The following is a 52,040-nucleotide window of genomic DNA, read 5'->3' as shown; positions in this document are numbered from 1 at the left end:
AGAATCCGTAATCTGAGCTGGCAGGAAACGGTGACGCTGAATCCGGTGAGGAAGGAAGAAATACAAGCCGCGACGATGGCGGCCTGATTAATGGTTTATCGGACAACTATGTTGAAAAATACCGCGGTCACGAGTAACCAACCAAACTCATGCAGTCCTTCTGCCCAACCGCTCTACCTAATGCCACCCGTTGCGGTGCACGCTTGATGCACCCCACTCACACCCTCAAATCTTCACTTTCCGCAAAAAACACCACCAACCGCACCTAACTAATTGATTTAGATACCTGTAAAAAACCTCTCCTAAAAACCTGACCAGCTTGCCAGTTTATTATTCTTGTTTCTGCCACCCGACAAAACGGTCAACCTACTTCGGAACATTCAAAAAGCGACAACCTGACAAGGAGGCCTCCATGCCCGTTCGACCATCTGATCTGCTTATCCTCTGGACGCCCGACCGGGAATTGCCGAATTCAGTTTTGCCGCCATTCAGCACGTTCTAGCAAGTATTATCGGCAACATCACACCTGCTCTGATTGTCAGTGGTGTCCTGGACCAGGGTGAACACATGCCTTATCTGATCAGCATGGCTCTGATGATGTCGGGTGTTGCAACCTTTCTGCAGGTGCGTGTGCCGTTTGGTGTGGATACCAGTATGGTCTGTGCGTTCATGGATTCTCTCCCTCAAAAGCTGGCAATACGCCAATCTCTGTGGATTTCGCTTTTTCTGAAGACATTGCTTTTATTTTAACAACCAGATCTTTACGTGATGCATATATATTATTTTTATCACCAGCATCATCAATCAAATCAAAGACAAGCGACTCGCCCTTTCTATTGTTTATAATTTTTACCATATCATCACCATCTTGAAAAATGGCTCCAGTATCCCCAACCTTATCATCCAACAATGCAAGCTTTTGCGATTTCGCCACCTGCAATGGATAGCCGTTAAAATAACCAGGAATATCTATATCCAACGCAGCAAGCAATGTCGGAGCAATATCCATCAATGTAGCAAACTGAGATGTAGCAAGCCTCAAATCAACATTGCCACTTGACCAAAAAATGATAGGGACATGAATTTCCTCATTAAAAAGAGTCTGATAATGCCCATATTGCCCATGCTCCCCCATAGCATCCCCATGGTCGCCAAATATTACCACAATGGCATTATCCAAATATTTCTTCTCTTCAAGAATCGAGAAAATCTCAGAAAGATAAATATCGAACTGGTGCGCCATATTATCATGATCATTAACAACAGCCTGGTAGTCTCCACCACCAAACACCATAGAAGCCAGACTATCAGGCAAGGGCTTGTACTTCTTGAATTGTTCCCGATGGTCACCCAAAGGATGAGAAGACATCATCCTCAGATAAAAGAAAGAAGGAATCCCTTGATACTCCGGGAACGACTTCAGAGTACCGAGAATAAAACGATCATCATGCTTATAATAATACTCACTACGATCAGCACGAAGGAAATTATCCAATCTGGGCTCAAAAAACAAATTCAAATCTGCATGATACAAGTCACCCGAACCAATAAAGTTTGTAAAATATCCTTTCGCAGACAGTTTCTCCAGCAAACCATCTCTCGAACCCTCCAACGAAAATGATGAGTTCAGGACAGAAGAAAATCCACAAATAGACTCACTACAGTTGGAAAAACTATATCGAAAGTAGGTCGCCCCATTACTGACAAGACCATCCGAAAATTGACTGACATCTCTGACATTGCCATAAACACCTAGCCTGTCCGCCCTCAAAGCGTCGGCGTGAACAAGAACAATATTGGGCAGGCTTTCTGCATTTTGCCTTGAAGTTGCCAAATCAGGCTGTTTAATTGATTGTTGCACTGTCTCATCATGAACTCCAAATCTAAAAAACTGATAAACCGGTTCGCCATGCCATACGCTCAGACCTGAGATGGTGTCCATGTCCGAGGTTATTGTGGAAAAAACCCCCAATATAACAGGGATAATAGGCAGAACACCAAAATCCGTTTTCCGATTGACTTTCCTAGGAAGCAGCTTCTGGTAAATAAAAAACAGAGAAACTGGAATTAAAGCCGGAATCACCAGCAAATACCAAGGAAACTTACTGGATTCGGCAACAAAAACCTCCGCATTGTTATATAAAAACCACAATGTAACCTGCTCATTCCAGAAACTTGAAGAAATCAAATTCAATATATACAAGAACAAAAACGACGAACTGAGCAGTGCAACAAACAAAGGCCACAAAAACACAGGGCTTATAAACAAAACCATTGTATAGGAGCTGCAGACGACAACACCGTTCAATAAAACCGGATTTCCAGATGACAAATACACTTCAGCATAAAGCCAGAAAATGGCAGTCAAAATCATCGTGTGCACATATATTGTTGACTTTACCGTCTTACCAAGAGTCATAATCCATCCGTTAAAAATCAACCCGATTAAGTTGTACACCACCCAGACTAATAGAGGGCGTTTTAATTTATGCGAAAATTCAAACTCACAGACTCGCACTTTATTTTATCCGACCATAAAAGTGGATGCTCAATTGCGATAGCGTGAGATTAAATTCTGCACGAAAGAGTCCGCTTCTCGGTTACCTTAAATATACCGGCACAGAGCAATTTCAACAATGCACTCCAATTACCCCACCGTTTTATTTTGGTCAGTTTGAGAAGCTGGCACCGAATCGCGTCAACAGCACTGTCGGTGTAGATCGCCGTACTGACGTCCTCAGAGCATTTGAAGTTTACCGACAGATTCTACCATTGGTTGCGACAGGGATTGATAGCCTCCCGGATTGTGGATGCTATTCAGAGCAAGGCTGCCCCCTATATGACTCTTAAAACACTGGCGATGTCGAGCGCTTCCACCTTTTCGCGGACGTATGCACGGTTTGGACATGATTAAGCGTACCGACACCATCAATTAGCACTCAAACCGGACATAAAACTGCTGACACCATCAGGGAGCATTCGTGAACTGCATTGTATCAATGATAACTCAGCGCTCGGCAGAACCACTGTACGCTACAAGGTTGCAGTCTGATATAAAGAAGCAGGACTGGTCAGAACGAAAAACCTAACCTGAACAGATCCCGTACAGGTTTAATCGACAAGTTGACACCGAGACTCCGAACCGAGAGCCTGGCATGGCAACATCAGGTCAATCTGGACAGGAGATTACTCAACAGAAAATACCGGACACTCATGCACCACGCCTGCACATCGCCCCCATAACATCACCCTTTGCGGTGCACGCCTTGTGTCCCCACTCACTTCCCAAAATCAGCCCTTTCCGCAAAAAACGTCAAAGACTACACGCAACCCATTGATTTATAAGCCTGTAAAAAATCTTTCATAAAACCTGACCACATGGCCAGTTTATTGCTCCTGCTTCTGCCATCTGACCAAACGGTCAACCGATTTCAGAACATTCAAAAAGCAACAACCTGACAGGGAGGCTTCCATGCCCGCTCGACCATCTGATCTGCTTTATCCTCTGGACTCCCGGCCGGGAATTGCCGAGTCCAGTTTTGCCGCCATCCAGCACGTTCTGGCCAGTTTTGTCGGCATCATCACACCTACTCTGATTGTCGGTGGTGTGCTGGGCCTGGGTGAGCACATCCCGTATCTGATCAGCATGGCGCTGATGGTGTCGGGTGTCGCGACCTTTCTGCAGGCGCGTGCGCCGTTTGGTGTGGGAACCGGCATGATCTGCGTGCAAGGCACCAGTTTTGCGTTTCTGAGTTCAGTGTTGGCGGCCGGGTTTATCGCCAAGGGTAAAGGCGGCGGTCCGGAAGAAATCCTGTCGCTGATTTTTGGGGTGTGTTTTTTGGGTGCGTTTGTGGAAATCGCCCTGAGCCAGTTTCTGCACAAGTTAAAAGCCGTGATCACCCCACTGGTGACCGGCATTGTGATTACGGCGATTGGTATCAGCCTGATCAAGGTGGGTATGACGGATCTGGCTGGTGGCTTCAAGGCGCCGGATTTCGGTAGCCCGGAAAACCTGATGCTGGGTGGTCTGGTGCTGGTCAGCATCATTGTGCTGAACCGTTCTTCCAACAGCTGGATTCGTCTGTCGTCGATTGTGCTGGGGCTGGTGATCGGTTTTGTGGTGGCGGCTTTTATGGGCAAGATCAGCTTTAACAACCTCGCTACCCTGCCGATGATTGCCATTCCGGTGCCGTTCAAATACGGGTTTTCATTCGACTGGGCGGCGTTCCTGCCGATTGCGGTGATTTACCTGATCACCACTATTGAATCCACCGGTGACATTACCGCCAACTCCATCGTGTCGCGCCAGCCGATTCAGGGTGAGTTGTATATGAAACGGGTGAAAGGCGGTGTTCTGGCCGATGGCCTCAACTCCATGCTGGCGGCGCTGTTTAACAGCATGCCCAACACCACCTTCAGCCAGAACAACGGCGTAATCCAGCTGACCGGCGTCGCCAGTCGCCATGTCGGTTATTACATTGCCGCTATGCTGTTTGTGCTGGGACTGTTCCCGGTTATTGGCGGGATTCTGCAGAATATTCCGAAGCCGGTTCTGGGCGGTGCGACGCTGGTGATGTTTGGTACTGTTGCCGCGGCGGGCATCAAGATTCTGGCCACCGAACATCTGGATCGTCGTTCGCTGCTGATCATGGCGGTGTCGTTCGGCACTGGCCTGGGAGCATTAATGGTGCCGGAAGTGCTGGCACAGATGCCAAAAGTGGTTCAGAGCGTGTTTGGTTCCGCCATCACCACAGCTGGTTTGTCGGCGATTATCCTGAACGCGATTCTGCCGAAAGAAGCCGCGAACGAAGAAGAAATCATCGTCAGCAGCGAGGAAGCGCCGGTTTACAAAGCGGCGTCCTGAGCCGGATTTAAAACGGGCGTTAGCCGGGATGGCAGGATGTGCTTACATCCGGTCAGGCCCGGCTCGCTCGTTTGTGTTATTGCTACAACAAGCATCAACAAACACAGCCCTCAACGCTACCAATTACGCCAGATTGGCGCATTGGTCGGCCAACACCGGCAGTATTGCCGCTTTTTCAGGAATGCTTTTTTGGCCACGCCGCGATTCGATGCTGATTCCCGTTATAATGCGGCTGTCCCGCACTAACTCCGAGATGATGATGACTCTGAATGTTGCTTCACACCGTAACGAGAAACCCGCCGGTGATATTCGCCAGCGCAACGAGAAGCTCATTATTGCGGCCGCCGAACAGGAGTTCGCTTCTTTTGGATTCAAAGGCGCCAGCATGCGGGAAATCGCCAAACGCGCGGATTTGCCCAAGGCCAACATTCATTACTACTTCAAGAACAAACTTGGCCTGTACCTGGCGGTACTCAGCGACATCATCGATCTCTGGGATGGCCCTTTCAGCCGTATGACGGCGGCCGATGATCCGGCTGACGTGTTATCGAGTTACCTGCAACAAAAAATCGAATTTTCCTGGCAACACCCGTTAGCCTCGCGCATCTTCGCTTCCGAAATCATCAGCGGCGGCCCGAATCTGGAAGGTTATTTCAATGAGGGGTACGTGGAGTGGTTTAACGGCCGTGTGAACGTCATTCGCGAATGGCAGACCCAGGGCAAGATCGACAGCGCCATCGCGCCGGAGCACCTGATTTTCCTGCTGTGGTCGAGCACCCAGCACTACGCCGACTTCAAATTCCAGATCACTTCTGCGCTCAGCAAAACGGACCTCAGCGAGCAAGACTACAGCGCCGCGGCCGCCACGCTGACGCATATTATTCTGAAAGGTTGTGGAATCCGGGGCTGAACAGCCCCGCCATGCGCGTGATGGATTGATAGATGGATGGATCAGGTTTAATCCACAATAAACAGCGTCGCTCCGCCAGTGGTCGACGAACGATGCGCTTCGGCGTTATCCGCCACCTGGTAACTCATGCCCGGTGTTAAAACAAACACCCGACCATCTTCCAGTTCAGTGTGTAACTCCCCCGCCAGACACAACAACACATGCCCTTTCTTGCACCAGTGATCGGCCACGTAGCCAGGTGAATACTCCACCATGCGCACCCGAATCGCACCAAACTGCTGGGTAAACCACAGCGCAAACCCGGAATCACCCGCGTGCTGGGTAGGCGTGATGTCTTTCCAGGTCGTTACGCAAAACGGCAGGTTGTTGATATCCATACAGGGGTTCTCAGGCAAATAGGCGACAGGAAAGGACGATCAATCCACCACTTCCATTTCAACATCCAGCACACCGGCATTGATGTTACCGATACTGCTGAACGCCGATTTCGACAGATCCAGAATCCGGCCCTTGGTGAACGGACCACGGTCATTCACCCGCACCACCACACTTTTGCCATTGCTCAGGTTGGTCACCTTTACGTTGGTACCGAATGGCAGCTCCTTGTGGGCAGCGGTTTTTAACTCACGCTTGTAAGGTTCACCGCTGGCGGTTTTTTTGCCCTGGTACTTGTCGGCGTAATAGGTCGCTTTACCCGTCTCTGTGTATCCAGACCAGCCTTCACTGCTATCACTCGATTGCATCGAGGAACAACCGGTAACCAGAAAGGCCAACGTCAATCCAAGGGTTTTTACGGGGAACAGGTTCATCAACTTCTCCTTAGTCTTTGCCCCATAGTGCCAGTGGTAACGGAGTGAGGAAAGATTCGGCGCACGGCAGGAGTCACATTCTGGAGGATCAGGGCATCGCACCCGCGGCAAACCGCAGAGCCAGGGACTCTATGGTCTTATTTTGCAAAACCACGCCAACAAGGCTGAACTCATTGGCTAAACGAATAACGCATCGGATTAAAAAACAGTCGGGACGTACCGCAGTCTGATTTCGGTTGCCGACTCGCTTTTGGAGACAGGTAACAGAACCCGCCCTGACGCTCGATACCAGCAATCAGGACTGGATCAGGATTTTCATTTGAGTACTTCGATTTTCACCGACAACGCGCCGGCCGAAAGATGGCCAATACTGCTGAACGCTGATTTTGACAGATCCACTACCCGGCCTTTAGTGCGCTGGGAACGGTCATTGACCCGTACGTTTACGCTTTTGCCATTGGCGAGGTTGGTCACTTTGAGAAGGGTGCCGAATGGCAGCGACTTGTGAGCAGCGGTTTTAAGCTCTGGCTGATACCGCTCGCCGCTGGCCGTTTTTTTGTTGCGAATCTTGTCGGCGTAATAGGTCGCCTTGCCTTTCTCAGAAAAACTGTTTGCGTTGTTGGCATGAGACGGCAGTGAGCCGAACACCATCAGCAAACTGATCAGGACGGATGCGAATGTTTTTACATTAAACAATGGCTTGCTTTCTCATGGGTATTGATTCCATAACCAGCGCCTTTGTGACAAGGCTGATTCCAAGGTTTCGGACATCTTGCCTTGCGATTTCGTTCAGGCCAAGCAAATTTTCCCTGAAAAAACATACACAAGCCTTCGTATGTGCCGTAGTTGGCAATGTTGATCCCTGTTTTTCAGCCCTGCGTTGTAGCCCCGAAGCCGAGCGGACGTCGGACGAACAGCATCCACCAGTACACCGATTTCACCCACCGAAGGTGGCTACCAATGCCCATCTGGGCGAGCCGGGATTCACCGCAACGGCCGACCCAGCCGGGGCATGGATGCCCCGCTAGCTCAGTTGGCACAGGGATGTGCCATCTGAGCGGGGTCGAAACGCCGTTGTCGGAGAATACCGGATTCACGAGCCCAGCCGGGCAAAGCAGGGGAGGCCCGCCCGGCCGGGGGACAAGGTCCCCCAAGAGGGCAAGCAGCCTGGCCAATTAACAAGCCGAGTAGCCGCCAGAAGTCGGACGTCGGACGAACAGCATCCAGACCCAAACCACCAGCCCTGACATTCATAACCGATTTAACCCACCGAAGGTGGCTACCAATGCCCATCTGGGCGAGCCGGGATTCACCGCAACGGCCGACCCAGCAGGGGCATGGATGCCCCGCAAGGCCAGTTGGTACAGGGATGTGCCATCTGGCCGGGGTCGAAAAGCCGTTGTCGGTGAATACCGGATAAACGAGCCCAGTCGGGCAAAAGCAGAGGGAGGCCCGCCCGGCCGGGGGACAAGGTCCCCAAGAGGGCAAGAAGCCAGGCCAATTAACAAGCCGAGTAGCCGCAAAGCGCCAGATCCGATCGCGGCCCGGCCAGACGCCAGTTGAAATTACCAGCCCCCCTGTTTTATTGCGCCAACCACCTTCCCAGTAGTTCACGCTCTTCGTCGGTCATGGCGGTTTTGTTCATAAACGGCATGTCATGAGTGTGCACCGAACGGGCGAGGATGCGGTCTTTCATGGCTTTGATCTGGTCCAGATTATCGAACATCACCCCGGCCGGGGCGGCGGTGAAAACGCTGTCAGTCGGGTTGGCGCTGTGGCAAGCAGTACAACGTTGACCAACGATGGTAAGGGCCTGAACGTCGGTAACACGGGGTAACTCGGCGCTGCTGGTTGCGGCTTGGGCCGACGGGCTGGCCGGTTTGATGATCCAGCCGATGGCAAAAAATGCCACCAGTGCCGACACCAGAATCATGGGCTTGATCTTGCCGTGGTGGCGCAGGTTAAAGAAGTGACGGGCCCAGGCGCCCACCAGCGCCAACGCCCCCAGAATCAGCCAGCCGTGTTCGTTGCCGTAGGTGGCCGGAAAGTGGTTGCTGAGCATGATAAACAGCACCGGAATGGTGGCGTAGTTGTTGTGGGTGGAGCGTAATTTGGCCTTGTTGCCGTAATACGGGTCCGGCACTTCGCCTTTGGCGGCAGCCTCAACCATCACCCGTTGCGACGGCATAATGGTGTTAAACACGTTACCGGCCATACAGGTGCCAATCAGTGCGCCGACGTGGATATACGCCGCCCGGTCACCCAGCACCTGGCTGAGCGCCCACGCCATAAAGGTCACCAACACCAGCATCACCAGACCAAACGCCAGGTTGTGTTTGATCAGCGGCGTACGACAGGCACCCTCGTAGATACCAAAGCCCAGCAGCAAGGATCCCACACCAATAGCAATCGCCTGCCAGCTGGAAAGATCAGCCTTGGTGCTGTCGATCAGGTAACTCTGGGCACCCACGTAAAACACCACAATCAACAGCGCCATGCCGGTCAGCCAGGTGGAATAGGCTTCCCACTTGAACCAGTGCAGGGTTTTGGGCAGCACTTCCGGGGTGTTTTTGTACTTGGCGACTTCGTAGAAACCGCCGCCGTGTACGGCCCACAGATCACCCTTGATGCCTTTGTCAGTCTTCCATTGCGGTGGCGTTTCCAGCGAGTTGTCGAGCCAGACGAAATAGAACGACGCGCCGATCCAGGCAATGGCGGTTAATACGTGCAGAAAACGGATCAGCAGGTGCAGCCAATCAACAAACCAGGCTTCCATGGGGTTACTCTCCTGTCGACAACGGCGGTTGTGCGCGGCTGTGCGCCAGCTCGCCGAGAATATAGGTGGCGGCGATCAGGCGATCGTCACCCAGTGTGTTCAGAACAAACAGCAGCTCCTTGAGGCTGTTGCAGTGTTGAGTACGGAAGGCCAGAAAATCGGTGGCGTTGGGGTCGATCACAATAAAGTCGGCTTCCAGCCCCGGCTTGAAACTGCCGATGCGGCCATCCAGTGACAGCGCTCGCGCGCCGCCCAGGGTTGCCAGATACAGCGCCCGATATGGATCGAGGTTCACACCTTGCAGCTGCTGGATTTTGTAAGCATCGGCCAGTGTATCGAAGGTGCTGAAACTGCTGCCGCCCCCCACGTCGGAACCAACCCCCACCCGAATGCCGTAATCGTCCATACGTTTGAGGTTAAACAGGCCAGAGCCCAGAAACAGGTTCGACGACGGGCAATGGGCAATCACCGAATCGCTGGCGGCCATACGCTCACACTCGCGATCACAGAGGTGAATGCCGTGGGCGAACACACTGCGTTTGCCCAACAGACCGGCCTGCTCATACACATCCAGATAATCACGACAGTCCGGGAACAGCGCGCTGACCCAGGCGATTTCATCGAGGTTTTCCGAGAGGTGCGTGTGCAGATACACATCCGGATGTTCAGCCAGCAACTGGCCGGCCCTCTGCAACTGCTGCGGGGTGCTGGTTGGCGCAAACCGCGGGGTAACGGCATACAGCAAACGATCAACACCGTGCCATTTTTCAATCAGGGCTTTGGACTCCTGATAGCTGGTTTCGGCGGTATCCAGCACCGTTGCCGGTGCATGGCGATCCATCATTACCTTGCCCGCAATCATGCGCAGATTGCGGCGCTGGGCGACGCTGAAAAAGGCTTCGACCGACTGCGGATGCACGGTGCCAAACACCAGCGCGGTGGTAGTACCGTTGCGCAGCAGTTCGGTGCAGAAACGTTCGGCAATACCCACGCCGTAATCAAAATCAGAGAACTGGCTTTCCACCGGGAAGGTATGGGTTTGTAACCAGTCGAGCAGCTGGGTGCCATAAGCGGCGATCATTTCGGTTTGTGGATAGTGCACATGGCAGTCCACAAAACCTGGCATCAGCAATTTGCCGCTGTAGTCGGTGATATTCACGCCCGCAGGCAGGGTATCCATCAGATCGGCATAGGCACCCACGGCGCTGATCAGGCCGTTATCGTCCACCAGCAGCAGGCCATCCTCGATGTGATGAACCGCCTGTTCACCATCGTCTTTGGGATCAGAGGTAAAAAACAGCAAGCTGCCACGAAACACTGACGGCATCTTAGGACCCCCGGTAAGTTGAGTACCCAAACGGGCTCAACAGCAGCGGAATATGAAAATGCGCAGCCGGATCGGCGACCACAAACACAATCTCGGCATACGGGTAAAACACTGGCTGCTGTTGGCTGAGCAGATAATCCTGCAGTTCAAAACGAATGCGGTAGGTGCCTGCCAGCAGGGTTTTGCCGTCCAGCCAGCCGGGGATACGACCATCCTGATTGGTGGTGCCCTGGGTAACATCGACCCAGTTGTCAGTGTCCAGCAGACTCAGCTGAACCTTGATGCCGGCGCCCGGCTGCCCCAGGGCGGTATCCAGTACGTGGGTGGTAATCATCAAATTATTCCTGTGTGCTGGCGGCGTCAGCGGCCAGCAGTTTGTTAATGCGAATTCGGGTGATTTTGGCTTGCTCAGCAGCGGCCAGCTGGATTTCGATATCGCGTTCGTTGTGCAGGCGCGCTTGCAACAGCGCCAGCATTTCGGCCGCAGTTTTGCCGGTTGCGCAGACGATAAAAATAAAACCGTAACGCTGTTCGTAGTGCTGATTGCCCTCGGCCAGCGCCTGAATCACCTCATCAGAGGCGCTGTTCACGCTCGACTGCTCCCCCGCCGCCAGCTGTTTGGTGCTGGCGTATTTCTGCTTGAGGGAGGTGACATCGCCGATTTTTGGATGGCCTTCAAAGGCCTGCAGAAAGTCGGCTTCGACCAGCGCTTCCCAGAAGCTGTCGGCCAGATCCAGCAGTTGCTGACGCGACTCGAATGGCCGGGCGGCCACCATCGCCGCTACCCAGCGTTCGGCAACACAACACTGCATAAAGGCCGTGGTTGCATCGGTTTCCGACAGGGCGTTGAGTTGGGCGAGGGTCATCGCGCTGATGGGGTTACTCATGAGGGTGAAACCTGTGTTAAAGCGCTGTTATCTGGATTTGGCGCGTCGGTGTTTTGGGTTCTGGTCTGGCTATTTGCCTGTGCAGAGAGCTGCGCCTGCTTGTCCTGTTTCATCAGCGCCTTGAGAGTTGGCAACGGCACACCGGTGCTGCGCGCCGGGCGTGGCTGGGCACTCTGGTACTGATGGATCAACTGACCGGCAATCGACACCGCCACTTCCATCGGCAATTTGCCCCCCACTTCAGCCAGTCCCACCGGGCATTGCATGGACGCCAGTTGGGCCTCACTGATGCCGCTATCCAGCAGGCGATGACGGAACCGCGCCGCCTTGTTAGCGGAGCCAATCACACCAATGGAAGCAAACCGCCCGAGCTTGAGAGCGGTTTCGGCGAGCCGATAATCGAGCGCGTGATCATGGGTCAGAATCAGCACCCGGCTGTCTTGAGGCGCTTGCGCCAGCAGATCTTCCGGGGTTTCGGCGAACACACATTCGATATGCGCCGCCAGGGTGCCAGCAGCCGGGAACATATCCGGGCGATTGTCGATCCAGCGGGTCGAAACCGGCAGTTGCTGCAGAATCTGCATCAAGGCCTTGGCGACATGCCCTGCGCCGAACACCCACAACTCTGCCTGCCGGGCCGGAAAACTCTCAAACAGCAGCGTGGCGTAGCCTCCACAACACTGCCCCGCATCAGCACCCAACAACACCTGTCGGATCACTTGCTGGTTCTCGTGGTTTTTGGCTGGATCACGCAGCAAATCGCGGGCTTGTTGCACCGCCTGAAACTCCACCTGCCCGCCGCCAATGGTGGCGATCACATCGTCCAGCAGCACCAGCATCTTGGTGCCAGCCGCCCGTGGCGTAGAGCCGCCAGTGCTGATCACCGTCACCAGCACATGGGGGCTGCCGTTACGCTGGCATTCCGCTAATGAATCGGACCAGGTTTTCATACCGCACCTCCGGTCATGCCGTTTTGGGCACATTGGGCCTGCACAGCCATCACGGCTTTTAACACCCGCTCCGGTGTCGCCGGAGTATCCAGATCGGGGCTGAGGCGGTAATCACTGAGGCTGCTGATGGCATCGCGCAATGCTGACCACACCGAAATCGCCAGCATAAACGGCGGTTCACCGACGGCTTTGGAGTTGTAGACGGTGGCCTCGTCGTTCTCGTGTTCAAACAGAGCCACGTTAAACACCGGCGGTGTATCGCCAATCGCCGGAATCTTGTAGGTCGCCGGGTTATTACTGAGCAGACGGCCATCGGCATGCCAGACCAGTTCTTCGGTGGTGAGCCAGCCCATACCCTGAATAAAACCGCCTTCTATCTGGCCTCGGTCTATGGCCGGGTTAATGCTGCGGCCAACGTCGTGCAGAATATCAACGCGGGTAACGCGGTATTCGCCGGTGAGGGTATCCACCACCACTTCGGATACCGCGGCTCCTAAGGCGAAGTAGAAAAACGGCCGACCACGCGCGTTTGTGCGGTCGTACCAGATTTTCGGGGTGCGGTAATAACCGGTGGCCGACAGCGACACCCGGCCGACGTAGGCGGCTTGCACCAGTTCGGCGAAGGACATGTCCTCGCTGCCACCCCAGCTCACCCGGCCGTTCTCAAACCGGATGGCTTCCGGGCTGACCGTTTTTTCAGCCGCCAGAAACTCCACCAGCCGCTGACGCAGGGTTAACGCCGCGTTCTGGGCGGCCTTGCCATTGAGGTCGGTGCCACTGGAGGCGGCAGTTGGCGAGGTGTTTGGCACCTTGTCGGTGCGGGTCGCCGTCACCACAATGCGCTCCAGCTCCACTCCCAGGGTCTGCGCCACAATCTGGCCGACTTTGGTGTGCAAGCCCTGCCCCATTTCCGTACCACCGTGGTTCACCTGAATCGAACCGTCGGTGTAGATGTGGATCAGCGCCCCGGCCTGATTCAGGTGCTGGAGGGTAAAGGAAATCCCGAACTTCACCGGGGTTAACGCCAGCCCGCGCTTCAGAATCGGGCTGTGCTGGTTGAACTGGCGAATCGCCACGCGGCGGGCGCGGTAATCACTGCTGGTTTCCAGCTGTTCGATCAGCTGCGGCAGGTAATTGAATTCAACGGTCTGGTGATACGGCGTCAGGGTGCGTTCCGGCTCGGACTGTTCGGTGCCGTACAGATTGAGCTTGCGAATATCCAGCGGGTCTTTGCCGACGGCGCGGGCAATGTCGTCCATCGCCCGTTCGATGATCATCATCCCCTGCGGGCCACCAAAGCCCCGGTAAGCGGTGTGGGATACCTGATTGCTGAAAGCGCGATGGCCAGCAATACGGGCATTGCCGAGGAAATAGGCGTTGTCGGCGTGGAACATGGCGCGGTCAACAATGGCATCCGACAGATCCGGTGAGTTGCCACAATTGCCGATCACCTCGATATCCGCCGCGGTGATACGCCCGGCTTCATCAATACCAATACGATACGAGTTGGCGAACGGATGGCGTTTGCCGGTCATGATCATGTCGTCCTGACGGGGCAATCGCAGTTTGACGGCGCGCCCGGTTTTGCTGGCCAGCAGCGCCGCCAGACAAGCCCACTGTGCGGCCTGACTTTCCTTGCCACCAAAACCACCACCCATACGGCGCATATCCACCGTGACGCGGTTCAGCGGCAGCGCCAGCACTTCCGCCACCAGCTTTTGCACTTCGCTCGGGTGCTGGCTGGAGGTATAGACCAGCATGCCGCCGTCTTCGGTGGGCATCGCCAGCGACACCTGCCCTTCCAGATAAAAGTGTTCCTGACCGCCGACTTCCTGCATGGCTTCCAGCACCTGATGGGAGCTGGCCAACGCGCTGTCGACATCACCCATCGTCATAACATGGCTTGGCCGCACCAGCTGCTGACTGGCAACGGCTTCGCGAGCATCCAGCAAGGGCTCTTCGCGTTCAAATTCCAGAATCGCCGCCTGCGCCGCACGACGGGCCGCCAGTTCGCTGGTGGCCGCCACCACCGCCAGACACTGGCCAAAAAACTTCACCTCGGTGGAGGTCATTATCGGGTCGCCAGGAAACACCGGGCCAATATCGGTATGGCCTAGCACATCGTCGACGGTTAACACACAGACCACACCAGGGCTTTTGCGCACCGGTTCAAGGTCCATACGAGTGATGGTGCCACGGGCAATCGGGCTTCGAATCACCGCCGCAAACAGACCGTTGGCCGGTTCAATCAGATCATCCACATAACGGGCTGCACCGGTCACGTGCTGAATCGCGCTTTCGTGGCGTGATGGTTTACCCACCGGGCCAGACACCAGATCCAGACCGGCGATACCGTTCGGAATAGCGCTTGGGTTGGTGGCCAGGGTCAGTTCGTTTTCCGGGCTGCTGGCACCCTGCAGTTCTACCTTACGCATAGTGGCCAACCTCCAGAGCAACGCTGGCTGACCCGTCTGAATTTGCTTGCTGCTGGAATTCGAGCAGCGCCCGGGTCAGCAGGTTCTGGGTGAGCTGCAGTCGATATTCGGCGCTGGCGCGCACATCGGTCAGCGGCGTCAGGGTTTGTTTGAGTATCTGCTGGGCGGCAGAGATACCCGCCAATGTGGCAGGCTGGCCAATCAGGGCCTGTTCGGCGGCAACCACTCGTAATGGCGTGGCCGCCACGCCTCCAAAGGCCAGACGGGCATCGAGAATCAGGCCGTTTTCGACCTTGAACATAATGGCGGCCAGCACGGCGGAAATATCGTCTTCCAGCCGTTTCGAGACCTTGTAGACCCGCCGGAACCAGTCGGATTTATTCAACGGAATTTCGATGGCGCTGATCACTGCGCCCTTCGGCAGGGTGGTCTGGCGGTATCCGGTAAAAAAGCCGTTCACCGGCAGGGTTTGCTGGCCTTCGGCGCTGTCAACGTGCAGCAGCGCGTCCAGCGCCAGCAGTACCGGCGGCGTGTCACCAATGGGTGAGGCGTTAGCGACGTTACCGGCCATGGTGCCCTGATTGCGTACCTGCAGCGCACCGAGGCGTTCCATCATGCTGGCAAATTCCGGCAGCACCAGTTGCAGGGTGCTGGCCATCCGCGAATACGACACCGCACCGCCGATGATCAGCGTTTCGTCAGTGAGGGTCAGCTGCTGCATTTCGGCGACCGCGCCGGTATAAACCAGCACATCCAGCGGCTTCAGTTGCTGGGTGCGCTCCAGCGCCAGATCAGTGCCCCCCGCCACCAGCCGCGCTTGCGGGTAACGCGCCAGCAGTTCGACCAGTTCAGCCAGGGTTTGTGGAGAAAAAAAGCGGCGTTCGGTAAGTGGTTTGACCGGACAACCGGGATCAGTCAGGCCCGCCATTGGTGCCTGAGCCGTGCGAATATCCATCAGCTGCTGCCAGACCTCGGCCTGACGCGCATCAAACTGGTCGGGCTGCACATCCGCCAGCACCTGGGCGGCAGCATCCATAATCGGACGATAACCGGTGCAACGACAGAGATTCCCCCCGAGAGCCAGATTGATCTGGTGGCGTTGTTCGGGGTTAACGGGCTGATTGCCTGGCGCCTCTCCGTTTGACGCTTGCGGATCAAACTCGCATACACCGCTGTTTTTGCTGAGGGCAAACAGCGACATCACAAACCCCGGGGTACAGAAACCACATTGGGACCCGTGGCACTCCACCATGGCCTGCTGGGTCTGATGCAGTTGCTGGCCCTGTTGCAGGTGTTCCACCGTAATCAGCTGTTTGCCATGCAGGCTGCCCACAAAGGTGATACAGCTGTTGATACTGCGGTACAGGAGTTTGCCCGGTTCCTCGGAAGGCTCGGCCAACACCAGTGTGCAAGCACCACAATCGCCCGACGCGCACCCTTCCTTGGTGCCTCGTTGCACCTCAATAGTGCGCAGATACTCCAGAATGGTCAGATCTGGAGCAATATATTCGATATCCCGCGGCTGATCGTTGAGTAAAAAGCGAATCAATCGAGATTCCTCCGAGCGCTTCCGATTCACGGCAAAACCGCCATAAATCAATGATTTTTAAGTAATTTTAGTCAATCAACCGATGTTTGCCGACTTTTTCCGGCGCTCACATTCGAAACCGGATGGCAACCCGCGAAAAACCTGACCGATCGGTCATGAACTGCATTTACCATACCAGTCGACGATAAAATTCTGCAATGGCATTCTGACCACTTGGCCAGCTTTTTGCTGTTATGCCTCGAATCATCAAAAACAGACCGCGCCGATACTGCTCCCCCGGACGCCATCCAGAGAGGAATGACACGTGCCCCAACACCCGATACCACCGCGCCTGACCCTGCGCGGCATCACCAAACAGTATCCCGGCTGTCTCGCCAATGACGATATTCATCTGAATATCGCCGCGGCGGAAATTCATGCCCTGCTGGGGGAAAACGGCGCGGGCAAAAGCACCCTGATGAAAGTGATTTATGGTCTGGTCAAACCCGACCGCGGTGAAATTCTGTGGGATGGCCTGCCGCTGGATGTAAAAGACCCGGCCCACGCCCGCAAACTTGGCATTGGCATGGTGTTCCAGCACTTCTCGTTGTTCGACACTCTGACCGTTACCGAAAACATCGCCCTGGCGCTGGGGGATGACGCCGGTGATATCCCCGCTCTCGCCAGCCGCATTCGTTCGGTATCCGAAAAGTACGGCATGGCGATCAACCCTGACCGTCAGGTGCATACCCTTTCCGTAGGGGAACGTCAGCGCGTTGAAATCGTGCGTTGTCTGGTGCAGGACATCAAACTGCTGATTCTCGACGAACCGACGTCGGTGTTAACACCACAGGAAGTCGACACCCTGTTTGTCACCCTGCGCCAGCTGGCCTCAGAAGGCTGCTCGATCCTGTTTATCAGCCACAAACTCAACGAAGTAAAAGCGCTGTGCCACCGCGCCACCGTATTGCGCGGCGGTCGGGTGTCGGGTGCCTGTATTCCGGCGGAGGAAGACACCCTCAGCATGGCGCGCCTGATGGTGGGCGAAAATACACCGGTCAGTACCACGTATCCCAAGGTGCTGGGCACAACCCCGACGCTGACCGTCAGCAACCTCAATCTGCACAGCCACGATGCCTTTGGTGTGCATCTGAAACAGCTGAATCTGCAGGTAAATGCCGGTGAAATTGTTGGTATCGCCGGAGTGGCGGGCAACGGTCAGGAAGAACTGCTGGCGGCACTGAGCGGTGAAACCCGTGCGTCGGCTGGCCATATTCAGTTTGCCGATACCGATATTGGCCCGTTAACACCGGACCGTCGCCGTGCGCTGGGGCTGGCATTTGTGCCGGAAGAACGGCTGGGCCGTGGTGCCGTGCCGGAAATGAGCCTGACCGAAAACGCCCTGCTCACCGGCTTTCTGACCGGTCTGGTCAAACGCGGCATGGTGGCGTGGAAAAAAACCGAAGCCTTCGCCGATCAGATCATTGCCGACTACAAGGTCAAAACCGCCGGGCGCCATGCCCAGGCCGACAGCCTGTCGGGCGGTAACCTGCAGAAATTTATTATTGGCCGCGAAATCATGCAGAAACCCCGCTTGCTGATTGCCGCCCACCCGACCTGGGGGGTCGACATTGGTGCGGCCACCGCTATTCACAAGGCGCTGATCGAATTGCGCGATCAAGGTGCTGCCATTCTGGTGGTGTCGGAAGACATCGATGAACTGTTCCTGATTTCCGACCGCATTGGCGCTATCTGTGATGGCCGCCTGTCGCCGTTAAAACCAACGCCGGAGTCGTCGATCGCTGAACTGGGCCGCCAGATGGCCGGTGATTTCAGCGATGCCGCCACGATTTCCCCTCGACCCACTACCAGCCGTGCCGGGAGCCTGCACTGATGATCAAACTGGAACCACGGGGCGAACGCTCGCGCCTGATGTCCTGGCTGTCGCCGATTCTGGCAGCCTTGCTGACCATGCTCACCGGTCTGGTGTTATTCACCCTGCTGGGGGTTGATCCCTGGCAGGCGTTAACCACCATTCTCTACAAGCCGATTGCCGACACCTATGGCCTCGCCGAACTGGCGGTGAAGGCCACACCAATTCTGCTCTGCGCCATTGGTTTGTCGGTGGTGTTCAAGGCGCAAATCTGGAACATCGGTGCCGAAGGCCAGCTGTTAATGGGCGGCCTGTTCGGCAGTTATATGGCGCTGCAGTTTCTCGATAACGATTCCGGCTACGTGCTGCCCATGGTGCTGCTGGCCGGTGTGGCGGGTGGTCTGTTCTGGGCAGGCATCGCCGCCATTCTGAAGGTGCAGTTCAACACCAACGAGATTCTGACCACCATCATGATGAACTACATCGCCCTCAACATTCTGTTGTGGGCGGTACATGGCCCGCTGAAAGACCCGGAAGGGTTCAACTTTCCGGAATCCGCCATGTTCAGCCAGTCGGCGATTTTGCCGGTGCTGATTGACGATACCCGCGTGCATTTTGGTCTGGCGCTGGCGCTGCTGGCGGTGGTTGCCATCTGGGTATTGATGAGCCGCAGTTTTGTCGGCTTCCAGATCCGCGTGCTGGGCCTCGATCGCAGCGCCGCCCGCCTGTCCGGCTTCCGGGAAAAACGCCTGATCTACTTCGCCCTGCTGCTCAGTGGCGGCCTCGCCGGTCTGGCCGGTGTGGGAGAAGTCGCAGGCCCGATCGGCCAGCTGATCCCGAGTATTTCCCCCGGTTACGGTTACGCCGCCATTATTGTTGCCTTCCTCGGTCGCCTGCATCCGCTCGGGATTGTGTTGGCCACCCTGCTGATGGCGCTGCTGTATATGGGCGGTGAAATGGCGCAGATCGAACTGGGCCTGCCACTGGCACTGACCAGCCTGTTCCAGGGGTTGCTGCTGTTTTATTTGCTGGCGTGTGATGTGCTGATCGGCTTCCGCCTGCGCCTGACCACCAGCAAACCCGCCACCGCACCGGCAGCTGCCGTTGCCACTGACACCGCCGTTATTGAAGCCAGGGGTTAAGCACATGGATATCGATCTGATTACCAACATTCTGTACGCCATGGTGCGCACCGGCACGCCGCTGTTGATCGTCGCGCTGGGGGAGCTGATCTGCGAAAAAAGCGGGGTTCTTAACCTCGGCCAGGAAGGCATGATGCTGATGGGCGCGGTGGTAGGTTTTATCGTGACCCTCAGTACCGGCAGTCTGACGTTGGGGTTTCTGGCGGCGATTCTGGCGGGCATTCTGATGTCGCTGATTTTTGGTGTGATCACCATGGAGCTGAGCGCCAATCAGGTGGCAACCGGTCTGGCACTCACCATTTTTGGTACCGGTTTATCGGCCTTTATTGGCACCAACTACGTCGGCAAACCCATCACCGGGCTGGAGCCGATTGATATTCCGGTGCTCACTGACCTGCCGATTATTGGCCGCATGCTGTTCGGCCAGGATCTGCTGGTGTACCTGTCGCTGGCGCTGTTTGGCGGCGTCTACTGGTTTATCAACCATTCCCGTCCAGGCCTGATTCTCAAGGCCGTTGGTGAAAATCCGCACTCTGCCAACGCCATCGGCCTGCCGGTATTCAAGGTCCGTTATCTGGCGATTCTGTTTGGTGGCGCCATGGCCGGTCTGGCGGGCAGTTACCTGTCACTGGCCTACACGCCGCTGTGGATGGAAAACATGAGTGCCGGGCGCGGCTGGATTGCGCTGGCGCTGGTGGTATTTGCCAGCTGGAAAGCCGAACGGGTGTTGCTGGGTGCCTGGTTGTTTGGTCTGGCGTCTATTCTGCACCTGGTGTTCCAGGGCATGGGCTTTTCGGTATCACCGAACCTGCTGGCAACCCTGCCGTATCTGGCCACCATCGCCGTGCTGGTGATTTTGTCGAGCAACCAGAACAGCCGTCTGGTCGCGCCGATTTCCCTCGGCAAACCGTTTTATGCCAAGACCTGAATCCGATTCCTGTATGAACGAGCACACAATGAACAACAAAGCCCTCTGGATTGCCAACCCGCTGGCAATCCATACCAACACTCACGAAGACTGTCGTGGCGGTCTGGTGATTCGCAATGGCAAGATCATCGAAACCCTGGCCGCTGGCCAGCACCCAACCCATTTCGATGAAAAATTCGATGCCAGCCAGCATGTGGTGATTCCGGGGCTGATCAACACCCACCACCACTTCTATCAGACCCTGACCCGCGCCCTGCCAGCGGCGCTTAACAAAGAGCTGTTCCCCTGGTTACAAACCCTGTATCCGGTATGGGCCGGGCTGGAACCGGAGATGCTACATCAGGCCACGCGGCTGGCGCTGACCGAATTATTGCTGTCCGGCTGCACCACCGCCGCCGACCATCATTACCTGTTCCCGCAGACATTCCCGAACGCCATCGACGTGCAGGTTCAGGCCGCGCAGGAAGTGGGTATTCGTGTGACCCTGACTCGCGGCTCCATGAGCCTCGGCAAGGATAACGGCGGCCTGCCACCGCAGCATGTGGTGCAGACCGAAGATGAAATTATGGCCGACAGCGAACGCCTGATCAGCCTTTACCACGATGCCTCCGAAGGTTCGATGGTGCAGATTGCCCTCGCCCCGTGCTCACCGTTTTCCGTCACCCGCGACATCATGATCGCCAGCGCCGAATTGGCGCAAAAACACCATGTACGCCTGCACACCCATCTGGCCGAAACCCTCGACGAAGAAGCGTTCTGCGAAAAGATGTTTGGCCTGCGTACCGTCGATTATCTGGAAAGTGTGAACTGGCTGAACAACCGCACCTGGCTGGCTCACGGCATTCACTTTGATGCCTCGGAAATCCAGCGACTGGGTCGCGCCGGTGTTGGTATCTGCCACTGCCCGAGTTCCAACATGATGCTGGCCTCCGGCATCTGCCCGGTCAAAGATCTGGAAGCCGCCGGTAGCCCGGTGGGGATTGGTGTGGACGGTTCGGCTTCCAACGATTGCTCAAACCTGATTCAGGAAGCCCGTCAGGCGATGTACCTGCAGCGCCTGAAATACGGCTCGTCAAACGTCACGCATAAGGATGCCCTGCGCTGGGCGACCCAGGGTTCTGCCGCGGTATTGGGGCGTGCCGATGTTGGCACGTTGGCGGTAGGCAAACAGGCCGACCTGGCGTTGTTTACACTGGATGAACTGCGCTTTTCCGGCAGCCACGACCCACTGGCCGCCTTGCTGCTGTGTGGTGCACACAAGGCCGACTACGTGATGGTCGCTGGCCAGTGGAAAGTACAACACGGGGAAATTCCGGGGCTGGATATTCGCCAGTTACGCGCCAGCCACCAACACGCCGCCAATGCTCTGGCAGCCAAAGCACTGGCCTGATAGGCCTGCACTCACTTGAGGACATATCGAGGACACTGCTATGCCCGATCTCAAATATTCCATGGATTACCCGGTCAGCTGGGAAGAACTGCATCGCAATGCCCGCGCCTTGTCGCTGCGTTTGCTGAACAAAGGCCCCTGGAAAGGCATCATCGTGATTACCCGTGGCGGCCTGGTTCCGGCGGCGATTCTGGCGCGCGAGCTGGATATTCGCCTGATCGACACCATTTGTGTGACCAGCTACAAATCCACCGGCGATGACGCCACCCAGTCGGTGCAGGGCAATATCCAGCTGTTAAAAGGCGTGGAGGGTGATGGTGAAGGCATGTTGCTGGTGGATGATCTGGTTGATACCGGTAAAACCGCCCGCTACGTGCGCGACCTGTTGCCGAAAGCGCATCTGGCGACGATTTATGCCAAACCGGCCGGCGTTGATCTGGTCGATACCTACATCACCGAAGTGAGCCAGGACACCTGGATTCGTTTCCCGTGGGATATGGAATACACCTTCTCCACACCGCTGGCCGAGCGCCGCTGATACACACCATAAGCGCCGGGCTGTTCTCCTGACCCGCCCGGCAGCCCGCCCTGCCCGACACCATAAAACCTGTATTTTTGCCTTTCCCTTGTAACCCTGCTGGCCAAATCAGCCTGCCTTACTCGCCCGAACATCCCGTTCTGCTCAAAACCTCTTTTACGCTTTGCACAACATGCGCCATCCCGGTGCCAACCGCCTGTTGGTTCGCACCAATCCCGACCATCGTTATTCTGGCCTGAATCGTTACACCCATAGCTGGTTATAAAACAACCGCACAATACAAGGCCTGCAGCCCGTTTTTTCGCTTTGGTTCCCCGCTTTCTGCCACCGAAACCCATTGTTCACTTAACAAAGATGGCGATTCATACAATCGTCACAAAACCTGTCCAAGTGGTCATGAAATTGCTCTTGTTACAACCACTGTCCAACCGGTCAACTTTTTAACCAGAACGAACCGGAGCGATACCACACCCGCCTGTGGAACCCCTTTCATTCAAGAACCGAGAGAGTAAAAAGAGCATGAACCACAAGATCCTGGCCCTGGCCATCAGCGCTGCTGCTATTGTTCCTTCCGCTCACGCCGAGCGTTTTTTCTCCGATAACAGCATCTCTGTGCTGATGGGTGGCGACTTCAAGATCGACTCCGCCGACTGGCCACAGTCCAACAAGGATTACGGCCTGACCACCTACACCGTTGAACACGTGTCGGGTTACAGCTGGGGCGGCCTGTTCTTCTTTATGGACCGCGACCAGGGCGACAACAACTTCCGCGCAACCTACAGCGAATTTTCACCCAAGTTCTTCCTGACCCAGTTTCAGGGCGGTGTGGTTAAAAACATCAACCTGGCGTTCACCGCGGAATCCGGCTCAACCTCCTCCGGCTTCAGCCAGGACAACTACCTGTACGGCCTCGGCGCAGACCTCGCCATTCCGGGTATGAACTACGCCAGCGCCACCTGGTACTACTGCAAGAACGACAACGGCGTCGACAGCGACCACCAGCTGACCCTGACCTACGGTGCCAACTGGGGCCAGGCCGCTTTTGAAGGTTATATCGACTACTCCACCGGCAGCGACGACCACCTGTCGAGCTTCAACTTCAACCCGCAGCTGACCTACGACCTCGGCCCACTGCTGGGCTACAGCAACAAGTTCAAGGTGGGTATCGAATACAGCTCATGGCACAACAAGTACGGTACTCAATTCGACGAAGACACCATCAGCGCACTGATCAAGGTTCACATGTAACCGGCCGTCAGCGCATCTCGGCGGGTGGAAAGCGTTTCGAACCTTATGCCACCCGCGCCTTCCTGCTGTCGTCAACGGACAGCCAGTCCGACAGCCAATTTGCCAATGTGAGGCAGCATTAAAGCTGCCGAAACTCCCCCAGCCGCGCAAACGACACAAACCGGCGACCATCAAAAATCAGGGTGTAATGGCAACTCTGGGTCACCGCCGTGCTCGCTGATGGCCGCAACAACGCCGCACATTCATCACCGGGCGAACGCACCGAGCGATACAGAATGCCATGTTCATGACGCTGACGGGCCAGCGCTGCCAACGCCTGGGATACGCCGTAATCATCCACCGTGTGTGCCTCGGCCATGTCGCGAACATCCAGCAGCGGCTGTTCAAAATTGCCGGTGTAACAGCGAACGGTGGCCGAAGCGTCATCGCTAAACTTCATATCGTCATGCCAGAAGCGTTGCACATGATGCGCCCACTCCCGCAAGGCCGCGACCTCACTGGAGGCGCAATAATAGGAACCCTGCTCATCGGTCGAGAAACGCCCGGCCCGCGGATAACAAAAAGACGCCATCACCGCGCCCCAACCGCTGCCGTGGCGAAAATCATCAGGATGGATAAAAGAACGCCAGTTATGGATGCGTTCGGAGGTCAGACTTTCAAGTTCGCCCAGCAGGAAGTTGGTTTCATCATCCTCGTCGAACAGGTTTTCCGGCGGATATTTGGAGTGTACGACCCGGTAGTGTTTCCAGGACGGCCGCAGTTTCTCAACCCCGTCGAGCATCCAGATACCTCCGCACCCTGTACAGCGCCAGCATGGTCTGGCGCTTTAGCAGGTATTCCTTGATGGATTCACCCTCGAACAGGGGCGCCTGATTGGGACGGCTGAAAAACTCGTAGCGATGCCCCGCTGGAGCAGTCAGGGCCAGACTTTTATCAATGCCCAGCAACAGCGACAGCCGCTCCAGCGTATCACCGGGCACATCCACCTGATGATGACTGCGGGCCTTATCCAGCCAGTTACTGACGGTACGTTTGCTCATGCCACCCAGCAGGGTGGCCATGTCTTCCTGACTCAGATTCCAGCGTTCACGGACGGATTGCTGCTCCAGCCACAGCAATCCGGCGGCAGCCATGGTGGATGCCGCCTGATGGGTTTGAGCGTTGTTGAGCATAAAGCCCTCCTGATGGAGTAACAGCCGACCCGTTGATTATGGTTGAAAATTTTCCATAAATACAACATTAGTGGAAGATATTCACAATCATAAGAAGCGTTACGTCGCAATCCCATTAACTTACCCTCGTACAGAAGCGGTCCGGGGCGCCCAGTGCATGGCTGCGCAAATTGAGCGGATGAACAGTCCTCAGACCACACCGGGTCGGAAGTTGGTGCCTGGGCTGAGTCTTGTTCCAGGGCAAATTCTTGTAGCGAGGCAAATTCTTGTGGCGAGGCAAATTCTTGTAGCGAGGGGTCCATGACCCCGATAGCAATTCGGTGGTTATCAAGGCAGGCTGTGAGCGCGACGCGTTCGCCAGCCTCAGGGCTTTCGCGGTCATCGACCGCTCACCTTTGATCTGATTAAAACGGCTCCGATGCGCCTGCCAACGACATCCGCAACAGCCAGCACCTCAGCGCAACAGACGCCCGAACAGCAGCGCATCAGCAAACTGTCCGTGTTTGAACACCGCTTTCCTCAAGTGTGCTTCCTGCACAAAACCGCAGCGTTGCAGCACCCGCACCGAAGCCTCATTGCCCACGAATACCATCGCTTGCAGACGTTGCAGGTCAGTCTGGCTCTGCAGTTCGGCGATCAGCAAACCCAGAGCCTGAGTGGCATAGCCACGCCCCCAATAATCATCCGCCAGCCAGTACCCTGCTTCCGCCGTATAACGGAACTCAAACTGGCCAGGATCAGCACCGACACAACCCACCAGTACACCGTCAACCTCAATGGCCCGCGTGTAACCCGCATGGCTGCCCTCCCGCACCCACCAGTCGGCATCCGCCATCCGGTACGGCTGCGGAATACGGTCAGACAGATAATGGCTGACCTGCGGGCGATTCAGATAATCCACCAGCTGCTCCCGGTCAGCCTCGACAAACGGCCTGAGTTGCAATTCGGCCACAAGGCTGTTCTGTTCAACCGACGACATCAGCAATCACCCGACACCCTGCCAGCCCGGATCAGCCCCGGTAAACCGAAACGCCGGGCCAGCACCGCATCGTAGTCAGCCGCAGCAACCACCGACTGCGACACCTCTCCCGCCGTTACTTCCTTGAGCTGGTCGCCCAGCAGGATCGAACGGCCGTCCGGATTAAACAGCACCACCAGCGGCTTCTGCACAAAAATGGTATCGGGATGGGTGGAGTTCATGAAATTGGCCGGTGCAAAATCCACCCACTCCGGCGCATACAGATCAAAGGCGTACTGCCTGGCCCACTCGCCCTGCACCAGCGCCTGCAGCAGATAACCCTGATCACCGTCGCGAGTCAGCATAAAGGTATCCTGATCCTGCCGGACTTCGGTATCCAGTACCGCCAGATTCATCGGTGCACGAATGCCGTAACTGCCAAAACCGAGATCACACAGCCATTGCTCACCGTTCAGCGTCACCACAATCGCCGCATGGGTTTTCGGCCGCCGCACCGGATAAAACATCGGCCGCGCCGCCACGAACTGCCAGGGAATCCCCAACGCCTCCAGCGCCATGGCGAACAGGCCGTTGACCTCGTAACAGTAACCACCACGACCGCGCGTGGTTGGCTGATCGCCGACGATCTTGCTGACAATATCCTCCGGCACCAGCGACACCACCTTGCCCGCCTGCACATCGAGATTCTCGAACGGCACCGAAAACAGCTGGCAACGCATCATCCCGGCCACGGTTTCGATACTGGCGGATGGAGTGCCGGTAAAACCGATGCGACGGAAATAATCGGCCAGTGAAAAATTCTCTGCTTTCATGGATAGCCCCAGAACAAGGTTGTGGTCACAAGTGTTAACAAGCCGAACACTGTAACGGTTTCTGCGGGCGAGGCCAAAAGAAAAGCCCGCCGGTTTGCACCAGGCGGGCTTGTGTGGCGGTCGGGCACTCTGCGAGTGCGGCGTTATATCCGCACCCACTGCCTACCCGCCTTGCGGTATCACTCAACCTTGCTGGTTTCGAGATACGCTTTGGTAGAAATATCGGTCCAGGCGCGGACTTTTTTCAGGTAGGCATCCTGAGAATCGATGATGCGTTTGGCCAGCTCATCTTTCTGCGCCAGTTCAGCCAGCAACTCCTTGTTGGCGGTACGCATGGCGTTCATCACATCTTCCGGGAAATCACGAACCTGCACTTCCGGGTTTTCCTTACGCATCTGTTCCCATGCGACGGCGTTGGCATCAATCGCTTGCACGTACATATCGAAGGCGGACACGCGGAAGGCGGTTTCCAGAATCACCTGCAGATCTTTTGGCAGGGTTTCCCACTTCTTCTTGTTCACCAGGAACTGGGTTTCAGAACCCGGCTCGTGCCACGCGGTGTAGTAGAACGGCGCAATTTTCTGCAGACCCATACGCAGGTCGAACGCAGGCCCTACCCACTCGGCAGCATCAATGGTGCCACGTTCCAGAGCGGTGAACATTTCACCCGGAGCAATGTTCACCGGACTGGCGCCAACACGGGCAAACACTTCACCAGCAAAGCCCGGAATACGCATCTTCAGGCCCTGCAGGTCAGCAAGGGATTTGATTTCCTTCTTGAACCAGCCACCCATCTGAATATCGGAGTTGCCACCCGGGAACGACAGCAGGTTATGCGGCGCATACACCTCCTGCATCAGCTCCATACCGCCACCACGGTAGAACCAGGCGTACTGTTCGGTCGTCATCAGGCCAAACGGCATGGACGAGAAAAACAGCGTGTTCGGAACCTTGCCCTTCCAGTAATAGGAGCTGGAATGTCCCAGATCGTACTGGCCAGATTTGACCATATCGAACACACCAAACGGTGCCTTGTGCTTGTTGGCGGAGTCGATATGAATCTGCAGACGACCGTTAGACATCTCACTCGCCAGCTTTGCCATGTTTTTGCTGGCATCGCCCAGAATCGGGGTATTTTCACCCCAGGTTTCAGCGAGGGTCAGACGATAGACCTGTTCTTCGGCATGTGCCGACCAGGAAAGAACTGCAATCGCGGCCACACTGACCGTCTTCAAAAGCAGTGAAAATGGGTTCTTAGTGCTCATGGATACCTCGTGTTGTTATGCGGCCGATCTCTTCCATGAGGAGCCTGCTGACAGAGCGTTCTTACGCCTGGCATTCCACCAGGCCCGACACTTTAACGGTTAAGGTTTTGTGACGCTATCTCACACCGCCATGAAGACATGATGTGCAACAGGTGTTCGGCCAGAACAGCCCATCAGCACATTTTTGGGGTCGTTCTTCGTCAGACGCTTTCATCCAGATTGGTGAAATCATCTGCTGCATTAAACGTTCTGAAACGTCGCCCACAGGTGAGCGCTCGGGCCGCTCTTGGCCAGCTCAGAATCGATCAAACCGGTAAGGCGCCGGATCAACAATGGTCGGGCCACCACACACCAGATCGGCAGCCAGTTGCCCCGCGGCGGGGCCGGTGCCAAATCCATGGCCGGAAAAACCCGTGGCGATGGTCAGGCCCGGAATCGAGCGAACATGGTCAATCACCGGGATTGAGTCTGGCGTAATGTCGATCCAGCCCGCCCAGGCTTCAGCGATTTGCGCCTGTTCGAACATCGGCCAGGCATTACGCAAATTGGTCAGCGCTTCCTGATTCAGCCCGTTGTTGGCGGCCGGATCGCGCACCCGCATCTGTTCAAACGGCGTTATATCGGTGGCCTTCCAGCGCCGCGCCAGTTTCAGGTCTTGCAGGAATGGCTTGCCGAGCTGGATACGCAGCATTTTGCGGTTCGGCCCCAGCTGATCGAGATACTTCATACCGATGCGCAGGTGATCCGGCACAATCGGGCAATCGAGGCCACCACGCTGGGTGATGATAAAACCACCGTCCTGATGTTTGCGGAACGAGAAGTCCGGCCCACCGGCGGCGATATCCGTCGGGCCTTGCATCGGCGTGGTGCGCAGCACTGTGCAAATCAGCGGCAAGGTTGGCAGTTCAACCCCATGATTGCCGAGAAAGCGGCGCGACCAGGCACCACCCGCCAGCAACACCTGTTTGCAGCGGATTTCGCCTTTTTCGGTTATCACACCCGACACCTTGCCCGCACTGGTGGCGAGCATCCGCACCGCACAGCCTTGCACCAGCACCGCGCCTTTGCGCATGGCGGCATTGGCGATGGCCGGGGCAGCCTGCGCCGCTTCGGCATAACCGTCGGACGCGGTATAAACCGCACCGGCCCATTTGCCTTTGCCACCCGGAATCTTGCGGTCGATTTCAGCCTGACTGAGCAAACGCGAACCCAGTGACAGCGACTCAACCGACTTCAACCAGTTTGCATGTACCGCCAGCGCCGCTTCGTTGGGCGCCAGAAACATGATGCCGTTTTGACGATAACCAACGTCGCGGCCTACCCGCTCCGGCATTGTCGCCCAGATTCGATCAGCAGCTTGCGCCAGCGGCACATCTTCGGCGTGACGACTGGTTTTACGAATCCAGCCGAGGTTGCGTGATGACTGCTCGCAGCCGATATGGCCTTTTTCCAGCAGCACCACCGGGATATTACGCTCCGCCAAAGCCAGCGCAGCGGATACCCCCACAATCCCGCCACCAATAATCACCACCTCAGTGGATTCGGGCAGCTCGTCTGTTGTGATGACAGATTCCAGCATCCGGGTCATGAATAGTCTCCAGCAAAGGCCGGGCACCCTTCAGGGCCCGGCAACAGAGAATCAGATGTTGATGTACTCAACATCGGCTTTTGAGGCACCACGGAAGGCCGTGACTTCGATTTCCACCAGATACTGGCTGGAGCCCAGTGGCGGGCAGGTGGCGGTGGTCGCCGGATCAACGCCCCGGAACTTGCCGCCGATAAACTCCATCACCTTGTGGATGTGCTCAGGGTTCTGGATAAACACCCGCGACATCACCACGTCTTGCAGGCTTGCCCCTACCGCCGCCAGCGCCTTTTCAATGTTGTTGAACACCACTTCGGCCTGGGCGATCGGATCTTGTGAGAACTCACCGGTTTGCGGATCACGCCCGGCGGTGTTGGAGACGAAAATCCAGTCGTCTACGGCCACAACACGGGAATAGCTGGCAATTTCTTCGAACCTGCCACCGGTTTTTACTTTCAGAATTTTGGTCATTGTCTTGGCTTTGAATAATGGAATAGAAGACGGGAGCAACGAAGCGCCCGCCAGCGGCCAGCACTTCGTTATCCTGAGCAGTGAACGGCCGGGATTAGCGCACTGGTCAACGAAGAACAGGCTGATCCCACAGGTTCAGCTTCACACCAATGCCTTTTTCAAGCGCATTGCGGTACACCGTGGTTGCCCAGGCAACGTCCTCAACCGGCATTCCGCCCACCGACATCACGATGATTTCGTCATCGTTCCGGCGTGCTGGTGTATCGCCGCAGATAATGGCACCCAGATCCTCCAGCTCGTTTTTATCCATCTGACCGTTGGCAATCATGTCCATAAAACGCATACCCACCAGCGGAATCACATGATGGCTCGGCTTCGGCACCTCTTCGTACCAGGCTTCGTACAGACCAATGCTGTCCATCACCTTGCGCACATCGGCACCACTCATGCCATCGTCGAGGCTGCAGCTGGCTGGCATGGCCAGAAAAGCACCCGGCTTCAGCCACTCGCGCTTCACCAGCGGATATTTGGTTGGATCACCCACTTCACCGGAATTGCAGTAAGAAATGATGTCGGAGCCACGCACCAGCTCTTCAATGCTGTCGACCACCTGAATGCTGGTGATTTGCGGGAAGGTTTCCTTCACCCAGCCGATGTAACTCTCCAGACTGGCCTGACCACGACCTTTCACCTTGATGGTATCGATGCCCGGACGTGCGGCGATAAAAGCGGCGGTCGAGGTTTTGCCCATCACACCCGGCCCCAGCAAGCCGATCACCCGCGCATCTTTGCGCGCCAGATAACGGGCACCCACCCCCGGAATCGCACCGGTACGATAGGCCGACAGCAGGTTGGCCGACATATGCGCCAGCGGTGCGCCGGTATCAATATCACTCAGCGTCATCATCAGGATCGAACGCGGCAGGCCTTTCTCGCGGTTGGCAATGTTGGAGCCATACCACTTCACACCACAGGTCTGGAAATCGCCGCCCAGATAAGCAGGCATCGCCATCAGACGGCGGTCGGCCGTGGGTTTTGGCATGGTGGCAAAAGGAGACTGCTGCGGGAACGTAATCATGGCACCGTGGGAGTCGCTGTTCGGACCGGCCATGCGGTAATCACCGATATGCAGCAGTTTGAACATAGCCTCCATGGTGTCTACACAGGCAGGCATATCCGTCACACCCGCCGCGATCATGTCGGGCTCGGACAGATAAATAAAATCGATTTTTGTCGTTGCAGTCATAACATCCCTCGGGTCACACACCCGTTTTTCGAAGCCGTCAGTGCCTTATTGCAGGCAGGTGACAGCGTTTTTCTGGATGCTATGAAGCTTCCCCCAGGGCTGTATTGAATATTTACGACACGGCCGCCCACTCACAAAGGACTGGCACGGAGAGTCAAGACAAACGAGGGGCTTTTTACCGACAATCACCTGACTGCCGTTCGGTACGCCGACATTCAAGACCGCTTCAAAAACCGTAGAGAGGGCGTCCATGATGACCACTAACAGAGCAGACCACGCCCGGCCCCTGCATTCCGAACAACCCTGGTTTGTACTCAGCGCCGCCCGTCATTACGACCTGATCCTCTCCCGCAACCCGGTGATTTCGCACTTTTACGGTTTTGAAGCCGACCAGAGCCAGGCCCTGACCTTTGCCGTGCCGGATGGCTGTATTGATATCCTGTTTGATTGTGACGCCCGGCGCGCCAAGGTCTGCGGCACCACACTGGCCGCACGCAGCGCCCAGCTGACCCACCAGCACCGCTATTTCGGGGTTCGTTTTGCACCCGGCGTAATGCCAGACGTGCTGAATATTGGTGCCGCCGAACTGGTCGACACCGAAATTGACCTGCAGGAGCTAATGCCCAACAGCACCGCCTTGCTGGATAACATCTGCAGCCTGAGCAACGGACACGACCAGGCCAGCCTGTTCGAGCGTTTTATAAACGGCCACCGTCATCGCCGCATCGCCCCGGCGACGGAACACGCCCTGGCCCTGATTCATCGGCATCAGGGCAATATCCTGATTCGGGAACTGGAACAACAAACCGGCTACAGCATTCGCACCCTGCAACGCCAGTTCAGCACCGACCTCGGCCTCTCACCCAAGGTATTCAGCCGCATCGTGCGCTGCCAACATGCACTACACGACATGCACCACCAGCCTCAGATCGTGTTTGCCGACCTCGCTTTTGAACGAGGTTTCAGCGACCAATCCCACTTTCTACGAGAGTTCAAAAAGTTCGCCAACGCCACCCCCGCGCAATACCTCAATACCATCCAGCACCAAGGCTATCAGGCGCGGATACGCCAGATGCCGGCGCAGAACGCTCGGTCAGAAGCCACGATAATTGCGTGAGGGATTCAGAGGACGTAAACGGCGCGGCAGACTGCACAGCAGATCACCTTCGATAGACTCGACAACCGCAACACAACGCGCACAATCGGCTCAGCACCGTCGCATCGGGAAAATCTCGGAGATCGGAATGGAACAAGGACATTGGTTTACATCGAATCAGTTTGAAATCGTCCCCGGTGAAGACCAGCAAACCAACCCCGGATGCTACGGCCAGGCACTGGCCAACTGGCTGGCCAACAAACTCACCGAACGTGGCTATACCACCGATGTATTTCCGGAAGACTGGGGCTGGTGCGTGTTATGCCAGCACAGCGAATACATGCTGTGGGTGGGTTGTGGCGCGATGCCAACAGAAGACTTCGATCCGGACAATCCCCCTACCGCCCACCAGCTGGTCTGGCATGTCTTTCCGCACATTGAGATACCACTGTTGGACCTCCGATCCAGAGTCCGACAGTGGTTGGGTAAACTTGATCTCGAAACGCCGTTACAGGAATTGGATGCAGAACTGATCTGCATACTTGAGACAGAGCCATCGGTCAGGTTCTGCGGGGAGGTGTAAGCCGTGTCGAAACGAGTACAACTCACGGCTCACAATCGATTCTTCGTTGATGATCGATGCGAGGTCTCAGATACTTTCAACGACAATCAGCCCCTTGATGCAACAGAGACGGCGATCAACATGGCATCACATACTCAGCAATCAAACGGCAAGGTTAAAAAATCACATGGATTCAGTAATCGGCCTCAGCGGCAAGACTGAGCTTATGGAAGGCGAAATAATGGCATATTGGTTCGAGAATCAGAAAATCGGATTTCCTCGCACGCTTATCCATCGCATAACACTCCCTTTCAAACCCTTCTATAGTGGCCTGCCGTGGGAATCTCAGCCGGTTGAAACAATGCTCATGCTGGATTGGTATTCGCTAGGTCTCTCCGACCCAAAACAGCTCAATCATTTGCAGCTTTGCCAAGCGCAGCATCCTGAGTCTGAGGCCACGATATACCTCGGAAACGCATACAACCCATGCGATGTACTCAGGCTTGATGTCACCGAGATCAAGCCAGGCCTGTTTGAGCTGAACGGCAAACTGTTGATCAACTTCGAGCATGAGATGGTTGCAAGGAATGAGCTATTTGAGTTCAAGACACTGGCGAGGTGGACTGAAACCCAACCGTAAGCAGACAAGGCGAAGGAAGCATCGTCATTAAAATATTCCCCCTTGCCCGCTAGTCACCTCAACTCCCTTACATCATCCAGCGTCCAGGTGCTGGTCGGGTGTTGGGTAAATCCTATCGCCGGGTAGTAATCCACCGCTTTGGGGGCGGCGACCAGCAGCAGTTTGCAGCCGGGTTCGAGGGCGGCCATGAGTTCGCGGATAAGTTGTTTGCCGATACCTTGGCCCTGGCAGTCTTCGGCGACGGCGAGGTCGGATAAATAACAGCAGTACACAAAATCGGTGACGGCGCGGCCAACGCCGACCAGCCGTTGTTGGTGCCAGGCGGTTACCAGCAGGTTGGCGTTGTCGAGCATGCCCTGCATAACGCGGTGGTTATCCAGCGGGCGGCGGGGGCCGAGGCTGGTTTGCTGTAACAGTTCAACAAACTGCTGGCGGCTGATCGGCTGGTTTACGCGGTATTCAATGTCCGTATATTCAATGCCCATATGTGCTCCCGTTGGGATGGCCTGTTGGTCAGGTTTCGATGGCTTCGACCAGTTTTAACCCCACCACGCCCACCACAATGCAGAGAATGGCTCCCAGCCGTAACAGGCTGGCGGGTTCGTTCAGAAACAGTATGCCGCTGATGGCAATCGAGGCGATGCCGATCCCCGCCCACACGGCGTAGGCGGTGCCCATGGGGATGGTGCGCATGGCCAGCGATACCATCAGCAGGCTGGTGCCCAGCAGCAGTATCGCCAGCAATGACGGCCATAACTGGCTGAATCCTTCGCTCTTTTTCATGGCGAGGGCACCAAAACACTCCAGTGCCCCACCAATCAGCAGGAAGATCCAGCCCATCAGTCGTTGCCTGAGCGCAGGCAGTCAATACCAATCGGGCCGCCGTCGAACTCCTGTACGGCATCGACCAGCACCGTCCACATATAGTCACTGCTGTTCACATCACACAGGATGGCAAAGGCTGGCAGGCCGTTGACCTGCTGACGCACCACAATGGCTCCTACCCGCGCGACCGAGGTCTGGGCAATGCTGCCCTCCGGGAACTGCGCTTCGCGCAGGTCAACCGCACATAACTTGGCCATCACATCGGCAATATGCTCCCCGGTCAGTAGCAGCCAGGCGTGGCTGTCGCCACAGAACAGCGGGTAACAGTTGGCCGGGGTGTCGGTCATACGGGTTGGCAAGGTCGTGATGGTCTGGCCAAGGTCATCCAGACTGCCCAGCAACCAGAACTCACGCATACTCAGGCGCAGAATGCGGTCGCCATTGGCGCTGGTGCTGGCCTGGTTGGGCACCAGCGGCAGTGGATACCCCTGCGCCGCCAGCCAGTCGGCAGCGGCCGTACCGCGGTACCCGGTGTGTGGCACCATGGTGAGGTCGATTACGCCGGCACGGGCAGCGCGCTGGCGATCTTCATGATCCACCACACCCACGACACTGGCCATGGATGCGGTTGGCCGCCGCGACAAACCCGACTGACGACGATAGTTGCCACTGCGGGCCGCTTCACGATCGGCCCACTCCACTTGCAACGGCAAACTGGCACGCGAATCTTTCATGGCTCAAATCTCCTGACGGGCTTGTTCGGGGTCGTAGAACGGCAGGCTGACCACTTCAGCCAGCACCAGATCACCCGTATCGATACGAATCGGCAGACGACTGCCCGGCTCCACCTGATCCAGCCCTGCGTAGGCCAGACCAATAATGGCACCAACGGTTGGTGAATATTCACAGGAGGTAACGTGGCCGGTAATCGCCGCGCCGTCCTGCTGGCTGGCCAGCACCAGATGGCCTTCTTCCGGCTTGCGGCCCTGATGGTGAAGATCAGCAGACAGGCGGAAGCCCACCAGCTTGCGGGTTTGCGGACGCTTCATCACGATGTCCACTGCCCGGCAGCCGTTAAACCAGGGTTTACCCTTGCTGATTGCCCATTCCAGCGACAACTCGCCGGGATGGCTCATGCCATCGGTGTCCTGACTGATGATGATGTGGCCTTTTTCGAGACGCAGCAGACGCTGAGTCTCCACCCCAAACGGGCGGATATCAAAAGCGGCACCGGCACTCATCAGCACATCCCACAGCAGTTCGCCGTAACGGGTCGGTACGTGAATCTCGTAACCCAGTTCGCCGACAAAACCGACCCGCATAAAGCGCGCCGGAATCTGCACATCGCTACCCGGCACCCGGATAAAACCTTCACGACAGGCCAGATACGGGAAGCCTTGCTGGCTGAGGTCAACATCGGTGAGTGGTTTCAGCACCTTGCGGCTGTCAGGCCCCGCGAGGTTCACCGCGGCGAAGGCCGAGGTCACGTTGGCGATATCCACTTTCAGACGCCACTGGGTGTTCCAGAAGGTCATCAGGCGATACACGGCATCCACCCCGGATGTGGTGGCGGTGACGTAGAAATGATCGTCAGCAAAACGGCAGGCCACACCGTCATCCACCACAACACCCTGATCGTTGGTTAACACCGCATAACGGGTTTTGCCCACCGGTTGTTTGAGGAAGCCGAAGGTGTAAATGCGGTTCATAAACTCGGCGGCATCGGGGCCGCGAAGTTCGATACCCCCCAGGGTCGAGACGTCGATCAGGCCCACGCGGCTGCGCACATGCAGCGACTCGGCTTCGATACAGGCATCCCGAATCTTGCGCGCCACCGGATTTAACGGGCTGGCATCACTGCCTTGCAGCAGCTGACCCGCCGGAGGATAAAAGCCCGGACGTTGCCAGATACCCGCTGGAATCAGCTTGGCACCCAGTTCCAGATGACGGAAATGCATGGCGGTCTGGCGATACGGTGCAAAACAACGACCGGCAACATAAGCCAGTTTTTCCGGCACATACGGCGGACGTGCGGTGGTAACACCGGTTTCAGTAACGCTGCGGCCGGTAGCACTGGCCACCAGACGCGCGGTTGGCAGCGCCGAATGACGGCCCTGGGATGGCCCCATGCCTACGGTCGAGAAGCGTTTTACCAGCTGCACATCGCGATACCCAAGACGAGTAGCGTTGATGATGTCCTTGGCTTGCAAGTCTTCGTCGTAGTCAACGAAATCCTTGCCTTTCGGGTGTTTGAAGATCGGCCAGTCGAAGTTCACCTGACGATGGCACTCAACGGTTACCGATTCCGCGGTTTCGGTTCCGGTGCCATCCAGCAAACCCAGCGCCTGCAGAGCCTTGAGCGCAGCACGTTGGCCGTCGGCCATTACCGCATCAAGGTTGTGCACACCATTCACCGAACCGGCAATGTGCAGGTGATCTGGCAGACCACTGATGCTGAACAACGCCTTGTCATCGGCGTACGACAACTTGCCACCAGCCTGACACAGCAGCTGATAGGCAGGCATATAACCGGCGCTCATACACAGCAGATCGCAGCTCACGGTTTCACCGCCGTCACCGACCTGGCCTTTACCCACGATGCTGCGGACATCCACCGCTTGCAGGTGCTGTTTGCCAAAGGCTTCGTAGACGGTTGCCCCCAGACGCACCGGAATACCGGCGTCGCGGACTTTCTTGAGCGCGCTGCTGCTGCGCTGCACCAGCGGCTCGGCACGCATATCCACCAGCATGGCGACCTGAACACCCTGTTTTTTCAGGGCCAGAGCGGTCAGATAACCGTCGTCGTTACCGGTCACAATCACCGCCGTCTGGCCGGGCTTGAGGGCATAGAGTTTCATCATGCGCATGGCGGCAGAACACAACACCACGCCCGGCAGATCGTTGCCACGGAACACCACATGCTGCTCAAACGCGCCGGTGGCCATGATGCATTGTTTGGCGCGCACCTTGAAAAGACGTTTGCCTTGCAGAACCGGCAGCCAGTTGTCGACAAACCAGGCGTTACAGGTGGCGTTGGTCATCAGGGTAATGGCCGGATGGGCACTCACCGCCGCCAGCAGCTCACGGCGCAGCACCAGGCTGTCGTCCACATCGTCAAAATCGGCGTAACACAGAGCGCCACCAGCAATCGGATTTTCTTCCAGCAGCAGCACACTGGCACCACCGTTGGCGGCTTTTAACGCCGCACTCAGGCCCGCCGGGCCAGAACCGACCACCACCACGTCGTAGTGCAGGAATTTCTTGTCGTAGTACTCCGGCTGGAATTGCAAATCGGCGATGCCCAGACCGGCTTTTTCGCGGATGAATTTTTCCCAGCGATCCCAGATGCCCTTGGGTTTGAAAAACGAGCGGTAATAAAAGCCCACCGGCATAAAACGCCCGAACTTGTCGAGGTAGGCATCCTTGTCGTTGGCGACGGTGCCATTGGCGTTCTGGCCGGATACCTTCATGCCGGTTTCGGCGGCAATACGATCGGCCAACACGTTGGGTTCGCTCGGCAGCTGCACCAGACTGTTGGCGTCCTGACCGGCCATGGTCAGCGGCCCACGTGGGCGGTGGTATTTGAACGAACGTGACCAGATCCAGATATCGTTGGCCAGCAGCGCGCTGCCAATGCTGTCGCCCTTCAGGCCCTTGATACGACGGCCATCAAATTCGAATTCCACGGTGCGGGAACGGTCCAGCATCAGGCCCATCGGCTCAGGCAGACGACGTCCCACATCCAGAGTCAGTTTGCTTACGGCCTGGTTCATTGCGCTTTCTCCTCAGCCAGTACAGCGGGATCATAAGTACGGATAATCTCGTCGGTCACACGGTGGCGCTCGGCCACAAACCAGTAACCGGAAGCAACGTGATACCACCATTCGCGGGCGATACCGGTGCCGTTGTAGGCATAAAACGTGTGCTCGGCCCAGTCGGAATCCGGTGCCGTAGCCACATCTGGCAGTTCGGATACCTCACCGCCATACACGAACTCATTGATGTTGCGAGGCCCGTTCAACGGGCAGGGCATGATTTTCATAACAGATGCTCGCCTTGGGTCGACGCGGCGTCAGCAGCGTCGAACACGAATTATTCAGTTGCGGGTCGGCGCTGGCCGATGCCCGATCAGTGCCTTACTCCGACGCTCAGTGCGACGCCGCGGTAGCACCCATTTCGTTGACCTGCCGGAACTCGCTGAAACGCTCTACTCCGAACGGTTTGATCAGATCCGGAACCTTACCGGTAGCCACCAGCTCGGCCATGGTCTTGCCGCAAATCGGCGTCGACTTGAAGCCCCAGGTGCCCCAACCGGCGTCGAGGTAATAATTCTCGACCGGGCTCAGGCCCATAATCGGCGAGTAGTCCGAGGTCATATCAGTCAGGCCCGCCCACTGGCGCATCAGCTTCAGGTTGGCCACAAACGGGAACAGCTCCACCGCATGCGCCAGCAGCTCTTCTTTCAGCTCCATGGTGGAACGGGTGTTGTAGAGCGGATACGGGTCAGAGCCGCCACCAAACACCAGCTCACCACGACCGGTCTGCTGCACGTAGCAGTGGAACGCGGGTGAACTCACCAGCGGGTCGAGGAAGGGTTTTACCGGCTGGGTCACCATCGCCTGCAGCGGATAGGTCACAATCGGCAGACGGAACCCGGCCTTGGCGGCCAGCAGCGAGCTGTGCCCGGCCACCGCCTGCACCGCAATGCCACATTCGATCACGTGCTCGGCGCTGCCCTGACGTACTTTCACGCCCCAGACTTTTTCATCACGAACCAGCACATCGGTGACTTCGGTCAGCTGATGCAACTCAACACCACGCTGGGTTGCGCCCTTGGCGTAACCCCAGGCCACGGCATCGTGACGGGCGGTCGCGCCGTCCATGTGCCACAGACCAGCCAGCACCGGCTGTTGGCCCGGATACATATTCAGGGTTGGCACCAGTTCGCGAATCTGTTGCGGATCAATCAGCTCGGTTTTGCCACCAAAGTGTTTGTTCACCTCGGCGCGCTGCCGGAAGGCACGAATCGCCGAATCGGTGTGAGCCAGGGTTAGCTGGCCACGACGCGAGTACATGATGTTGAAATCGAACTCATTGGAGAGATCACGAAACAGCTTTACCGATTCCGAATAAAACCGGACCCCTTCCGAGGTCAGGTAGTTGGAACGAATCACCGCGGTGTTACGGGCGGTGTTGCCACCACCCAGATACCCTTTTTCCAGAATCGCCACGTTGGTAATGCCGTGGTATTTGGCAAGGTAATACGCAGTGGCTACACCGTGGCCGCCGCCGCCGATAATCACCACGTCGTAACGCTTTTTCAGCGCGGTCGGTGGTGGCAGGTCGGCGTGTTTTTCGAACGGATATTCACTGCCCAAACCGTATTTCAAGAGTGCAAATGGCATACGTTTACTCCCTAGACCATCACAGCGTACTGGCGACCACTGCGCGACTGGGTTTCCAGTCGGCGGGCGGCGGTCAGGGTGTTTTTCATCAGGCAGGCGATGGTCATTGGGCCAACACCACCCGGCACCGGCGTAATCGCCTGGGTCAGTGGTTCAACCGCGGCGTAGTGAACATCCCCCACCAGCTTGTACTGGCCGGCTCGCTCAACCGTGTTGATACCCACGTCGATTACCACCGCACCGGGTTTTACCCAGTCCGGGCCGATCATTTCAGGCTTGCCCACGGCGGCCACCAGAATGTCGGCCTGTTTGGTCAGCAACTGCGGATTGTTGGTGCGCGAGTGCACAATGCTGACCGTGCAGTTAGCCTGCAGCAGCAGTGCCGCCATCGGTTTGCCGACGATATTGGAGCGTCCGACCACCACCGCGTGTTTACCGGACAGATCACCCAGCACCTTGCGCAGCATGATCATGCAGCCCTGTGGGGTGCAGGGAATCAGGGATTCCTTGCCGATATTCAGGGCACCCACGTTAACCGGATGGAAGCCATCAACGTCCTTGGCCGGATCAATCGCGGTCAGAATCCGTTCTTCGTCCAGATGCGCAGGCAATGGCAGCTGCACCAGAATGCCGTGCACTTCCGGGTCGGCGTTCAGGTCGGCCACCAGCCGATCCAGGTATTCCTGGGTGGTATCGGCGGGCAGGCGATGTTTGAACGAGTTGATGCCACATTCGGTCGCACGGGCGATCTTGTTGCGCACATACACCTGGCTGGCGGGATCATCACCAACCAGCACCACCGCCAGACCGGGCTTGATACCAAACTCCTGATAAAACGCTGCTGCATCGGTGGCGACATCGTCGAGCACCTGGGCCGACATCAGCTTGCCGTCAATTCGAATTGCCATGTCCTGCCCCTATTTGAAAACCACGGTTTTGTTGCCATCCACAAACACCCGGTGCTCCATGTGCAGGCGTACGGCCCGCGCCAGTGCCACGGTTTCGGTGTCACGACCGGCAGCGGTGAGCTGTTCCGGGTACATGGTGTGATCAACGGTTTGTACGGCCTGCTCAATGATCGGGCCTTCGTCGAGATCACCGGTGACATAGTGGGCGGTGGCACCAATCAGCTTCACGCCGCGTTCGTGGGCCTGGTAATACGGGCGTGCGCCCTTGAAACCCGGCAGGAAGGAGTGGTGAATATTGATGGCGCGGCCAGCGAGGTCCTTGCAGAGTTCATCCGACAGGATCTGCATGTAACGGGCGAGTACCACCAGTTCGGTGCCGGTTTCGCGGACGATTTCCAGCAGGGCTTTTTCCTGCTGACGTTTGTTGTCCTTGTTCACCGGCAGGTGCACAAAGCGGAAACCTTCACGTTCAGCCATTGGTCGCAGGTCCTGATGGTTGGAAACCACAGCGGTGATTTCCATGTTCAGATCCCCCTTGTTCTTGCGGTACAGCAGGTCGGCAAAACAGTGGTCAGCCTTGGACACCATGATGATGGTTTTCATCGGAGCGCAGGCGTTAACCAGCGACCATTCCATCTTGAACGCCGTTGCCACTTCAGCGAATCCGGCGCGCACTTCGTCTCCGAGGTCTTCACCTTCGAAGTGGAACACGGTGCGCATAAAAAACTTGCCGCTGTCCTGATCGTCAAACTGCGACTGCTCGCTGATGTAACAACCCTTGTCAGACAGGAAGGTCGCTACCGCTGCCACAATGCCGCGGCCGGCCGGACAGGTGGTTTTGAGAATATATTCGGTCTTCATATTGTCGTGAGGCATGGTGCTATATCTCTCGATTAAGGGGGGTTTCTGCGCGCCGATATCCAAAACCAGGCCGAGGGAAACCCGCAGCGAATGCCCGCTGCTTATTAAAATTCTGGTGATAAAACCCTGCTGATAAAACCTGTGGTCAGACGCTGAGCCAGATATCCGGCCAGACGTCTGACCCTCGCATTAGAACCCCTGCCCTGGAATCCAGCTGGTGCCCGCCAGTGGTACACGCGCCATGGCGGCGGCTTCCACGGTCAGGGCGACCAGATCTTCCGGCTCGAGGTTGCGCAGATCGTTCTTGCCACAAGCACGCGCCAGCGTCTGGGCTTCCATGGTCAGCACGCGCAGGTAGTTGGCCAGACGGCGTCCACCTTCGACCGGGTCCAGACGTTTCATCAGTTCCGGGTCCTGAGTGGTCACACCGGCCGGATCTTTGCCTTCGTGGTAGTCGTCGTAATAACCGGCGGCAGAACCCAGCTTGCGGAATTCGGCATCCCACTTCGGATGGTTACAGCCCAACGCGATCAGTGCGGCAGTACCAATTGCCACGGCATCAGCACCCAGTGCCATACACTTGGCAACGTCGGCACCGTTGCGGATACCACCGGACACAATCAGTTGCACTTTGCGGTGCATGCCCATTTCCTGCAGCGCCTGTACGGCTTGCGGAATGGCGGCCATGGTCGGGATACCCACGTGTTCAATAAACACTTCCTGGGTTGCCGCAGTACCACCTTGCATACCGTCCACCACAATCACATCGGCACCGGCTTTTACCGCCAGCTTGACGTCGTAGTAGGTACGGGTTGCGCCCACCTTGATGTAGATCGGCACTTGCCAGTCGGTGATTTCACGCAGCTCCTGGATCTTGATGGCGAGGTCATCCGGGCCGGTCCAGTCCGGGTGACGGCAGGCGGAACGCTGGTCCACACCCACTGGCAGAGTACGCATCTTGGCCACACGTTCGGTGATCTTCTGACCCAGCAGCATGCCGCCGCCGCCCGGCTTGGCACCCTGCCCCAGCACGACTTCAATGGCATCGGCCTTGCGCAAGTCGTCCGGGTTCATGCCATAACGGGATGGCAGGTACTGGTACACCAGCTTGCTGGACTGGCCACGCTCTTCCGGGGTCATGCCGCCGTCACCGGTGGTGGTCGAGGTGCCCACCGCCGAGGCACCACGGCCCAGTGCTTCCTTGGCGTTGGCCGACAGCGCACCAAAGCTCATACCGGCGATGGTGACCGGGGTTTCGATCACAATCGGTTTTTTGGCAAAACGGGTACCCAGGGTCACACGGGTGTTGCACTTCTCGCGGTAACCTTCCAGCGGGTAACGTGACATCGACGCGCCCAGGAACAGCAGATCGTCGAAATGCGGCAGTTTGCGCTTGGCACCAAAACCGCGGATATCGTAAATGCCGGTTTCGGCGGCACGACGGATTTCCATCTGGGTGTTGATATCAAATGTCGCGGACTCACGCAGACCAGTCGTTGGTTTTTGCTCTTTATCACTCATGTTGGTATCTCCAGTTCTGCGTAATTAGTAGGCGCTGACGTTATCAACTTTGAAGTTGTACAGATTGCGAGCCGAGCCATAACGCTTGAAGGCGCTGGCGTCTTCGTTAATACCGGCACGATTGAGAAGATCGGTCAGGTATTCGATGTGCTCCGGACGCATTTCCTTCTGGATACAGTCGGCACCCAGCGAGGCCACGGTGCCTTTCACAAAGATGCGGGTTTCGTAGAGGGAGTCGCCCAGTGCATCACCGGCATCGCCACACACCACCAGCGCACCGGCCTGAGCCATAAAACAGCTCATATGGCCAACACTGCCGCCCACCACAATTTCGGCACCTTTCAGAGAGATACCGCAGCGGGCACCGGCGTCACCTTCAATCACCAGCAGACCGCCGTGAGCGGTGGCACCGGCCGACTGGGAAGCCTGACCTTTTACGCGCACCGAACCGGACATCATGTTCTCGGCCACACCTTGGCCAGCGTTGCCATGCACCACTACATGGGCTTTTTTGTTCATGCCCGCGCAGTAGTAACCGGCGTGGCCAACAATATCGATGCTTAATGCGGCATCCAGACCACAGGCCAGGTTGTGGTCACCTTTGGCGCCGGTGATGCGCCATTCGCGCTCGGTGCATTCAGCGGCCTGATCGTGCAGCGCCTGATTGATGTCGCGCAGCGTAGTAGTTGCCAGATCCAGGGTTTTCATAGTTGTTCCTCTCTTCTCAGCTGCGTTCCCAAACGTAAACTCGGGCGGCTTCCGGTTCCCAGACGCGCGCGTTTTCAATGCCAGGCAAGGTGGTCAGGGCCTGATATTCCGACGCCATGGCGACGTAATCATCGGTTTCGGCCAGCACTGCAGGCTTGCAGGCAATCGGATCACGAACCACGGCAAAACCGTCGCGGGTGCCGATGGTAAAGGTGAAAAAACCATCCAGAGCGGTCAGGGCGTTTTCCAGCGCTTCGGTCAGGGAGTCACCTTCCTGCAGACGGTGCATCAGGTAACCGGCGGCCACTTCAGAGTCGTTTTCAGTCTCGAAGTGAATGCCCTGACGCTTCAGCTCCAGGCGCAGACGGTTGTGGTTGGACAGTGATCCGTTGTGAACCAGACACAGGTCTTCACCGGTGGAGAACGGGTGGGAACCGGCCATGGTCACAGCGGATTCGGTGGCCATACGGGTGTGGCCAATAATATGAGTGCCTTTCATACCCTTGAGGTTAAAGGTGCCCGCGATCTGTTCTGGCAGGCCCACTTCCTTGAGGATTTCGATGGAGTGACCGGCGCTCAGCACCATCACATCGGCGGCTTTTTCGGCCATAAACGCGGTAGCGGTTTCAGCATTGCAGTGCATCTTGAACACCGCCACGGTGGCGTTCTGGAACCAGCTCACTTCGGCATTCAGTTCTGCACGGGCCGCTTCGGCCAGAGCTTCCCAGTCGTATTCAGGGTTTTCATGACGCAAGGTCAGCTTGCAACCATCGGCCACTTCGTCGCCGTAAATGGCAAAACCGGCGCTGTCCGGGCCACGGTCGGTCATGGCAATCAGCATGGGTTCAAACAAGGCACCCAGCTGGCTCTCCAGAGCCGGATTCTTGAGGTAGAGACCAACAATTCCACACATGGAAATATCCTCGTTAATACGTATTCAGTTTCTGTTTAACGGCCCCGATATGCGGATTTCGGGCAAAGCGAGGCCGTGCTGTTTTTGCGCAGGCAAAAGCAGCGGGTATATTTCAAAGGGTCAGTCAGAAGCGATGGCGGTTCGTGTTATATCCGCGTGTTATATCTGCACGATATATCAGCAACACACTTCAGACCTGTGGCGTTTTAATCAGAAGAATTCGATATAACGCTGTACTTCCCAATCGCTGACGTGGCGGCTGTACTCGATCCACTCGTTGCGTTTGATATTGATAAATTCACCCATGATTTCCTTGCCGATGGCATCCACCAGCACCTTGTCGGCTTCCAGTGCATCCACGGCTTCGCCGAGGTTTTGCGGCAGGATGCCAATGCCCTTTTCACGAATCTGGTCGAGGGTCATGGTGTAGAGGTTTTCGTTCAGTGGCAGACCCGGATCGAGTTCACGTTCGATACCATCCAGACCAGCCGCAATAATGGCGGCGTGCACCAGGTACGGGTTACAGCCAGAGTCCGGCAGACGGAATTCCAGACGACCATACGGCACCCGCACCATGGCGGAACGGTTGTTGTTGCCGTAACACACAAAGGCCGGAGCCCAGGTCGAACCGGAGGCAGTACCACCCACCACCAGACGCTTGTAGGAGTTGATGGTCGGCGCCGAAATGGCACACAGGGCGCGGGCGTGATGCAGCAGACCGGCGCAGAAGTGGTAGGCCATTTTCGACAGGCCCATACCGTTGCGGTCGGAGTCATCACCAAACAGGTTGCGGCCTTTCTGGTCGGCAATCGACAGATGGAAGTGCATACCACTGCCGGTACGGTCGGCAGCCGGTTTCGGCATAAAGGAGCAGATCATGCCCATGTCGTTGGCGATTTCACCGGCCGCCATACGCACAAAGGTCAGACGGTCGGCCGAGGTCAGGGCATCGCTGTAGGTGTAGTTGATTTCGAACTGGCCGTTGGCGTCTTCGTGGTCGATCTGGTAGACGTCCATGCCGACTTTCTGCAGGGAATCCACGAATTTTTCCAGGAAGGCACGGGAGCGCGACAGACCTTTATAGTCGTAGCAAGGTTTGATCAGGGTATCGGTGTCATCCACCATACCGATGCTGCCGTCTTCGTTACGCTTGAACAGCGAGAACTCAGGTTCCAGACCGGTGTTCAGGGTCCAGCCACGGGCATCCAGACGTTTGAGCTGATGTTTCAGGGCAACCCGGCTGTCATATGGATGTTGCTGACCATTCACATAACCATCACACACCACACGGGCGTAACCTGGCTGCCATGGCACCACAGAGATGCTGCTGAGATCACCACGGGCCATAAAATCCGGACCGTGCGGCTGAATACCCAGACCCCACACCGCAAAACCGGCGAAACCAGCACCCTTTTCAACCACATCCATCAAATGGCTGGCGGGAACGGATTTGGTTTTGGCGACACCATGAATGTCGACGAACTGGGCCAAAACATACTTGATGTCGTTATCAGCCAGGAAGCTTTCGATCTCTGCCGCTGACATGAACGTAGTTGCCATACATGCTCCTTGTTGGTTGACCATTTTACTGATCTCAAAATATTTCTCAAAGGGAAATTTACTTTCATTTCAGTAAATGCAACCCACATGCCAACACTTTCCTTTCAGGAATATTTTTTTCAGATTGATTGTAAGTCACTGATTACTCTACATTTGGGTTAAAAGATTTTCTTGATAAGAAAATCCACAACAAACAGGGCCGGGAAAAATGCCGTGCAAATTGCCCCAGAAGAGAGCAAACGCACAGGAGCAAGGCACCCGATCTGTGCATATCATTCAGGGAGCAACCTGCCGATGAACGACAAGACTGAACGGTTCAACCTCGATCAATACATCGCCATGAAAGTGAAGCGGGCCCGCCAGGAAGAAGGCCTGAAACTGACCGACGTCGCCCGCATATCCGGCATCAGCCAGGGCATGATCAGCAAGATTGAAAACGCGCAGGTATCCACCAGCCTCGAAACCCTGTCGAAGCTGTGCAGCGCCATCGGCCTGCCGATCTCGAAACTCTTTAATGATTACGACCGCCCGGACGGCGGTGCCCACTTCACCAAGTCTGGCGAGGGGCTGGAAGTGGTGCGTCGTGGCACCGACAAGGGACATACCTACCAGCTGTTGACCTATCAGCGTGGCGGCAAACGCAACTTCGAACCGTTTCTGGTCAGCATGGATGACGTATCGGAAGTGTTCCCGACCTTTTCACATCCGGGTGAAGAGTTCATCTATATTCTCAAGGGCAAGATCATCTACCGTCACGGCAACCATTTATATGAAATGGGCCCCGGCGACAGCCTCACCTTTGATGCCGAAACCCCACACGGCCCGGAACAGCTGCTTGAAGTGCCGCTGCAGCTGTTGTCGATTATCAACTATGGCGATGAATACGACGATTAATCCGTCTTTTATAGAACCGCTGTGCGGGCATTCATTCACTCAAACGCTGATATATCCGCTGGAAAATCAGGCACGAAGGAATTTTTTCCGATATCACAACAGTCTCGACAAAAAACACCACAACCCTGGCGTAATTCGTGACCGTTGTTATGATTGTTTTCGTCCTCACCGGGGTCAGACCACCATTGTGCTGATAAGTCTGTCGCTCGTTGTAACAGCACCGGGACGAGTGAAGTGACATATAGCCCTTGTCGACTGTTTGAACTCAGCCGCAAAAAACAAAGGCCCCTCTGAATCACTCGGTGGCCAGCTCTGACCTATGAGGATGGTAATAAATCACGAAGCCGGTTTGATGGCATAGCAGGAGGCTACGTCCAAAACCGGCGACACCGAGGCATCATTATCCCGAAAACCCCAAAGGGGGCGAGCGCCCCTTGAGTCGTGTCGCCCAGCCTCCCCGAGGCATCGATTACCTGCGACGTATTCATGCACAGCAAAGGTGACTCAATTTCATACGACACGCTCAGAAAATGGCGGCCGGTCTCGGGATAACGCAACCAAGGCAAACAAAACCCAGGTACACGTTTTAACTCCACCTGTCGTGACTGAGGTAAAAAGCCTTTCTGATTGGGATTGGGATTGGGACAAGCAGAAATTTTCTGGTCACAAGACTCAAAGCCAAGTGGCAGTCTATGACTGAAAAGTGCAGATTATTGGTGCTCACGAGTGAAAACAGGAACGACAAAAACGCCTAAAAAATACACACCACTGAAATTTTGTACAGTGCTGTATATTTTTAATCGCGCCGATCGCATATTTTCAAGTATTATTAACACTGAACAGTGTTAATGACTACTCTCGCCAGAACCCGCTTGGATAATGGTGCCCGGAACCGGAATCGAACCGGTACGACCGTTAGGTCGGGAGATTTTAAGTCTCCTGTGTCTACCGATTCCACCACCCGGGCTTACTGGGAGGCACTACACGATCTCGTCGAATTCAGTGACAAAACCGTTGGAATCATGGAGGCGCGAGCCGGAATCGAACCGGCATCGGCGGATTTGCAATCCGCAGCATAACCATTTTGCTATCGCGCCAGAATTTCACTGTTTCCAGTGGAATATTGGAGCGGGAAACGAGATTCGAACTCGCGACCCCGACCTTGGCAAGGTCGTGCTCTACCAACTGAGCTATTCCCGCAGAAGATGGGACGCATTATATAGCGCCCCGATCTGGTGTCAACACTTTTTTCTTAAATTTTATGCACTTAAACCAAACTTTTATTAAGCCCCTTGAGATCAGCGTTTTTCCTGCAGAGCAGGCCAGGCCGCTTTCAGATACACCACCATCGACCACAGCGTCAGAATCGCGGCGCCATAAAGGGCAATAATTCCAGACCAATCCAGCATCGGATGTTCCTGGGCAGCCAGCAGCAGAATGATAGAAACCATCTGCAAGGCAGTTTTTACTTTACCAATCCAGGACACCGCAACACTGGCACGTTTGCCAAGTTCAGCCATCCATTCACGCAGAGCTGAAATCACAATCTCCCGACCTACAATAATCATGGCCGGAATCGTCATCCATGGTGTTGCGTAAGCTTCCACCAGCACCATCAGCGCCGCTGCCACAATCAATTTGTCTGCAACCGGGTCGAGAAACGCTCCCAGTGCTGTTGATTGATTCAGGCGCCGCGCCAGATAACCATCAAACCAGTCGGTAACCGCGGCCAATGCAAACAGACAAGCCGCCCAGGTTTTGCCACCCACCCCAAACCAGTAGTAACTCACCACCATCAGGGGAATCATCACAATTCGGCCAACCGTTAACATGTTGGGCACATTCATACACTACACACTCCGATCCTCGCCGTGCAGCTGCGCAAATATCTGGTCGGCGAGCTTCTGGCTCACACCGGGAACCTTGGCAAATTCTTCCCGAGGTGCTCCACGCATATTCTTCAGACTCCCAAAGTGCAACAACAGAGCACGTCGCCGCTTTGGACCAATACCCTTGAGATTCTCCAGATCCGATTGTCCGCGACTGCGGCTTCGCTCCTTGCGATGTCCGGAAATGGCAAACCGGTGCGCCTCATCACGAACCAGCTGTAACAGCCGGAAGCCATCGTCATGGGCGTCGGGGATTATAGGTTGTCGCGCCCCCGCTGCCCACAGGAACTCCCAACCGGTTTTACGGGTTTCACCCTTGGAGATACCCCAAAGATGAACAGTTGTTATAGAAAGCCGTTCCAGCACCTGCTGAATCCGACCAACCTGCCCCTGACCACCATCAATCAATAACAAGTCTGGCAGATCACTGGCTTCCTGCATGCGGATCAGATGACGTTCAACCGCCTGTTCCAATGCCGCATAGTCATCACCCGCCGCCACGTCACGAATGCGAAAACGTCGGTAACGCTGACTGGCAATGCCTTGCTCGCTGTATACCACACAGGATGCATAGGTGGCTTCACCACCAGCATGGCTGATATCAAAACACTCTATCCTGCGCGGTGCCTTATCAAGCCCCAACAATTGCGACACCCGTTCCAGCTTGCGCAAAGATTCCTGATGCCCGGAGATTCTGGTCTGGGCACCGACGCGTGCATTTTCTTCGGCCATGGCTCGCCATTGACGAGGTTCACCACGAACGCCACGGGAATGCAGGATTGACCGATCAAACTGCTGACGCAGTGCATCCAGAACAATGGTCATTTCATCGCTGTCGATGTCGGCAATAATTTCTGCTGGCAACCCTTCAGCCGCATGGCCCGCCAGATAGAACTGACTGATATACCCCAGCAACAACAAAGGGTCTTCCTCGCCCGCAAGGTTGTCCGGGTAATAGTTCTTGCTGTTCAGCAAGCGGCCATCCCGGAACACCAGGCGATGGATACAGGTAACACCCTGAAATTCCACCAGCGCCCAGATATCCATGTTGCGATCCGTACCGTACACACGCTGCTTCTCCTGCACCAGTCGCAACGTTTCGATGCGGTCGCGCAGCTCACCCGCGCGCTCGAATTCCAACCGGGACGAGGCATCCAGCATCTCATCCTGAAGCACAGTAATCAGCTGCTGACTCTGGCCATTCAAAAACATTTCCGTGTGCTGGATATCACGCTGATAAGCCTCGCGACTGACCAACCCCACGCAAGGTGCGGAGCAACGGCGGATTTCATACTGCAAACAAGGTCGACTGCGATGCTGGAAGTAACTGTCCTCGCAAGATCTGAGCAGAAACAGTCGTTGCAGCTGATTCAGCGCCTCACGCACGGCACCCGAATTCGGATACGGGCCAAAAAACTTACCACCCGTACCGCCACGACGACCACGTCGATAGGCCAACAGCGGGAATTCATGATCCGACAAGTGCAGCCAAGGGTAGGACTTGTCGTCCTTCAACAAAATATTGAACGGCGGCCGATGTTCCTTGATCAGGGTTTGCTCCAGCAGCAAGGCTTCCACTTCACTGCCGGTAATGGTCACTTCAATATGATGAATGGCACTCACCAGCGCCACTGTTTTGGCGTTCAGGCCACGGGCACGAAAATAGCTCGAAACCCGATTTTTCAGGTTACGAGCCTTGCCTACATAAAGAAGATGATTATCAGCATCGAACATGCGGTAGACCCCGGCCCGCTGGCTCAGGGTCTTCAGAAAAGACGGGATATCAAAGTCGGTCATTAACCACCGTTGCGACGGTCAACCAGTCCATGCAAGTAAGCAAGATGGGTCAATTCAACATCGGAGTTGATACCCAACTTTTCAAACACGCGATAACGATGAGTGTTCACCGTCTTGGAGCTCAGGAACAGCTTGTCAGCAATATCCGGAACCTTCTGACAGTTAACAATCATCAACGACACCTGAAGCTCACGTTCAGACAGGCGATCAAAAGGATTTTCTTCCTTGGCATCCCACGACTGCAGTGCCATACGCTGGGCAATCTCAGGACTAATGTAGCGCTGGCCGCTGTGAACCTTACGAATCGCCGTTACCATTTCTTCGGCATCCGCACCTTTGGTGAGATAACCGGAAGCGCCTGCATCAAACAGACGACGGGCAAACGGGTTCTCGTCACACGCAGTTACCGCAATCACACGGGAACCCAGGTCACTGGAAATAATTTTGCGGGTCGCTTCCAGACCACCGATGCCGGGCATTTGCACGTCCATCAGAACCACATCCGGCTCATGCAACCGCACCTGGGTGATGGCGTCTTCACCACTGCTCGCCTCGCCAATTACCTCAACTCCATTTGCGTCAGCCAGGATACGTGAGATCCCCGACCGCACAAGGTCGTGATCGTCAACTACTAACACAGAAATCAAAGCAATCTCCCGAAATAAAAGAACCAGACATCCAGCTCAGACTGACTGTTTGTCCTGTACAACCATCCACTAGCAGGACAAAAGACTTCAAGCCAACAGCATACGCTTTTTCTGCCAGGCATACTTGAGCGGATTGAGCACTCTGGCAACATCAACCACACCTTCGTCATGGTTGTGATGCATCGTGAATCCCAAACGTTTGTTCAGATTCAGCATGCCCTGATTATGTGGCAACACCGAACCAAAAATCTGCAGAACCCCACGCTGAGTAAGGTAATTTATCATACTCTCCATCAAATACTTACCCAGCCCCTCCCCCCGACACTCGTCGGCGACGATAACCGAATACTCAGCAGAAACATCATCCGGATCGATCCAGACCCGCACAACACCATAAAGAGTACCGTCTATCACCCCAACAAAGGCCATTTCACGGTCGTAGTCGATTTGGGCAAAACGGGCCAACTCGCTATGATCGAACTCGCGACGGGCTCCGAAGAAGCGTAACCGGAGAGATTCTGCACTCATGCCACGGTAGAAGCGTTCCAACAGCGGCTCATCTTCACCGCGGATAGGACGAATCTGATACAGTTTGCCACTGCGCCCCTGATACTGGCTTTCCAGCTCTTTCGGGTACGGCATGATCGCACTCTTGACCGGATGACCGACCTCACCCGCA

At 56.1% G+C, this 52,040-nt stretch carries 48 protein-coding genes and 3 tRNA genes (1 of these 51 only partly in view); 13 read left to right on the top strand and 38 right to left on the bottom strand.

Annotation, left to right across the window (positions count from 1 at the left end; genetic code table 11):
* The first annotated feature begins 444 nt into the window (after window positions 1–444).
* Window positions 445–750 carry a solute carrier family 23 protein gene (locus OUO13_RS02180; protein WP_346429322.1) on the top strand — a complete coding sequence of 102 codons (306 nt, stop codon included), beginning with the start codon at window positions 445–447 and terminating at the stop codon, window positions 748–750.
* Here the strand turns inward: OUO13_RS02180 and OUO13_RS02175 are convergent.
* Entirely contained in the window at window positions 668–2,419 is a 1,752-nt protein-coding gene (locus tag OUO13_RS02175; RefSeq protein WP_283172206.1) for a sulfatase-like hydrolase/transferase, read from the bottom strand. The genes OUO13_RS02180 and OUO13_RS02175 overlap by 83 nt on opposite strands.
* Before the next feature lie 1,053 nt (window positions 2,420–3,472).
* Here OUO13_RS02175 and OUO13_RS02170 point away from each other — a divergent pair.
* Window positions 3,473–4,864 carry a uracil-xanthine permease family protein gene (locus OUO13_RS02170; protein ID WP_283172205.1) on the top strand — a complete coding sequence of 464 codons (1,392 nt, stop codon included), beginning with the start codon at window positions 3,473–3,475 and terminating at the stop codon, window positions 4,862–4,864.
* 259 nt (window positions 4,865–5,123) lie between these two features.
* On the top strand, window positions 5,124–5,774 hold the full coding sequence (locus tag OUO13_RS02165) for a TetR/AcrR family transcriptional regulator (protein ID WP_283172204.1): 651 nt from the start codon (window positions 5,124–5,126) through the stop codon (window positions 5,772–5,774).
* A 47-nt stretch (window positions 5,775–5,821) separates the two neighbouring features.
* Here OUO13_RS02165 and OUO13_RS02160 read toward each other — a convergent pair whose 3' ends face one another.
* From OUO13_RS02160 to xdhA, 10 genes are all read right to left on the bottom strand, one after another.
* Window positions 5,822–6,151 (bottom strand): DHCW motif cupin fold protein, encoded by a 330-nt coding sequence (locus tag OUO13_RS02160; RefSeq protein WP_283172203.1) that lies wholly within the window; start codon window positions 6,149–6,151, stop codon window positions 5,822–5,824.
* Between the two features lie 39 nt (window positions 6,152–6,190).
* Window positions 6,191–6,583: a septal ring lytic transglycosylase RlpA family protein gene (locus tag OUO13_RS02155; RefSeq protein ID WP_283172202.1), complete on the bottom strand. Its 393-nt coding sequence runs from the start codon at window positions 6,581–6,583 to the stop codon at window positions 6,191–6,193.
* Between the two features lie 315 nt (window positions 6,584–6,898).
* Window positions 6,899–7,279: a septal ring lytic transglycosylase RlpA family protein gene (locus OUO13_RS02150; protein WP_283172201.1), complete on the bottom strand. Its 381-nt coding sequence runs from the start codon at window positions 7,277–7,279 to the stop codon at window positions 6,899–6,901.
* A gap of 886 nt (window positions 7,280–8,165) precedes the next feature.
* Window positions 8,166–9,359, bottom strand: coding sequence for a urate hydroxylase PuuD (locus OUO13_RS02145; RefSeq protein WP_283172200.1), 1,194 nt, complete (start codon window positions 9,357–9,359; stop codon window positions 8,166–8,168).
* 4 nt (window positions 9,360–9,363) lie between these two features.
* The gene (gene guaD / locus OUO13_RS02140) at window positions 9,364–10,686 is read right to left on the bottom strand and encodes a guanine deaminase (protein ID WP_283172199.1); all 1,323 of its coding nucleotides are present in this window, start codon (window positions 10,684–10,686) and stop codon (window positions 9,364–9,366) included.
* Between the two features lies 1 nt (window position 10,687).
* The gene (uraH, locus tag OUO13_RS02135) at window positions 10,688–11,020 is read right to left on the bottom strand and encodes a hydroxyisourate hydrolase (protein ID WP_283172198.1); all 333 of its coding nucleotides are present in this window, start codon (window positions 11,018–11,020) and stop codon (window positions 10,688–10,690) included.
* 4 nt (window positions 11,021–11,024) lie between these two features.
* Complete coding sequence (gene uraD, locus OUO13_RS02130) at window positions 11,025–11,573, bottom strand: 2-oxo-4-hydroxy-4-carboxy-5-ureidoimidazoline decarboxylase (RefSeq protein ID WP_283172197.1); 549 nt, start codon at window positions 11,571–11,573, stop codon at window positions 11,025–11,027.
* On the bottom strand, window positions 11,570–12,523 hold the full coding sequence (gene xdhC / locus OUO13_RS02125) for a xanthine dehydrogenase accessory protein XdhC (protein ID WP_283172196.1): 954 nt from the start codon (window positions 12,521–12,523) through the stop codon (window positions 11,570–11,572). Before xdhC ends, uraD begins: the two co-directional genes overlap by 4 nt.
* Window positions 12,520–14,958, bottom strand: coding sequence for a xanthine dehydrogenase molybdopterin binding subunit (gene xdhB / locus OUO13_RS02120; protein ID WP_283172195.1), 2,439 nt, complete (start codon window positions 14,956–14,958; stop codon window positions 12,520–12,522). The genes xdhC and xdhB overlap by 4 nt, the downstream gene beginning before the upstream one ends.
* Window positions 14,951–16,507 (bottom strand): xanthine dehydrogenase small subunit, encoded by a 1,557-nt coding sequence (gene xdhA / locus OUO13_RS02115; RefSeq protein ID WP_283172194.1) that lies wholly within the window; start codon window positions 16,505–16,507, stop codon window positions 14,951–14,953. The genes xdhB and xdhA overlap by 8 nt, the downstream gene beginning before the upstream one ends.
* Window positions 16,508–16,811: 304 nt before the next feature.
* Here xdhA and OUO13_RS02110 point away from each other — a divergent pair, with 304 nt between their 5' ends.
* From OUO13_RS02110 to OUO13_RS02085, 6 genes are all read left to right on the top strand, one after another.
* A complete protein-coding gene (locus OUO13_RS02110) occupies window positions 16,812–18,380 on the top strand; it encodes an ABC transporter ATP-binding protein (protein WP_283172193.1) in 1,569 nt (522 codons plus the stop codon).
* Window positions 18,380–19,501, top strand: coding sequence for an ABC transporter permease (locus OUO13_RS02105; RefSeq protein ID WP_283172192.1), 1,122 nt, complete (start codon window positions 18,380–18,382; stop codon window positions 19,499–19,501). Before OUO13_RS02110 ends, OUO13_RS02105 begins: the two co-directional genes overlap by 1 nt.
* A gap of 4 nt (window positions 19,502–19,505) precedes the next feature.
* Window positions 19,506–20,429, top strand: coding sequence for an ABC transporter permease (locus OUO13_RS02100; RefSeq protein ID WP_283172191.1), 924 nt, complete (start codon window positions 19,506–19,508; stop codon window positions 20,427–20,429).
* Window positions 20,430–20,457: 28 nt separating this feature from the next.
* Entirely contained in the window at window positions 20,458–21,819 is a 1,362-nt protein-coding gene (locus tag OUO13_RS02095) for an 8-oxoguanine deaminase (protein ID WP_283172190.1), read from the top strand.
* 40 nt (window positions 21,820–21,859) lie between these two features.
* Window positions 21,860–22,357 carry a xanthine phosphoribosyltransferase gene (gene gpt, locus OUO13_RS02090; protein WP_283172189.1) on the top strand — a complete coding sequence of 166 codons (498 nt, stop codon included), beginning with the start codon at window positions 21,860–21,862 and terminating at the stop codon, window positions 22,355–22,357.
* A 519-nt stretch (window positions 22,358–22,876) separates the two neighbouring features.
* Entirely contained in the window at window positions 22,877–23,605 is a 729-nt protein-coding gene (locus OUO13_RS02085) for a hypothetical protein (protein WP_283172188.1), read from the top strand.
* Between the two features lie 118 nt (window positions 23,606–23,723).
* Here OUO13_RS02085 and OUO13_RS02080 read toward each other — a convergent pair whose 3' ends face one another.
* From OUO13_RS02080 to OUO13_RS02045, 8 genes are all read right to left on the bottom strand, one after another.
* Window positions 23,724–24,386 carry an RES family NAD+ phosphorylase gene (locus OUO13_RS02080; RefSeq protein ID WP_283172187.1) on the bottom strand — a complete coding sequence of 221 codons (663 nt, stop codon included), beginning with the start codon at window positions 24,384–24,386 and terminating at the stop codon, window positions 23,724–23,726.
* On the bottom strand, window positions 24,370–24,777 hold the full coding sequence (locus OUO13_RS02075) for a helix-turn-helix domain-containing protein (protein ID WP_283172186.1): 408 nt from the start codon (window positions 24,775–24,777) through the stop codon (window positions 24,370–24,372). The genes OUO13_RS02080 and OUO13_RS02075 overlap by 17 nt, the downstream gene beginning before the upstream one ends.
* A 454-nt stretch (window positions 24,778–25,231) precedes the next feature.
* Window positions 25,232–25,756, bottom strand: coding sequence for a GNAT family N-acetyltransferase (locus OUO13_RS02070; protein ID WP_283172185.1), 525 nt, complete (start codon window positions 25,754–25,756; stop codon window positions 25,232–25,234).
* Window positions 25,756–26,568, bottom strand: a complete 813-nt coding sequence (locus tag OUO13_RS02065) for an arylamine N-acetyltransferase family protein (protein ID WP_283172184.1) — start codon at window positions 26,566–26,568, stop codon at window positions 25,756–25,758. The genes OUO13_RS02070 and OUO13_RS02065 overlap by 1 nt, the downstream gene beginning before the upstream one ends.
* Window positions 26,569–26,747: 179 nt before the next feature.
* Complete coding sequence (locus OUO13_RS02060; RefSeq protein ID WP_283172183.1) at window positions 26,748–27,833, bottom strand: TRAP transporter substrate-binding protein; 1,086 nt, start codon at window positions 27,831–27,833, stop codon at window positions 26,748–26,750.
* A gap of 295 nt (window positions 27,834–28,128) precedes the next feature.
* Window positions 28,129–29,421 (bottom strand): NAD(P)/FAD-dependent oxidoreductase, encoded by a 1,293-nt coding sequence (locus OUO13_RS02055; protein ID WP_283172182.1) that lies wholly within the window; start codon window positions 29,419–29,421, stop codon window positions 28,129–28,131.
* A gap of 51 nt (window positions 29,422–29,472) precedes the next feature.
* Entirely contained in the window at window positions 29,473–29,889 is a 417-nt protein-coding gene (locus tag OUO13_RS02050; RefSeq protein WP_283172181.1) for a RidA family protein, read from the bottom strand.
* Between the two features lie 106 nt (window positions 29,890–29,995).
* Complete coding sequence (locus OUO13_RS02045; protein WP_283172180.1) at window positions 29,996–31,135, bottom strand: ornithine cyclodeaminase family protein; 1,140 nt, start codon at window positions 31,133–31,135, stop codon at window positions 29,996–29,998.
* 250 nt (window positions 31,136–31,385) lie between these two features.
* Here OUO13_RS02045 and OUO13_RS02040 point away from each other — a divergent pair, with 250 nt between their 5' ends.
* The 3 genes from OUO13_RS02040 (at window position 31,386) to OUO13_RS02030 (ending at window position 33,433) form a co-directional block, all read left to right on the top strand.
* Window positions 31,386–32,252 carry an AraC family transcriptional regulator gene (locus OUO13_RS02040; protein ID WP_283172179.1) on the top strand — a complete coding sequence of 289 codons (867 nt, stop codon included), beginning with the start codon at window positions 31,386–31,388 and terminating at the stop codon, window positions 32,250–32,252.
* Window positions 32,253–32,379: 127 nt separating this feature from the next.
* Window positions 32,380–32,814 (top strand): hypothetical protein, encoded by a 435-nt coding sequence (locus OUO13_RS02035; RefSeq protein WP_283172178.1) that lies wholly within the window; start codon window positions 32,380–32,382, stop codon window positions 32,812–32,814.
* 166 nt (window positions 32,815–32,980) lie between these two features.
* Window positions 32,981–33,433 carry a hypothetical protein gene (locus OUO13_RS02030; protein ID WP_283172177.1) on the top strand — a complete coding sequence of 151 codons (453 nt, stop codon included), beginning with the start codon at window positions 32,981–32,983 and terminating at the stop codon, window positions 33,431–33,433.
* Window positions 33,434–33,486: 53 nt separating this feature from the next.
* Here OUO13_RS02030 and OUO13_RS02025 read toward each other — a convergent pair whose 3' ends face one another.
* The 12 genes from OUO13_RS02025 to glnT form a co-directional block, all read right to left on the bottom strand.
* Window positions 33,487–33,918, bottom strand: coding sequence for a GNAT family N-acetyltransferase (locus tag OUO13_RS02025; protein ID WP_283172176.1), 432 nt, complete (start codon window positions 33,916–33,918; stop codon window positions 33,487–33,489).
* A gap of 28 nt (window positions 33,919–33,946) precedes the next feature.
* Window positions 33,947–34,273 (bottom strand): DMT family transporter, encoded by a 327-nt coding sequence (locus OUO13_RS02020; protein WP_283172175.1) that lies wholly within the window; start codon window positions 34,271–34,273, stop codon window positions 33,947–33,949.
* Complete coding sequence (locus OUO13_RS02015) at window positions 34,273–34,992, bottom strand: aminomethyltransferase family protein (RefSeq protein WP_283172174.1); 720 nt, start codon at window positions 34,990–34,992, stop codon at window positions 34,273–34,275. Before OUO13_RS02015 ends, OUO13_RS02020 begins: the two co-directional genes overlap by 1 nt.
* A gap of 3 nt (window positions 34,993–34,995) precedes the next feature.
* The gene (locus OUO13_RS02010; protein ID WP_283172173.1) at window positions 34,996–38,031 is read right to left on the bottom strand and encodes a 2Fe-2S iron-sulfur cluster-binding protein; all 3,036 of its coding nucleotides are present in this window, start codon (window positions 38,029–38,031) and stop codon (window positions 34,996–34,998) included.
* On the bottom strand, window positions 38,028–38,300 hold the full coding sequence (locus OUO13_RS02005) for a sarcosine oxidase subunit delta (protein ID WP_283172172.1): 273 nt from the start codon (window positions 38,298–38,300) through the stop codon (window positions 38,028–38,030). Before OUO13_RS02005 ends, OUO13_RS02010 begins: the two co-directional genes overlap by 4 nt.
* A 106-nt stretch (window positions 38,301–38,406) precedes the next feature.
* Window positions 38,407–39,663, bottom strand: a complete 1,257-nt coding sequence (locus tag OUO13_RS02000) for an FAD-dependent oxidoreductase (RefSeq protein WP_283172171.1) — start codon at window positions 39,661–39,663, stop codon at window positions 38,407–38,409.
* Window positions 39,664–39,674: 11 nt separating this feature from the next.
* A complete protein-coding gene (gene folD / locus OUO13_RS01995; protein WP_283172170.1) occupies window positions 39,675–40,571 on the bottom strand; it encodes a bifunctional methylenetetrahydrofolate dehydrogenase/methenyltetrahydrofolate cyclohydrolase FolD in 897 nt (298 codons plus the stop codon).
* A 9-nt stretch (window positions 40,572–40,580) separates the two neighbouring features.
* Complete coding sequence (purU, locus tag OUO13_RS01990; RefSeq protein WP_283172169.1) at window positions 40,581–41,447, bottom strand: formyltetrahydrofolate deformylase; 867 nt, start codon at window positions 41,445–41,447, stop codon at window positions 40,581–40,583.
* 174 nt (window positions 41,448–41,621) lie between these two features.
* Complete coding sequence (locus OUO13_RS01985; RefSeq protein ID WP_283172168.1) at window positions 41,622–42,953, bottom strand: FMN-binding glutamate synthase family protein; 1,332 nt, start codon at window positions 42,951–42,953, stop codon at window positions 41,622–41,624.
* Between the two features lie 24 nt (window positions 42,954–42,977).
* Window positions 42,978–43,661: a GltB/FmdC/FwdC-like GXGXG domain-containing protein gene (locus OUO13_RS01980; protein WP_283172167.1), complete on the bottom strand. Its 684-nt coding sequence runs from the start codon at window positions 43,659–43,661 to the stop codon at window positions 42,978–42,980.
* 16 nt (window positions 43,662–43,677) lie between these two features.
* On the bottom strand, window positions 43,678–44,574 hold the full coding sequence (locus tag OUO13_RS01975; RefSeq protein WP_283172166.1) for a class II glutamine amidotransferase: 897 nt from the start codon (window positions 44,572–44,574) through the stop codon (window positions 43,678–43,680).
* 210 nt (window positions 44,575–44,784) lie between these two features.
* A complete protein-coding gene (glnT, locus tag OUO13_RS01970; RefSeq protein WP_283172165.1) occupies window positions 44,785–46,134 on the bottom strand; it encodes a type III glutamate--ammonia ligase in 1,350 nt (449 codons plus the stop codon).
* Window positions 46,135–46,428: 294 nt separating this feature from the next.
* Here glnT and OUO13_RS01965 point away from each other — a divergent pair, with 294 nt between their 5' ends.
* Window positions 46,429–47,028 carry a helix-turn-helix domain-containing protein gene (locus tag OUO13_RS01965; protein WP_283172164.1) on the top strand — a complete coding sequence of 200 codons (600 nt, stop codon included), beginning with the start codon at window positions 46,429–46,431 and terminating at the stop codon, window positions 47,026–47,028.
* Window positions 47,029–47,908: 880 nt separating this feature from the next.
* On the opposite strand, the gene OUO13_RS01960 is transcribed toward OUO13_RS01965, so the two are convergent.
* From OUO13_RS01960 to OUO13_RS01930, 7 genes are all read right to left on the bottom strand, one after another.
* Window positions 47,909–47,995: transfer RNA gene (locus OUO13_RS01960), tRNA-Leu, on the bottom strand.
* A 56-nt stretch (window positions 47,996–48,051) separates the two neighbouring features.
* A tRNA-Cys gene (locus tag OUO13_RS01955) sits at window positions 48,052–48,125 on the bottom strand.
* A 27-nt stretch (window positions 48,126–48,152) separates the two neighbouring features.
* Window positions 48,153–48,228 (bottom strand) — tRNA-Gly (locus OUO13_RS01950).
* A 98-nt stretch (window positions 48,229–48,326) separates the two neighbouring features.
* The gene (gene pgsA, locus OUO13_RS01945) at window positions 48,327–48,875 is read right to left on the bottom strand and encodes a CDP-diacylglycerol--glycerol-3-phosphate 3-phosphatidyltransferase (protein WP_283172163.1); all 549 of its coding nucleotides are present in this window, start codon (window positions 48,873–48,875) and stop codon (window positions 48,327–48,329) included.
* A gap of 3 nt (window positions 48,876–48,878) precedes the next feature.
* Complete coding sequence (gene uvrC, locus OUO13_RS01940; RefSeq protein WP_283172162.1) at window positions 48,879–50,714, bottom strand: excinuclease ABC subunit UvrC; 1,836 nt, start codon at window positions 50,712–50,714, stop codon at window positions 48,879–48,881.
* Window positions 50,714–51,361, bottom strand: coding sequence for a UvrY/SirA/GacA family response regulator transcription factor (gene uvrY / locus OUO13_RS01935; RefSeq protein WP_283172161.1), 648 nt, complete (start codon window positions 51,359–51,361; stop codon window positions 50,714–50,716). Before uvrY ends, uvrC begins: the two co-directional genes overlap by 1 nt.
* Window positions 51,362–51,448: 87 nt before the next feature.
* Window positions 51,449–52,040: the final stretch of a bifunctional acetate--CoA ligase family protein/GNAT family N-acetyltransferase gene (locus tag OUO13_RS01930; protein WP_283172160.1), read on the bottom strand. It continues 2,123 nt past the right edge of the window; only the last 592 of its 2,715 coding nucleotides appear in the window; its start codon lies beyond the right edge, outside the window; the stop codon is at window positions 51,449–51,451.

Source organism: Parathalassolituus penaei (genome assembly GCF_026626885.1).
Classification (GTDB): Bacteria; Pseudomonadota; Gammaproteobacteria; order Pseudomonadales; family Oceanobacteraceae; genus Oceanobacter; species Oceanobacter penaei.
The sequence above is the reverse complement of the archived record's forward strand: the minus strand, read 5'-3'. Positions and strand labels throughout refer to the sequence as shown.

Bases quoted from the DNA above. Each gene is read 5' to 3' on its own strand.
- OUO13_RS02175 (WP_283172206.1), bottom strand. From the start codon at position 2,419: ATGACTCTTGGTAAGACGGTAAAGTCAACAATATATGTGCACACGATG.
- OUO13_RS02170 (WP_283172205.1), top strand. From the start codon at position 3,473: ATGCCCGCTCGACCATCTGATCTGCTTTATCCTCTGGACTCCCGGCCG.
- OUO13_RS02165 (WP_283172204.1), top strand. From the start codon at position 5,124: ATGACTCTGAATGTTGCTTCACACCGTAACGAGAAACCCGCCGGTGAT.
- OUO13_RS02160 (WP_283172203.1), bottom strand. From the start codon at position 6,151: ATGGATATCAACAACCTGCCGTTTTGCGTAACGACCTGGAAAGACATC.
- OUO13_RS02155 (WP_283172202.1), bottom strand. From the start codon at position 6,583: ATGAACCTGTTCCCCGTAAAAACCCTTGGATTGACGTTGGCCTTTCTG.
- OUO13_RS02145 (WP_283172200.1), bottom strand. From the start codon at position 9,359: ATGGAAGCCTGGTTTGTTGATTGGCTGCACCTGCTGATCCGTTTTCTG.
- guaD (WP_283172199.1), bottom strand. From the start codon at position 10,686: ATGCCGTCAGTGTTTCGTGGCAGCTTGCTGTTTTTTACCTCTGATCCC.
- uraH (WP_283172198.1), bottom strand. From the start codon at position 11,020: ATGATTACCACCCACGTACTGGATACCGCCCTGGGGCAGCCGGGCGCC.
- uraD (WP_283172197.1), bottom strand. From the start codon at position 11,573: ATGAGTAACCCCATCAGCGCGATGACCCTCGCCCAACTCAACGCCCTG.
- xdhC (WP_283172196.1), bottom strand. From the start codon at position 12,523: ATGAAAACCTGGTCCGATTCATTAGCGGAATGCCAGCGTAACGGCAGC.
- xdhB (WP_283172195.1), bottom strand. From the start codon at position 14,958: ATGCGTAAGGTAGAACTGCAGGGTGCCAGCAGCCCGGAAAACGAACTG.
- OUO13_RS02105 (WP_283172192.1), top strand. From the start codon at position 18,380: ATGATCAAACTGGAACCACGGGGCGAACGCTCGCGCCTGATGTCCTGG.
- OUO13_RS02100 (WP_283172191.1), top strand. From the start codon at position 19,506: ATGGATATCGATCTGATTACCAACATTCTGTACGCCATGGTGCGCACC.
- OUO13_RS02095 (WP_283172190.1), top strand. From the start codon at position 20,458: ATGAACAACAAAGCCCTCTGGATTGCCAACCCGCTGGCAATCCATACC.
- gpt (WP_283172189.1), top strand. From the start codon at position 21,860: ATGCCCGATCTCAAATATTCCATGGATTACCCGGTCAGCTGGGAAGAA.
- OUO13_RS02085 (WP_283172188.1), top strand. From the start codon at position 22,877: ATGAACCACAAGATCCTGGCCCTGGCCATCAGCGCTGCTGCTATTGTT.
- OUO13_RS02080 (WP_283172187.1), bottom strand. From the start codon at position 24,386: ATGCTCGACGGGGTTGAGAAACTGCGGCCGTCCTGGAAACACTACCGG.
- OUO13_RS02075 (WP_283172186.1), bottom strand. From the start codon at position 24,777: ATGCTCAACAACGCTCAAACCCATCAGGCGGCATCCACCATGGCTGCC.
- OUO13_RS02070 (WP_283172185.1), bottom strand. From the start codon at position 25,756: ATGTCGTCGGTTGAACAGAACAGCCTTGTGGCCGAATTGCAACTCAGG.
- OUO13_RS02065 (WP_283172184.1), bottom strand. From the start codon at position 26,568: ATGAAAGCAGAGAATTTTTCACTGGCCGATTATTTCCGTCGCATCGGT.
- OUO13_RS02060 (WP_283172183.1), bottom strand. From the start codon at position 27,833: ATGAGCACTAAGAACCCATTTTCACTGCTTTTGAAGACGGTCAGTGTG.
- OUO13_RS02055 (WP_283172182.1), bottom strand. From the start codon at position 29,421: ATGACCCGGATGCTGGAATCTGTCATCACAACAGACGAGCTGCCCGAA.
- OUO13_RS02050 (WP_283172181.1), bottom strand. From the start codon at position 29,889: ATGACCAAAATTCTGAAAGTAAAAACCGGTGGCAGGTTCGAAGAAATT.
- OUO13_RS02045 (WP_283172180.1), bottom strand. From the start codon at position 31,135: ATGACTGCAACGACAAAAATCGATTTTATTTATCTGTCCGAGCCCGAC.
- OUO13_RS02040 (WP_283172179.1), top strand. From the start codon at position 31,386: ATGATGACCACTAACAGAGCAGACCACGCCCGGCCCCTGCATTCCGAA.
- OUO13_RS02035 (WP_283172178.1), top strand. From the start codon at position 32,380: ATGGAACAAGGACATTGGTTTACATCGAATCAGTTTGAAATCGTCCCC.
- OUO13_RS02030 (WP_283172177.1), top strand. From the start codon at position 32,981: ATGGATTCAGTAATCGGCCTCAGCGGCAAGACTGAGCTTATGGAAGGC.
- OUO13_RS02025 (WP_283172176.1), bottom strand. From the start codon at position 33,918: ATGGGCATTGAATATACGGACATTGAATACCGCGTAAACCAGCCGATC.
- OUO13_RS02020 (WP_283172175.1), bottom strand. From the start codon at position 34,273: ATGGGCTGGATCTTCCTGCTGATTGGTGGGGCACTGGAGTGTTTTGGT.
- OUO13_RS02015 (WP_283172174.1), bottom strand. From the start codon at position 34,992: ATGAAAGATTCGCGTGCCAGTTTGCCGTTGCAAGTGGAGTGGGCCGAT.
- OUO13_RS02010 (WP_283172173.1), bottom strand. From the start codon at position 38,031: ATGAACCAGGCCGTAAGCAAACTGACTCTGGATGTGGGACGTCGTCTG.
- OUO13_RS02005 (WP_283172172.1), bottom strand. From the start codon at position 38,300: ATGAAAATCATGCCCTGCCCGTTGAACGGGCCTCGCAACATCAATGAG.
- OUO13_RS02000 (WP_283172171.1), bottom strand. From the start codon at position 39,663: ATGCCATTTGCACTCTTGAAATACGGTTTGGGCAGTGAATATCCGTTC.
- folD (WP_283172170.1), bottom strand. From the start codon at position 40,571: ATGGCAATTCGAATTGACGGCAAGCTGATGTCGGCCCAGGTGCTCGAC.
- purU (WP_283172169.1), bottom strand. From the start codon at position 41,447: ATGCCTCACGACAATATGAAGACCGAATATATTCTCAAAACCACCTGT.
- OUO13_RS01985 (WP_283172168.1), bottom strand. From the start codon at position 42,953: ATGAGTGATAAAGAGCAAAAACCAACGACTGGTCTGCGTGAGTCCGCG.
- OUO13_RS01980 (WP_283172167.1), bottom strand. From the start codon at position 43,661: ATGAAAACCCTGGATCTGGCAACTACTACGCTGCGCGACATCAATCAG.
- OUO13_RS01975 (WP_283172166.1), bottom strand. From the start codon at position 44,574: ATGTGTGGAATTGTTGGTCTCTACCTCAAGAATCCGGCTCTGGAGAGC.
- glnT (WP_283172165.1), bottom strand. From the start codon at position 46,134: ATGGCAACTACGTTCATGTCAGCGGCAGAGATCGAAAGCTTCCTGGCT.
- OUO13_RS01965 (WP_283172164.1), top strand. From the start codon at position 46,429: ATGAACGACAAGACTGAACGGTTCAACCTCGATCAATACATCGCCATG.
- pgsA (WP_283172163.1), bottom strand. From the start codon at position 48,875: ATGAATGTGCCCAACATGTTAACGGTTGGCCGAATTGTGATGATTCCC.
- uvrC (WP_283172162.1), bottom strand. From the start codon at position 50,714: ATGACCGACTTTGATATCCCGTCTTTTCTGAAGACCCTGAGCCAGCGG.